Source organism: Mycobacterium sp. H4Y (assembly GCF_000364405.1).
GTDB classification, from domain to species: domain Bacteria; phylum Actinomycetota; class Actinomycetes; order Mycobacteriales; family Mycobacteriaceae; genus Mycobacterium; species Mycobacterium intracellulare.
Genome location: NZ_AKIG01000003.1, coordinates 341067 through 398737 on the forward strand (window position 1 = coordinate 341067; position 57671 = coordinate 398737).

Below are 57671 nucleotides of genomic sequence, written 5' to 3' on the forward strand. Positions count from 1 at the left end.
CTGGGCGTGCACTACCCCAGCGACGTGGCCTGCGGCATCGCCCTGGGTGCCGTCATCGCGGCGATCGCGCGCCGCGCCGGACAGGTGCAAGAGGTTGTAAGAGGTAACGCATGACCGAGGAAACCGAGGAAGTGGTGGCCGGGCCGCCCAGCAACCTGGTCGCCGGGGTGATCAAGGCGCTCCGCCCGCGCCAGTGGGTGAAGAACGTCTTGGTGCTGGCCGCGCCGGTGGCCGGGCTGGGCAGCGGGATTCGATACGACTACGGGCAGATGCTCACTCAGGTCGGGTTGGCGTTCGTGGTGTTCAGCCTGGCGGCGTCGTCGATCTATCTGGTCAACGACGTGCGCGACGTCGAGGCCGACCGCGAACACCCCACCAAGAGGTTCCGCCCGATCGCGGCGGGGGTGGTGCCCGAGTGGCTGGCCTACGCCCTGGCGGTGCTGCTGGGTGCGGCCTCGCTGGGCATCGCCTGGATGGTGACGCCGAACCTGGCCTTGGTGATGGCCGTCTACCTCGGCATGCAGCTGGCGTACTGCTTCGGACTCAAACACCAAGCGGTGCTTGACATCTGCATCGTGTCATCGGCGTACCTGCTGCGCGCCATCGCCGGCGGCGTGGCCACCGAAATCCCGCTGTCACAATGGTTTTTGCTCTCGGCGGCGTTCGCGTCGCTGTTCATGGTGGCCGGCAAGCGTTACGCCGAACTGCAATTGGCCGAACGCACCGGCGCCAAGATCCGCAAGTCGCTGGAGAGCTACACCAGCACGTACCTGAGGTTCGTCTGGACCATGTCCGCCACCGCGGTGGTGGTCTGTTACGGCTTGTGGGCGTTCGAGCGCGACCACCATTCGGGGTCCTGGTTCGCGGTCTCCATGGTCCCGTTCACCATCGCGATCCTGCGCTACGCGGTCGACGTGGACGGCGGTCTGGCCGGGGAGCCCGAAGACATCGCGTTGCGGGACCGGGTGTTGCAGCTGCTGGCGGTGGCGTGGATCGCGACCATTGGAGCCGCCGTTGCCTTCGGTTAGCCCCGAGCTGCAGGCGCTCAAGGCGCGCATGATGCGCAGCCGGCCGGTGATCAGGCGGCCCGGCTGGCCGGTGTTCCCATACACGACCATGGTGCGGACCAGCCTGTGGATCGGCGTCGCGGTCGTCGCCGTCCTGTTCGGTTGGGGCGCCTGGCAGCGGCGGTGGATCGCCGACGACGGGCTCATCGTGTTGCGCACCGTGCGCAACCTGCTCGCCGGCAACGGGCCGGTCTTCAACCAGGGCGAGCGGGTGGAGGCCAACACCTCCACCGCCTGGACGTACCTGATGTACGCCGGCAGCTGGGTCGGCGGCCCGCTGCGCATGGAGTACGTGGCTTTGGCTCTGGCGCTGGTGCTTTCGGTGCTCGGTGTGGCGCTGCTGATGCTGGGCGCCGCGCGGCTGTACGCGCCCAGCCTGCGCGGGCGCAAAGCGATCATGTTGCCCGCCGGCGCACTGGTGTACATCGCGCTGCCGCCGGCGCGCGACTTCGCCACCTCGGGCCTGGAAAGCGGTTTGGCGCTGGCCTACCTCGGGCTGCTGTGGTGGATGATGGTCTGCTGGGCGCAGCCCGTTCGCAACCGCCCGGACAAGAACGTGTTCGTCGGCGCGCTGGCGTTCGTCGCCGGGTTCAGCGTCCTGGTCCGGCCCGAGCTGGCGCTCATGGGTGGGCTGGCGCTGATCATGATGATGATCGCCGCCCGGACCTGGCGGCGCCGCGCGCTGATCGTGGCGGCCGGCGGTCTCCTGCCGGTCGGCTACGAGATCTTCCGGATGGGCTACTACGGCCTGCTGGTGCCGGGCACCGCCCTGGCCAAGGATGCGGCCGGGGACAAGTGGTCCCAGGGCATGATCTACCTCTCGAACTTCGACGCCCCGTACGCGGTGTGGATACCCGTGGTCCTGCTCGTGCCGCTGGGCGTGCTGCTGTTCGCAGCCCGGCGCCGGCCCTCGTTCCTGCGGCCCGCGCTGGCGCCCGACTACGGGCGGGTGGCCCGGGCCGTGCACAGCCCGCCGGCGGTGGTCGCGTGGGTCCTGATCAGCGGCCTGCTGCAGGCCCTGTACTGGATTCGGCAGGGCGGCGACTTCATGCACGCGCGGGTGCTGCTGGCGCCCGTGTTCTGCCTGCTGGCCCCCGTGGCCGTCGTCCCGGTCGCCATCCCCGACGGCCAGGACTATTCGCGCGAGACCGGTAACTGGGTGGCCGGCGCGGCCGCCGCGCTGTGGCTGGGGGTGGCCGGCTGGTCGCTGTGGGCCGCGAATTCACCCGGCATGGGCGACGACGCCACCCACGTCACGTACTCCGGCATCGTCGACGAACGGCGCTTCTACGCCCAGGCCACCGGTCACGCACATCCGCTGACCGCCGCGGACTACCTGGGCTACCCGCGGATGGCCGCCATCCTGACGGCCCTGAACGACACCCCCGACGGCGCGCTGCTGCTGCCGTCGGGCAACTACATCCAATGGGACCTGGTGCCGCAGGCCCAGCCCGCGCCGGGCGACAAACCGCAAAAGCCGCAGCACGCGGTGTTTTTCACCAACCTCGGCATGGTCGGCATGAACGTCGGGCTCGACGTCCGGGTCATCGACCAGATCGGGCTGGCGAATCCACTGGCGCAACACACCGAGCGGCTCAAGCACGGCCGCATCGGGCATGACAAGAACCTCTTCCCGGACTGGGTGATCGCCGACGGCCCCTGGGTGAAGGTGTACCCGGGAATCCCGGGCTACCTGGACGCGCAGTGGGTCGCCGACGCGGTCGCGGCGCTGAAATGCCCCGACACCCAGGCGGTGCTCGGCTCGGTGCGCGCGCCGATGAACCCGCATCGGTTCCTGTCCAACGTGCTGCACTCCTTCCAGTTCACCAAGTACCGCATCGACCGGGTCCCGCTCTACGAGCTGGCGCGGTGCGGGCTTCCGATACCCGAACAATCGCCCCCGCCGCCTCGCGAGTAAGCGCTGCGCAGAAGAAATTTCGGCAGATTTCACCACGATTACGGCCGGCCCGTCACGAAAAAATGGCAGCAACATCACATTTGGCCTCTCACCAGCTGGCAATGGCGGTCAAGCACATGCGCAATACTCGCCTTTTCTACACGTGTTTGACATGAAAACCGCTGGGTAGGTGGGCCGCTCGCCGGTTCGGGGGCCCGCCTCGATGCGAACGAATGGGGCAAGGTGTGGTTGACTACACGGGCACTCCTGCGCTTCGCGCGGTGACGATGCGGGCCGACCGGTTCGACGAGGAGCCGTGCAAGTGGGTACGCGCAGGCAGTTCGACCCAATCAGGAAAGCGCCCAAACGGACGAATGCGCCGGGAGGCCGCAAGAAGGATGAGGAAGCAAGGATGACGCTTGTCGACAGATTGCGCGGCGCCGTGGCGAGTATGCCGCGCCGGCTCGTGGTGGGGGCCGCCAGTGCGGCGCTGCTGACGGGCCTGATTGGCGCCGTCGGGGGCTCGGCGACCGCCGGTGCCTTCTCGCGCCCGGGTCTGCCGGTGGAGTACCTGCAGGTTCCGTCCGCCGGGATGGGCCGCGACATCAAGGTTCAGTTCCAAAGCGGCGGCGCGAACTCGCCGGCTCTGTACCTGCTCGACGGCATGCGTGCGCAGGACGACTTCAACGGCTGGGACATCAATACCCCGGCGTTCGAGTGGTACAACCAGTCGGGCATCTCGGTCGCCATGCCGGTGGGTGGCCAGTCCAGCTTCTACTCCGACTGGTACAAGCCCGCCTGCGGCAAGGCCGGCTGCACCACCTACAAGTGGGAGACCTTCCTGACCAGCGAGCTCCCCGCGTACCTGCAGAGCCAGAGGCAGGTCAAGCCGACCGGCAGCGCCGTCGTCGGCCTGTCGATGGCCGGATCGTCGGCGCTGATCCTGGCCGCCTACCACCCCGAGCAGTTCGTCTACGCCGGATCGCTGTCGGCGCTGCTGGACCCGTCTCAGGGCATGGGCCCGTCGCTGATCGGTCTGGCCATGGGTGACGCCGGTGGCTACAAGGCCGCCGACATGTGGGGCCCGAAGGAAGACCCGGCCTGGGCGCGCAACGACCCGTCGCTTCAGGTGGGCAAGCTCGTCGCCAACAACACCCGCATCTGGGTGTACTGCGGTAACGGCAAGCCGTCCGACCTCGGTGGCGACAACCTGCCCGCGAAGTTCCTCGAGGGCTTCGTGCGGACCAGCAACCTGAAGTTCCAAGACGCCTACAACGCCGCCGGTGGCCACAACGCGTTCTGGAACTTCGACGCCAACGGCACCCACGACTGGCCCTACTGGGGCGCGCAGCTGCAGGCGATGAAGCCTGACATGCAGTCGGTTCTGGGCGCCACCCCGGGCGCGGGCCCGGCCACGGCCTCGGCTGCCGGTAACGGAACCGGCCAGGGCACCTAAAACACGCCAAGCACCACGACTCGCGGCGGGAACCCTTCGGGGTTTCCGCCGTTAGTCGTTCGCGGCACGTGTGACGTGTTTCACTACCCGGCGAGCGCGGGGGCCGGCCCGCTGGCTAATGTGCATTCAGCGACTAGACGATGGAGGGTGGACATGACGGTCGTGCGGGGTGTGCCAGCGCTTCTTCGGGCGTTCTGCCTGGCCGCGCTAGCGGTCGGGCTGGCCTTTGTCTCACCGGCGGTCGGGGCCGTCGGCAAGGCCAGGGCCGCGGGCTACGAAAGCCTGATGGTTCCGTCGGCGGCCATGGGCCGGGACATCCCGGTGGCCTTCCTCGCCGGCGGCCCGCACGCGGTGTACCTGTTGGACGCCTTCAACGCGGCGCCCGACGTGAGCAACTGGGTCACCGCCGGCAACGCGATGAACACGCTGAGCGGCAAGGGCATCTCGGTGGTGGCCCCGGCCGGCGGCGCGTGGAGCATGTACACCAACTGGGAGCAGGACGGCAGCAAGCAGTGGGACACGTTCCTGTCCAGCGAGCTGCCCGATTGGCTGGCCGCCAACAAGGGCCTCGCGCCCGGTGGCCACGCCGCCGTCGGCGCCTCCCAGGGCGGCTACGGCGCGATGGCGCTGGCCGCCTTCCACCCCGACCGCTTCGGCTTCGCCGGCTCGCTGTCGGGCTTCCTGTACCCGTCGAGCACCAACTACAACGGCGCGATCCTGGCCGGGCTGCAGCAGTTCGGCGGCGTGGACGGCAACGGCATGTGGGGTGCGCCGCAGCTGGGCCGGTGGAAGTGGCACGACCCGTACGTGCACTCGGCGCTGCTGGCGCAGAACAACACGCGGGTCTGGGTCTACAGCCCGACCAATATGGGCGGCGACGACGCGGCCATGATCGGCCAGGCGTCCGCGGCGATGGGCAGTTCCCGGGAGTTCTACCAGCAGTACCGCAGCAACGGCGGGCACAACGGCCACTTCGACTTCCCGGGCGGCGGCGACAACGGCTGGGGCTCGTGGTCGGGGCAACTGGGGGCCATGTCGGGCGACATCGTCGGCGCCATCCGCTAGCAGCCGCGGCGGGTCGCGGCCCGGATTCGCCTAGCCGCAGAGCCGGTACCGTGTAGGAGTGCAGCAGGGGTCGCGAGGGCCGCTTGCCCGGATCCGAGCTGCGAATCCACCGACTCTGCTGGCAGGAGAACATGGCTAACAGCGCCCGGCGTAAGCGTCGCCGCACCCTCGCCTGGGTTGCCGCCCTTTCGGTCGCCGGTGTCGTCCTGTTGGTCATCGTGGCCGTCGTCACCGTGCTGCGCGGGCGCGAGTCGCAGCCCAGCGCGGTGCCGCCCGGGGTCTTGCCGCCGTCGTCGACGACATCGCACCCGCACAAGCCGCGACCCGCGTCCCAGGACGCCTCGTGTCCCGACGTGCTGCTGGTCAACGTTCCCGGCACGTGGGAGTCCGCCCCGCAGGATGACCCCGCCAACCCGCTGCAGTTCCCGAACGCGTTGCTGCACAAGGTGACCGCGAGCCTCACCCAGGACTTCCCCGCGTCGCGGGTGCAGGCGTACACCACCCCGTACACCGCTCAGTTCCACAATCCGCTGAGCGGCGACACGCAGATGTCCTACAACGCCAGCCGCGCCGAAGGCACCCGCGCCACCGTGGCGGCGATGACCGACATGAACACCAGGTGCCCGCTGACCAGCTATGTGCTGATGGGCTTTTCGCAGGGCGCGGTGATCATGGGCGACATCGCCAGCGATATCGGCAACGGCCGCGGGCCCGTCGACGAAGACCTGGTGCTGGGTGTGACGTTGATCGCCGACGGGCGTCGTCAGCTCGGGGTGGGTAACGACATCGGGCCCAACCCGCCGGGCCAGGGCGCCGAGGTCACGCTGCACGAGGTGCCGATCTTGTCCGGGCTGGGTCTCACCATGACCGGCGCCCGCCCGGGTGGCTTCGGTGACCTCAACGGCAGGACCAACGAGATCTGCGCCCCGGGCGACCTCATCTGCGCCGCACCGGAAGAGGCCTTCAGCATCGCCAACCTGCCGAGCACGCTGAACACGTTGGCCGGCGGCGCCGCCCAACCGGTCCACGCGTTGTACGCGACGACCCAGTGCTGGAGCGTCGACGGGGCCCCGGCGACCGACTGGACGTTGAACTGGGCTCACGGGCTGATTGCAAATGCGCCACAACCGAAACACGGATGACCGGGGCGGTGGGACACAGGCTTTAGGTAGCGGTTGCCGGTGGCTATCAGCGGTACCTTGTGATTTGGTCTGCCGTGGGCAGGCCCGTAACATTAAGAGGAATTTAAGAGCTACCAGACTTTGTCGCGGACCCGGGTCGGGGTCGATGCCGGCTGGGACTGGCACGTGACCGCCGTTCTGGCCCGCGCGTAGACATGTAACGGTCGGCGGTAGCCGGCCAGAGCTAGGACCGAAACGTCGGCGGAGCCGACCGAGATAACAACGTCGGCGGAGCCGACCTAGATACAGGTGTGACAGGAGAGCGGCATGGCGTACCACAACCCGTTCATCGTGAATGGAAAGATCAAGTTCCCCGACAACACGAACTTGGTCAAGCACGTTGAGAAGTGGGCGCGGGTGCGTGGCGACAAGCTCGCCTACCGATTTGTCGACTTCTCCACCGAACGCGACGGCGAGTACCGCGACATCGTGTGGCGTGACTTCAGCGCCCGCAACCGGGCCGTGGGCGCCCGCCTGCAGCAGGTCACCCAGCCGGGCGACCGCATCGCCGTGCTGTGCCCGCAGAACCTGGATTACCTCATCGCGTTCTTCGGCGCGCTGTACGCCGGCCGGATCGCGGTGCCGCTGTTCGACCCCGCCGAGCCGGGTCACGTCGGCCGGCTGCACGCCGTCCTCGACGACTGCTCCCCCTCGACGATCCTGACCACCACCGACGCCGCCGAAGGCGTCCGCAAGTTCATCCGCGCCCGTTCGGCCAAGGAGCGGCCCCGCGTCATCGCCGTCGACGCGGTCCCCAACGAGGTCGCGTCCACGTGGGAGCCGCCCGAGGCCGACGAGAACACCATCGCCTACCTGCAGTACACGTCCGGCTCCACCCGGACCCCGACGGGCGTGCAGATCACCCACCTCAACCTGCCCACCAACGTGCTGCAGGTGCTCAACGGCCTGGAGGGCAAGGAGGGCGACCGCGGGCTGAGTTGGTTGCCGTTCTTCCACGACATGGGGCTGATCACGGCGCTGCTGTCGCCGGTGCTCGGCCACAACTTCACCTTCATGACGCCGGCCGCCTTCGTGCGCCGGCCGGGCCGGTGGATCCGCGAGATGGCGCGCAAGCCCGAGGACGCTCCCGACAGCGAGGTCTTCACCGTCGCCCCGAACTTCGCCTTCGAGCACGCGGCGGTGCGCGGGGTGCCCAAGGAGGGTGAGCCGCCGCTGGACCTGAGCAACGTCAAGGCGATCCTCAACGGCAGCGAACCGGTGTCCCCGGCGTCGATGCGCAAGTTCTACGAGGCGTTCTCCCCCTACGGTCTGCGGGAGACCGCGATCAAGCCGTCCTACGGCCTGGCCGAGGCGACGCTGTTCGTCTCCACCACGCCGATGGACCAGGCGCCCACGGTCATCCACGTCGACCGTGACGAGCTGAACAAGCAGCGCTTCGTCGAGGTGCCCGCCGATTCGCCGAAGGCCGTTCCGCAGGTCTCGGCCGGCACCATCGGTGTTGACGAGTGGGCCGTCATCGTCGACCCCGAGACGGCGAGCGAGCTGCCGGACGGTCAGATCGGCGAGATCTGGCTGCACGGCAACAACCTGGGCACCGGCTACTGGGGCCGCGAGCAGGAGACCAACGACATCTTCCGCAACATCCTCAAGTCGCGGATCAGCCAGTCGCACGCCGAGGGCGCCCCCGACGACGGCATGTGGGTCAAGACCGGCGACTACGGCACCTATTACAAGGGCCACCTCTATATCGCGGGTCGCATCAAGGACCTGGTCATCATCGACGGCCGCAACCACTACCCGCAGGACCTCGAGTACTCGGCGCAGGAAGCCAGCAAGGCGCTGCGCACCGGCTACGTCGCCGCCTTCTCGGTGCCGGCGAACCAGCTGCCGAAGGAAGTGTTCGACAACCCGCACACCGGCCTCAAGTACGACCCGGATGACAGCTCCGAGCAGCTGGTGATCGTCGCCGAGCGGGCCGCGGGCTCGCACAAGCTGGACTACCAGCCCATCGCCGACGACATCCGGGCGGCGATCGCCGTGCGCCACGGCGTCACGGTCCGCGACCTGCTGCTGGTGCAGTCGGGCACGATCCCGCGGACCTCCAGCGGCAAGATCGGGCACCGCGCGTGCCGCGCCGCCTACCTCGACGGCAGTCTGCGAAGCGGCGTCGGATCCCCGACCGCGTTCGCCAATTCCACCGACTGAGCTACAGGACCATGGCTGACACCGAGCACCCCGAAAGCACCGATCACCCGCCCGCCGCCAAGGGGACCGACATGACCGTCCCCGAGATGCGCCAGTGGCTGCGCAACTGGGTGGGCAAGGCGGTCGGCCGGTCACCGGACGAGATCGACGAGTCGGTGCCGATGGTCGAGCTGGGCCTGTCGTCGCGCGACGCGGTGGCGATGGCCGCCGACATCGAGGACATGACCGGAGTCACGCTGTCGGTCGCGGTGGCCTTCCAGCATCCGACGATCGAGTCGCTGGCCACCCGCATCGTCGAGGGCGAGCCCGAAATAGACACCGCCGCCGACGACGCTATGGACTGGACCCGCACCGGCCCGGCCGAGCGCGTCGACATCGCGATCGTGGGGCTGTCCACCCGGCTACCCGGCGACATGAACAGCCCCGACGAAACCTGGCAAGCGCTCATGGAGGGCCGCGACGCCATCACCGACCTGCCCGAGGGCCGCTGGTCGGAGTTTCTCGAAGAACCGCGCATCGCGGCGCGCGTCGACGCCGCCCGCACCCGCGGCGGCTACCTGAAGGACATTAAGGGCTTCGACTCGGAGTTCTTCGCGGTCGCCAAGACCGAGGCCGACAACATCGACCCGCAGCAGCGGATGGCGCTGGAGCTGACCTGGGAGGCGCTCGAGCACGCCCGCATCCCGGCGTCGAGCTTGCGCGGCGAGGCCGTCGGCGTGTACGTCGGCTTCTCGAACAACGACTACCAATTCCTCGCGGTCTCCGACCCGACCGTTGCCCACCCGTACGCGATCACCGGCACCGCCAGCTCGATCATCGCCAACCGGGTGTCCTACTTCTACGACTTCCGCGGCCCGTCGGTCGCGCTGGACACCGCCTGCTCGAGCTCGCTGGTGGCGACGCACCAGGCGGTGCAGGCGCTGCGCAACGGCGAATGCGACGTCGCGGTCGCCGGCGGCGTCAACGCGCTGCTGACGCCGTTGGTCACACTCGGTTTCGACGAGATCGGTCAGGTGCTTTCCCCCGACGGCCGGATCAAGTCGTTCTCGTCGGACGCCGACGGCTACACCCGCTCCGAGGGTGGCGGCATGTTCGTGCTCAAGCGGGTCGACGACGCCCGCCGCGACGGCGACCAGATCCTGGCCGTGATCGCCGGCAGCGCGGTCAACCACGACGGCCGCTCCAACGGGCTGATCGCCCCCAACCAGGACGCCCAGGCCGAGGTGTTGCGCCGGGCCTACAAGGACGCCGGGATCGACCCGCGGACCGTGGACTACATCGAGGCGCACGGCACCGGCACCGTCCTGGGTGACCCGATCGAGGCGGAGGCGCTGGGCCGCATCGTCGGCCGCGGCCGCCCCGCCGACCGCCCGGCGCTGCTGGGTGCGGTGAAAACCAATGTGGGACACCTGGAGTCGGCCGCCGGCGCGGCGAGCCTGGCCAAGGTGGTGCTGGCGCTGCAGCACGACAAGCTGCCGCCGTCCATCAACTTCGCCAGCCCCAGCCCCTACATCGACTTCGACGGCATGCGCCTGAAAGTCGTTGACAGCGCGACTGATTGGCCGCGCTACGGCGGTTACGCGCTGGCCGGGGTGTCCAGCTTCGGCTTCGGTGGGGCCAACGCGCACCTGGTGGTGCGCGAGGTCTTGCCGCGCGACGTGGTGGAGCGCGAGCCCGAGCCCGCCCCCCAGGCAGAGGCCGCCGCAGCCGCCGAGGCGGCCGAGGCCCCCACCCTCGAGGCCCACTCGCTGCGATTCGACGACTTCGGCAACATCATCCCCGACGCCGAGGCGCCCGATGAAGAGGAAGACTACGAGCTGCCGGGCGTGACCGAAGAGGCGCTGCGCCTCAAGGCGATCGCGCTGGAAGAGCTTGCCGCGCAAGAGGAGGCGGAGCCGACCAGGCCGCTGATTCCGCTCGCGGTGTCGGGCTTTTTGACCTCGCGCAAGAAGGCCGCGGCCGCCGAGCTCGCGGACTGGATGGAAAGCCCGGAGGGGCAGGCGTCGTCGCTGGAATCGATCGGCCGGGCGCTGTCGCGGCGCAACCACGGCCGCTCGCGCGCGGTGGTGCTGGCCCACGATCACGAGGAGGCCGTCAAGGGCCTGCGGGCGGTCGCCGAGGGCAAGCAGCGACCGAACGTGTTCAGCGTCGACGGTCCGGTGACCAGCGGCCCGGTCTGGGCGATGGCCGGTTTCGGTGCGCAGCACCGCAAGATGGGCAAAAACCTGTACCTGCGCAACGAGGTCTTCGCCGAGTGGATCGAGAAGGTCGACGCGCTGATTCAGGACGAGCGCGGCTACTCGGTGCTCGAGCTGATCCTCGACGACTCGCACGAGTACGGCATCGAAACCTCCAACGTCGTCATCTTTGCCATCCAGATCGCGCTGGGCGAGCTGCTCAAGCATCACGGCGCGAAACCCGCTGCGGTGGTGGGTCAGTCGCTGGGTGAGCCCGCGTCGGCGTACTTCGCCGGCGGGCTGTCGCTGCGCGACGCCGCCCGCGTGATCGCCTCGCGCTCGCACCTGATGGGTGAGGGCGAGGCCATGCTGTTCGGCGAGTACATCCGGTTCATGGCGCTCGTCGAGTACTCCGCCGACGAGCTCAAGACGGTGTTCGCCGACTTCCCCGGCCTGGAGGTGTGCGTCTACGCCGCGCCCAGCCAGACCGTGATCGGCGGTCCGCCCGAGCAGATCGACGCCATCGTCGCCCGCGCCGAGTCCGAGGGCCGCTTCGCCCGAAAGCTGCAGACCAAGGGCGCCGGCCACACCTCGCAGATGGATCCGCTGCTCGGTGAGTTCTCCGCGGAACTGCAGGGCATCAAGCCGATGAGCCCCACCGTCGGGATCTTCTCGACGGTGCACGAGGGCAGCTACATCAAGCCCGGCGGCGAGCCGATCCACGACGTCGCGTACTGGGTCAAGGGAATGCGGCATTCGGTCTACTTCACCCACGGCGTGCGCAACGCCGTCGACAGCGGCCACACCACGTTCCTGGAGCTGGCGCCCAACCCGGTGGCGCTGATGCAGATCGGTTTGACCACCGCGGCCGCGGGTTTGCATGACGCCCAACTGATTCCGACGCTGGCCAAAAAGCAGGACGACGTCGAGTCGATGATCTCGGCCATGGCCCAGCTCTACGTGCACGGCCACGACCTGGACATCCGGACGCTGTTCACCCGTGCTCAAGGCCCCGAGGACTACGCGAACATCCCGCCGACGAGGTTCAAGCGCAAAGAGCACTGGCTGGACGTGCACTTCTCCGGCGACGGCTCGGTGATCATGCCCGGCACCCACGTCGCACTGCCGGACGGCCGGCACGTCTGGGAGTACGCGCCGCGCAACGGCGAGACCGACCTGGCCGCGTTGGTGAGATCGGCCGCGACACAGGTGCTTTCGGATGCCCAATTGGTGGTGTCCGAGCAGCGCGCGGTGCCCGGCGCCGGCGCCCGGCTGGTGACGACCATGACCCGGCACCCGGGCGGCGCCTCGGTCCAGGTGCACGCCCGCATCGACGAGTCCTTCACCCTGGTCTACGACGCGCTGGTGTCGCGGGCCGGCCAGAGCGTGGCCGCGCTGCCGACCGCGGTGGGCGCCGGTGCGGCGATTGCGGCCCCGGTGACCGACGGGCCGGTGGCGGAAGCCCCCGCCGAGGAGACCGACGCCGAGACGCTGTCGGACAGCCTGACCAACCGGTACCTGCCGTCGAGCGTCGGCAGGTGGTCGCCGGACTCCGGTGAGACCATCGGCGAGCGGCTGGGCCTGATCGTCTCGGCGGCCATGGGCTACGAGCCCGAGGACCTGCCGTGGGAGGTGCCGCTGATCGAGCTCGGCCTGGACTCGCTGATGGCGGTGCGGATCAAGAACCGCGTCGAATACGACTTCGACCTGCCGCCCATCCAGTTGACCGCGGTGCGCGACGCCAACCTGTACAACATCGAGACGCTGATCCAGTACGCGGTCGAGCACCGCGACGAGGTCGAGCAGCTGCACGAGCACCAGAAGACGCTGACCGCCGACGAGATCGCGCAGGAACAGGCGCGGTTGCTCAGCGGCGCGACCGTCGACTCGGTGACCGCGCCGGCGCCCGACCCGCAGGCCGAGCCGCAGACCCAGCCGGCACCGCCGTCGTCGGACGCGCCGATTCCGCCGCCGCCGACGGATCCGTCGGGACCATCGGGCAACGGCGCCACGGCGAACCTGGCGGGAGCGCTCAGCCAGGAAGCGGTGTCCAAGGCGCTCAATTCCGATGTGCCCCCGCGTGACGCCGCCGAGCGGGTCACCTTCGCCACCTGGGCGATCGTCACCGGCAAGTCGCCGGGCGGCATCTTCAACCCGCTGCCCAAGCTCGACGAGGACACCGCGGCCAAGATGGCGCAGCGCCTCTCGGAGCGTGCCGACGGCACGATCACCGCCGAGGACGTGCTGACGTCGGAGACCATTGAGGAGCTGGCCGAAAAGGTCCGCCAGTACCTGGAGGCCGGTCAGATCGACGGCTTCGTCCGCACCATCCGGGCCCCGGAGAACGACTCGCAGATACCGGTGTTCGTGTTCCACCCGGCCGGCGGGTCGACCGTGGTCTACGAGCCGCTGCTCAACCGGCTGCCGGCGGGCACCCCGATGTACGGGCTCGAGCGCGTGGAGGGCACCATCCAGGAGCGGGCCGCCCAGTACGTGCCCAAGCTGCTGGAGATGAACGACGGCAAGCCGTTCATCCTGGCCGGCTGGTCGCTCGGTGGCGCCCTGGCGTACGCGTGCGCCATCGGGCTGAAGCGGGCCGGCGCCGACGTGCGGTTCGTCGGGATGATCGACACGGTGCGCCCCGGCGAGGAGATCCCCCAGACCAAGGAGGAGACCCGCAAGCGCTGGGACCGCTACGCCAGATTCGCGGAGCGCACCTTCAACGTCGAGATCCCCGCGATCCCCTACGAGCAGCTCGAAGAGCTCGACGACGAGGGGCAGGTCAAATTCGTCCTCGACATCGTCCAGCAGAGCGGCGTGCAGATCCCGGGCGGCATCGTCGAGCACCAGCGGACGTCGTACCTGGACAACCGGGCGCTCGAGACCGTCGTGATCGAGCCCTACGACGGCCACGTGACCCTCTACATGGCCGACCGCTACCACGACGACGTCATCGAGTTCGAGCCGCGCTATGCGATCCGCCAGCCCGACGGCGGCTGGGGCGAGTACGTGGCGGACCTGGAGGTGGTCCCCATCGGTGGTGAGCACATCCAGGCCATCGACGAGCCGATCATCGGCAAGGTGGGCGCACACCTGACCGAGGTGCTGAATAAGGTGGACGCGGAAAGCACCCAGACAAGTGAGGTAGGCAAGTAGTGACGGAGATGGCGCCGGCCCCCATCCAGCACACCACCGCCGAGAAGCTGGCCGAGCTCCATCGCCGCCTGGAACTGGCCCAGGAGCCCGGCGGTGAGAAGGCCGTCGCCAAGCGCGACAAGAAGGGCATCCCCAGCGCCCGCGCCCGCGTGCACGCGTTGGTCGACCCGGGCACCTTCCTGGAGACCGGGGCGCTGGCCAAGACGCCGAACGACCCGAACGCGCTCTACGGTGACGGGTGCGTCACCGGGCACGCCATGATCGACGGCCGCCCGGTCGGGGTGTTCTCCCACGACCAGACGGTCTTCCAGGGCACCGTCGGCGAGATGTTCGGCCGCAAGGTCGCCCGGTTGATGGAGTGGTGCGCGATGATCGGGTGCCCCATCATCGGCATCCAGGACTCCGGTGGCGCCCGGATCCAGGACGCGGTCACCTCGCTGGCGTGGTACGCCGAGCTGGGCCGCCGGCACGAGGCTTTGAGCGGCCTGGTGCCCCAGATCTCCTTGATCTTCGGCAAATGCGCTGGGGGAGCGGTGTATTCACCGATCCAGGACGACCTGCTGGTCTCGGTGCGCGACCAGGGCTACTTCTTCGTCACCGGCCCCGACGTGATCCGCGAGGTCACCGGCGAGGAGGTCACCCTCGACGAGCTCGGTGGCTCCGACGCGCAGGCCCGCTACGGCAACATCCACCAGGTGGTGAACTCCGAGGCCGAGGCGTTCCAGTACGTGCGCGACTTCCTGTCGTTCCTGCCGTCGAGCACCTTCGGCAAGCCGCCGGTGGTCAACCCCGGCCTGGAGCCGGAGATCACCCCGACCGACCTCGAGCTCGACTCGATCGTGCCCGACTCGGACAACATGGCCTACGACATGCACGAGATCCTGCTGCGGATCTTCGACGACGGCGACTTCCTCGACGTCGCCGCGCAGCACGGGCCGGCCATCATCACCGGCTACGCCCGGGTCGACGGCCACCCCGTGGGCGTGATCGCCAATCAGCCCATGTACATGTCCGGGTCGATCGACAACGAGGCCTCCGACAAGGCGGCGCGGTTCATCCGGTTCTGCGACGCGTTCAACATCCCGCTGGTTTTCGTGGTGGATACCCCCGGGTTCCTGCCGGGCGCCGAGGAGGAGAAGCGGGGAATCATCAAGCGCGGCGGGCGATTCCTCTACTCCGTGGTCGAGGCCGACGTGCCCAAGGTAACGATCACCGTGCGCAAGTCCTACGGCGGCGCGTACGCGGTGATGGGCTCGCGGCAGCTGACCGCCGACTTCAACTTCGCCTGGCCCACGGCGCGGATCGCGGTGATCGGCGCCGAGGGGGCCGCGCAGCTGCTGATGAAGCGGTTCCCCGACCCGACCACCCCCGAGGCGCAGCAGATCAAGAAGGACTTCATCGAGGGCTACAACCTCAACATGGCGATCCCGTGGACCGCCGCCGAACGCGGCTTCATCGACGCGGTCATCGACCCGCACCAGACCAGGCTGTTGCTGCGCAAGTCGATGAAGCTGTTGCGGGACAAGCAGTTGTGGTTCCGCACGGCCCGCAAGCACGGGCTCATCCCGATCTAGTCCGCACCGCCGTCGGTGAAGGCGCCCTCGAGCAACTCGTCGAAGCGCTCCAGCGCCTCGTCGGAGTCGGCATCGATACCGCGCAGCGCCCCGCGATCGGCCAGATAGCGCTGCGCGTAGAGCCGCGCCACCAGCGCCTTGCGCCCGCCGCCGCGGGTGGCGCGCTCCCAGGCGGCCTGCTCGATGAGCAACGCGCCGCCGTAGACGTCGCCCATGAATTGCGCCAGTCCGAACAGCCGCGCCTCGGCCAGCTCCCGGTCAAGTTTGGACCACGCGGTGATCGCCGCGTCGAGATCCTCGATCCGGCCGGCGACCAGCCTGGTGGCTTCGTCGTCGTCGGCGACCGACACGGCGTCGCGCAGCCGGGCCAGCAGCGTCTCGTGCGCGCGGGTCTGCTCGATTCCGCGGCGCACGTCCAGGCACAGGATGTTGTCCGGGCCCTCCCAGATGGTGTTGACCTGCGCGTCACGCAAAAGCCTTGCCACCGGCCAGGTCTCGATGTAGCCGTTGCCGCCGTGGATCTCGATCGCGTCCGACGCCGCGGTGATCCCGAGCCGGCACACCTTCAGCTTGGTGACCGGCACCGCGATGCGCTGCCGCAGGCTGCGCGGCTGGCGATGGTTGGTGGCGCCGGTGCCGTCGAACACCAGCGCCTGGGCGGCCTCGACATCGACGATCATCTCGGCGAGCTTGCGCCGCATCAACGGCTTGTCGATCAGCGCCGCGCCGAAGGCGCGCCGCTGCCGCGCGTAGCACAGCGACTCCACCAGGGCGCGCCGCGCATTGCCGAGCCCGAACAACGCGATGCCCAGCCGCGCGGCGTTGGTCAGCTCCATCATGCGGCCCAGCCCCTTGCCGTCGGAGGGGCCGGACTCGGCGGTGGGTTCGCTGGACAGCAGGAACGCCTCGGCGTCGACGAACTCGACCTCGCCCGAGGCCACCGAACGGGTGCCGAGCTTGTCCTTCAGGCGCCGGACCCGCACCCCGTTGCGGGAGCCGTCGCGGCGGGTGCGCAGCACCAGGAAATTGGCGACGCCCCGCGAAGAGTCCGGTGCGCCTTCGGGTTTGGCCAGGACGACGAACGCCTCCCCGGCGCAGTTGGACGCAAACCACTTGAACCCGTTCAGCAGCCACGAGTCGCCGTGACGGGTGGCGGTCGTCTCGAGGGCTCCCAGGTCGGAGCCGCCGGTGCGCTCGGTGAGCAGCTGGGCCGTCTCGCCGGCCCACTCGCCGGAGGCGAATTTGGCCAGCACGTGTTCGGCCACGTCGGCCGGCGCGTAGGCCGCCACCAGCGACTGGACCATGCCGCCCCCGGTGCCCAGCGCGCAGCCCATGCCGATATCGGCTTGATTGAGCAGATAATTCGACGCGAACAGCGTCAGCGACGAGCTCATCTTCGCCTCGCGCGCCTCGGTCCGCAGCGCCCGCTGGGCGTCCAGGACGGCCCGCTTGGACTGGGTGAACGACGTCGGCATGACCACCTCGCTGACGTCGTGGCCCCACCGGTCGTAGCGCTGAAGCCGCGGCGGGTTGCGGTCGGTCTCCTCGGCCCACCGCGCCACCGGGCCGCCCATCAGCTCGCCGATGTGTGTCAGATGGCGCTCGGCCAGCTTCAGCTCGTCGGGCTGCAGGTAGTAGGCCATGGTGAACTGCAGCGTGGGATCGGTGCTGTACCAATTGAGACCGACGGCCCCGCCGTAGTTCTCCGTCGCGTAGCGCTGCGATTTTTCCTCGGTGGAGAACGGCAGCCTGTCCACCGCCTCCACGGCGTAGTCGCTCATGGGACAGACGCTACGCGCCGAGCCGATCGTCGTGGGGTAGGGCGTAGCGGGTGCCGTCGGCGCCCCCGACGTCTCCGGCGCGTCTTGCCAGCGCGTCGGGGTTGATGATCACAACGGTCTTGCCTCTCAACGAGATCCAGCCGCGTGTCGTGAAGCTGCCCAATGCCTTGTTCACCGACACCCGGTCGGCGCCCACCAGCTGGGCCAGCTCGTCCTGGCTGAGTTCGTGCGCGACCCGCATGGCGCCGCCCTCGCGGGTGCCGAACCGCCTGCCCAGCGCCAGCAGCTGGCGGGCGACGCGGGCGTTGACGTCGCTGGAAACCAGTTCGACGAGTTGTCGTTCGGCGGCCCGCACTCGCCGGGTCAGCGCCCGCAGCAGCTGTTCGGCGAGCGCCGGATCTCGCGCCATCGACGCGCGCAGGGTGGCGCGGTCCAGCCACAGGGCTCGCACCTCGGTGAGCGCCGTGGCGGTGCACGCGCGAGGGGCGGGGTCGAACACCGCCAGCTCGCCGAAGATGTCCGTGGGTCCCAGGATCGCCCGCACGCCGGTGCGGCCCGCGGGGTCGCGGAGGCTGATCGTCACCGTGCCTTCGGCGATCAGATAGATCCGCTCCCCCGGGTCGCCCTGGGCGAAGATCGTTTGGCCGGGCCGGAATTCGCAGGTGTACATCGTCGGATCACGGCGTCTGGGCGGCGAGGAACACCAGCCGGAAATTGCCGATCTGCAGGACGTCGCCGTTGGCCAGCGCCGCGGAGTCGACGGCTTCGCGGTTGCGATAGGTGCCGTTGAGGCTGCCGAGGTCGACGACGCGGAATTCGCCGTTCTCGCTGCGGAATTCGGCATGCCGTCGGCTGACCGTGATGTCGTCGAGGTAGATGTCGCTGGCCGGGTGGCGTCCGGCGGTCATGACGGGCTGGTTCAGGACGAAGTGCGATCCGACGTTGGGTCCCCGTTTGACCACGAGCATGGCCGAGCCGCGCTCCAGCGCCGCCGCCTCGGCCGCCGCCGACGACGTGTCGATCTCCTCGGGGACACCGTCAGCAGGCAACGCGGAGCCCCGGACCGCGGACAGGTCGCCGGTGGCGTCATCGGCCGCGATTCGCTGCTGTCGTGTGTCCCGTTGGGATGCGGACACTTTCGCCTCTCATCTGCCCTACGCCCTCACCGGCACGACGAACTCGGAGGTGTAGAACTCCGCCGGGCTCTGCGCGTGGGCGTTCGGTTGCTCGATGATCACCCACACGCCGGTCGTGCCGGGCCGGATGCTGTCCTGGACGGTCGTGTTCCCGCTGCCCGCCCCGTCGGTGTCCAGGCCGGCGAAGGCGGTCCCGGGGTCGCCGGGCCCGCATGGGGCGGAGGCGGGGCGGGGCACCTGGATCAGTCCCACGTCGAAATGGGTGCCGGGCTCCGGCGGGTTCACCAAATGGACGTCCGCGACCACCCTCGACCCTGCCGTGCGCACGACGGCGTACCCCGTCCCCAGCGAGGGGTGCGGCACCTGCACGGCAAAACTGACCAGGCTGAAATCGCAACGCCGAAGTTTGGCGTCGAAAACGACGGTGGTGCCGGCTCCCTCGGCCCCCGCCGTGCCGATGGCGAATGTCGTGGCCGGCAAAACCAGCACCGTGAGCGCGGCCGCGGGGGTTTTCAGGCGTGTCTGCGTGCGCATCGGGACTACCCCTTCCCGTCGTGTGAACTGGATCACATCGGAATGAGTATTGTCCCGCGATTGGCCGATTCAAACCCTCGCCCAGCAATTACTCAGGCGTTAATTCGGCGCGTTATTCCGCGGAGGAATTGCGGCCGCGGCACGCCATTTAGACACGCCGATAATTGACGCTTTTCGCCGCGGTTACGGCTTGATGCGGATCGGGCCCGGCGACCACCACCCGGTGCGGGTGGCGGTTCCGAGATCGAGCTGCGCGGGATGCGCGTCGGCGATGGTGTCGAATTTGCGCAGCGACCCCCAGTCGCGGCCCCAGTCGTGGGACAGGTACGTCGACATCACGTGGGCCCGCAGCAGCAGGTCGGTGATGCCCAGCAGCCCCCCGTTGGTTCCGTCTTCCCAGGTGTCGGTGTCCATCTTCTTGGCCGTGTAGTCCGGGGTGATGCGGAATTTGGGGATCTCGGTGACGCCGTTGACGTGCAGCATCGGCTGCTGGCAGGGGAAGGCCAACCCGACCGCCCAGTCCATCAGCACCGGCTGCGTCGAGCCGACGTACTCCTGTAGCGAACGCATCTCCGGCACCCGCGGCGGGGTCACCGCGATCCAGTCCTCCGGCGTCAGGGACAGGTCCTCGGCCACCACCCGCACGGCGACCGCGTCCGCCGGCATGTCGGAGCGGGCGAAACGCAGGTTGCGCCAGGCCTTTGGCTGCTCGCCGTTCAGGTCGTAGGGCACCAGCCGTCCGGCGGGCACGATGCCGGCCCCGGTGTCACCCGCGGGCCCGGGCCGCCCGTACTCGAGCACCACTTTCTGGCCGTCGGTGTGGTGGTGCAGCACGCTGTTGCCGTCGATCTTGCCGGCGGCGGACACCACCACGAGCGGATGCCCGGCATCGGGTTTGGGCAACCGGTACCACGCCGAGGTGAGCCTGCTCTGCTGCTGCGCCGCGGTGGTGTAGCTGCCGGCCAGCGGAACCCGATCGGGATCCAGGCCGTAGGGCAGCGGCACCGTCGAGCCGTTGATGCCCGGCGCGCTCAGCTTGGTCGGCGCGTCCCAGTCGTAGTCGGTTCCGGGTTGATTCGGGGTGATCCGAATGGCTTCGGCGACAATGTGTTCGGGCACACCGTTGGGACTGAATCCCACCGGGTGCTCCCCGCCCAGCGGCCCCAGCGGCCCGTAGTTGCCGGGTAGCGGCGCCATGTAGCCGACGTTGCTGTCCGGCTCGACGAGCACGTCGTCGGCCAGGCCGCAGCCCCCGCTGAACTCGCGCAGGTTGTCCCAGGCGTTGGAGTAGGTGGGGTACTGGCGCACGATGCCGGCCACCATCGACGCGATGAACACCAGCGCCATGAATCCCGCCGCGATGGGCACCGGTGCGGCCGTCAGCGCCCGCGCGACCCGGCCCTCCCCGCGGTCGCGGGACGCGAAGTGCAACCAGATCGCGTACAGCACGGCGAGCACGAACAGCGCGAAAAAGATTGTGCTGACCGAGATTCCGCCGATCTTCGGCATGGTGCTGTTGAACGGGACGCCGTAGCTGGAGACGTACCACCAGCCGTTGGTGGTGGCGAAGCACAGCGCCATCAGGAACAGTACCGCCGCCAGGAACGCCATCCTGTTGCGCGACCACCGCAGCACCGCCGGCGAGACCAGCACCGTGGTCAGCGCGGCCATCGCCGCCCCCACGGCGGCGAACAGGCCGAAGTGGTGCACCCACTTGGTGGGCGTGAACATCAGGAAGAACATGGTGCCGAAGATGACGCCCATCAGCCGCCACGCCGGGCCGCGGGCCACACCCGGAACCCGCTTGCGCCGCAACATGATGAACACGGCGGTGAACAGGCACAGCGCGGTGATCAGGAACCCGAACCGGCGCGACAGCGAACCGTCGACGGTGGGCAGGATCAGGTAGTAGTAGCGCAGGTTCTCGGTGTACCACGCCTGGCTCGGCCCGATCGCGGTCCGAATCCTGGTGGCTTCCAACACCGCTCGCAGCGTCTGGTCGGCGAACACCACGGTCAGGATGACCGTGCCGGCGGCCAGCATGGGCGCCACCAGCGGCCACGTGCCCACCAGGCGATGACGGCGGACCAGGATGCGCAGGATCGGGCGGCCACCGGCGACCAAGGCGGCCACGGCGATCAGGCCGGTGGGCTGCACACCGAGCGTGAAGGCGGCGGTGATGACCGCCAGCGCCGCGGGAGTCAGCCGGCTGTACCGCATGGAACGTTCGATCAGCACGTAGGTGACCAGCGAACCGAGCGCGATGATCGGCTCGGGGCGCAGACCGTTGTCGAACGGCATCCACGCCGTCAGCAACACCATGCCCGCCGCCCAGTTCGCCGGCTTGCTGGCGGCCACCGCGGGCCCCAGCCGGGGCAGCACCTCGCGAGACAGCAACAGCCAGCACACGATTCCGGCGAACAGGTCCGGCAGTCGCATCCACAGGCTGGCGTCGCTGACGTGGGTCATCAGCGCCAGCAGGTTGTAGTACCAGCCGAAGGGGTCCTCGGGGCTGCCGAACCAGCGGAAGTAGTTCGACATGTAGCCGGCGCGATCGGCCACCCGCGCCATGCCGAGGATGTAGCCGTCGTCGGACGAGTTCGCCCCGATCACGTGCCAGAGCACGAACCCGAAGATCACCGCGACATCGGCGAGGGTGAACGTGCGCCAATTCGCCGGAATGAGCCGGCGCATCCGCCGCCCGTCCAGCTGGTCGAGTCGCCACAACGCGACCAGCGCAACCATGGTCGCCACGATCGCCAACACCATCGCGACCAGTTTCAAAGTGGTTGGGGTGGTGGAGAACCGGGTGTCGATGGTCGCCGACAGCTTCAAGCCGGCCGGGGCCGGACCGGTCAGGTCGGTGAACACACCGACGATCTGTGGACGCAGGTTCGGGTCGGGGAATCCGCCGCCGATCGGTTTGCCCGCCGAATCATTGAGCCCGACAAAGGTGGCGAACGTGCCGGCCTTCGTCGAGGTGATCTCGATGCGCTGGCACTGTGGCGACATCGCCTGGTCCCGAGACACGCTGGCGATCACCACATTGCGGTCGGTGACGTCGACGCGCTTGCCGTTGACGACGACGAACAGCGCGTTGAGCGCGGCGTCCTTGCCCTTCTTGGGCCCGGTGCTCACCACCACCCCGCCCTCCGGCGGCAGATCGCGCACCAGCGAGCAGGGAACGGTGGCGGTCATGTCGACCGGGGTCAGCGAAATCAACGGTGCCGTAACGCTATTCAGCTGTCCGTTCTGGGGCCAGTTCAGCGTCGCGGTCGTCTGCACGACGGGCAGCAGCGGGGTGGCGACGGACAGCACGAACCCGATCAGGCCGGCGATGGTCGCCACCCAACGCGTCGTTCGCACGTCGTCGCGCATGCTCGTCGCGCTCATGGCAACGCCCGAATCGGTCCCTGCCGGCTCCAGCCGTGCACTGTCATCACACCCTGTTCGATCGCGGCGTCCGGCGCCAAATCAGCCGGCACCAACCGGAAGTACTGCTCCACGGATCCCCAGTCGCGATACCAATCGCCGCGCAGATACGTCGAGATCGTCGACGTGCGCAGCAGCGCCTGCAGGAACAGGAAGGGCCCGCCGGCCTCGCTGGACTGCCACAGGTTCGACGACGCCGCTGTCTGCTTGCGGTCCGGAAGGATGCGGTACCCCGGAAGTTCGGCAACGCCAAGGTGTTCGGAGAACGGCCGCTGGCACGGGAAGTTGGCGGCGGTCGCGATGTCCATCAGCACCGGCGTCTGCGACCCGACCAGTTGCTGCAGGGTTTCCAGCACCGGCACCCGCGGCGGCGTGAACGCGAACCACTGCTCGGAGCTCAGGTTCGGGTCGTAGGCGACGATGCGCGCCGCGTTCGCCTCCGGCGGCGCCCACGCCAGCGGGAAACGCAGGTTGCGCCACGCCGGCTGCGGGCCGATGTCGATCGGCTGCACCTCGGCCAGCGGCTGGGTGGTGCCGTCCGGGCGGGTGACGCCCCATTGCAGCTTCAGCGATTGCCCGTAGGTGAAGGTGCCGTCCTCCTTGTAGGACCAGATCGCGCCGGCGGCGGAGACGACCACCAGGGGCCGGGCGGGCGTGCGCGCGGGCAGCTGGTACCAGGCCGAGGTGGCGGTGGCGGCCAGCGTGTTCTCGCCGTAGCTGCCCATCACCGGGGTGCGGGCCGGGTCCAGCCCGAACGGCAGCGCCGCGTGGGAGCCGTTGACCCCGACCGGGCCCTTGCCGCCGGCGGTTCCCGCCGAGTCGCTGTAGGCGACGTTCGGCTTGTTCGGGGAGGCGTCGGAGTTGACCAGTCCCGGCTTGGTCACCACCGGGTCGGATTGCAGGTCCTCGCCCACGCCTTCGGGTTTGAAGCCCACCGGATTGACGCCCCCGAGCGGTCCGTCGGGCCCGAAGGTCTGGCCCGGTGCCGGGGCCAGCATGCCCGCGTTGGGGTCGGGCTCGGCCAGCACGTCGTCGGCCATGGCGCAGCTGGTGGCGGACAGGCCCGAAGTGATCGCGGCGAGGTTGGCCTTGCCGGTGGTGTAGAGCGGGTAGCGGAACACCGCGCCCTTGGTCAGCGAGGCGACCTCGCCGACGACCATGATGGTCGCGACCACCAGCAGCGGGGTCGACGCCAGGACGCGGTTGCGCCGGTTGTCCTTGACCTCGGTGTGGCCGGCGTAGTCCATCCGGAAGTGCTGCCAGGCGGCCAGCAGTCCGGTGATGATCGACAACGTCAGGAACATCGACGTCACCGGGTGGCTGGCGACGACCGGTTGGATGTCGTACCACGGCACCCCGTAGTTGCCGACGTAGAACCAGCCATTGATGCCGGACGTGGCCCACGCCAGCACGAACAGCAGCGCGGTGACGTACAGGGTCAGGTTGCGGCGGTTGTGCAGGCCGATCCGCGAGCAGGCGAACGCGGTGACCGCGCCCAGCGCCCCGGCCAGCCCCGCGAAGGCACCGAACTGGATCGCCCACTTCGTCGGGGTGAACGTGACGAGCAGCAGGCCGATCGCGGTGGTGCCGATCAGCCGCCAGGCCGGGCCGCTGGCCACGCCGGGAACGTGGCCGCGGCGCAGCAGGATGACGAGCATCCCGAACAGGCACAGCAGCAGGATCAGCACCGCGAACCGCCGCGCCATCGATCCGTCGGGATTGGACTCGACCGTGAGGAAGTAGTAGCGCAGCCAGTCCTGGTACCAGGCGATCGTCGGCCCGACCTTGTATTTGATGCGGGCGGACTCCAGCACCGTGGCCAGCGTCTGGCTGCGGAACACCACCACGAGGATCACCGAGAGCGACGCGCCCAGCACCGCCAGCGGCGCCAGCAGCCCGTCGGTTGCCCGGCGACGCCGGATCGTCTGCGCGACGGCCCGCGCCCCGGTCAGCAGCGCGGCCACGGCGATCAGACCCTGCGGCGCCAGCATCGCGCTCAGCAGCGCCACGATGATGGCCACCGCGGCCGGGGCGAGCCGTCGCAGGGCGATCGCGCGTTCGACCAGCATCCAGGTGACCAGGACGCCGAGGGCGATCAGCGGTTCGGGCCGCAGCCCGTTGTTGAACGGCAGCCAGGCCGCGACGAACACCGCGCCCGCGGTGAAGACCGCGACGCGGTTGGCCGCCAGTCCACCCCTGCCGGGGCCCAGCCGGCGCAGCATCCAATGGCCGATGATCAGCCAGCAGCCGATCCCGGCCAGCGTGGCGGGCAGCCGCATCCAGACGCCCGCCGTGCTCACCGAGGCGAGCTTGGACAGCACCCCGAGATACCAGTCGAAGGGGGCGTCGGTGGTGCCGAAGTAGCGGTAGTAGTTGGCGACGTAACCGGCGCGCGGAGCGACGCGGGCGATGGTCAGGTTGTAGCCGTCGTCCGATGTGGTGGCGCCAATGATGTGCCACAGCAACAGGGTTGCGATCACCCCGGCGTCGGCGATCCACGTCGCCAGCCCGACGCGCCGCCAGTTCGCCAGGTGCGTGCCGGGCCGGTACCGGGACAGCCAGGCGATGGGGGAGCGCCAGTTGAGCAGCGTGCCGCCGCCCCGGCTGCGGCGGTCCAGCACCGCGAGCGCCACGATGGCCGTCAGCACGGACAGGACGCCCAGCGCCATCACGATCTTCTTGACCGCGGTGGGCGCGGTGATGAATCGGGTGTCGATGTCGACCCGGGCCGAAAGCCCCGGCCCCGCGGGCACCTTCAGGTCGGTGAAGATCCCGCCGACCTGAGGCTTCTTCTCGGCCGGCAGGACCCCGGTGGCGCCGGGTATGCCGACGAACTCGGCGCCGGCCGCCCCGACGCCGGCCCAGGCGTGCAGCACGCTGCAGCCCCCGGCGGCGATGGCCGAGCGCTGCGCCACCGCCGCGACGGTGTCGCGGAACGCCACGACGACGACGTCCTTGTTCGCGCGCACGAACAGCCCGTTCTTCCCGGCGTCCATCCCGCCGGGCGGCAGCGTCGAGACCACCAAACCCCCGCTGGCGGGCAGGGTCGCGATGTCCGGGCAGGGAATGGAGATGTCCAGCGCGCGGGGCGCCCCCGACACCAGGGGCGCGGTGATCTGGCTGACGTGCCCGTCCACCGTGCCCTGCGGCCACAGCACCGTCGCGGTGGTCTGTTTCGCCGGAAGCACCGGGACGAGGAGGCACAACAACAGCCCCGCGATTCCCGCGACCGCGGCCACCGATCGTGGGATGCGCTGCGATCGCTCATTACGGTCGTGGGGCACGAGGTCGATCGTAAGCGACGCGGCTTTGTGCCATCGGGACGCGGGGCCGGGCAGCGGGCGCTGCTATCCGCCGAGCCGGGCCGCCAGGGTCGCGTGCCCGGGACCGTCGAGGTCGGCGAGCGCGGCCGGGCGCCCGGACATCGCCATGAGCAGCGCCTCGCCGGGGCCGGTCACCTCGGGCCCGTCGCCGTGCGTCCACTCGAGGTCGGTGGCGCGCAGGCGCAGGCGCCTGATTCGCCGTCCCGCGCCGATCCTGGGGTTGCCGGGCACCAGGGAGAGGACCCGTTCCAGGCGGTCGGGCGGGACCTCGCGCGGCCGGTCCAGCGCGCGGCGGATGTCCTGGTGATGGATCGTGCCGTCGACGAGGGCGATCATTCCGCCGAAACCCGCTGTCAATCCGCGTGGTTCGAGGTGGTTGCGCAGAAACTCCAGCAATTGTTGCGGGGTCAGGTGCGAGAATTCATCGACGCCCACCTGGTTGGCCCGCACCACCAGGCCCTTCGCGAATCGCTTCACCAGCCCCAGGGTGCCGAGCTCCTCGTAGCTGATCACATGCGCGACAACGTCTTTCACGCTCCACCGCGCGCACAGGCTGGGCGCCTCCCAGTCCCGCGGCGCCAGGGTGGCCAAAAAGTCCGCCAGGTCGGCCCGTTCGGCGCGGGCCATGGGCATCAGGTCGGCGGTCATCGCGGGTCACCGCCGCTCAGCAGGTCGGCGTAGCGGGCCAGGTAGAGCGGCCATCCCGCGTCGCCGTCGACCCCGTCGGCCACCGAGGGCCAGCCCGGCCCGTGGCGGTCGAGCTGGCGGTGTTCGAGGTCCACCCGGGTGCGTCGGTCGGGCTGGGCGGTGAAGCGGACGTCGACCTCGCTGGTTTTGGCCGGGTCGGCTTCCAGCTGCCAGGTCGGGCCGATGTCCCAGCTGAACACCACGCGATGCGGCGGCTCGTAGACCAGGATCCGCGCCCACCGGCACACGCTTCCGTCGACGCCGCGGTCGTAGATGTGGCCGCCGACGCGGGGCTCGAACACGGTCTCGGCGATGGGGACCGCCAAGAGATTGTGCTCGCGTGGCTTGAACGCGCCGAACTGCTGCGTGAAGACGGTGAACGCGCGCTCGATGGGGGCGTTGACGACGACGTGGTGGGTGACGTTGGGCGTCCGCTGGGATGTCATGTCGATCCTTCGTTGGTCTCGTCGATGGTCCGCGCATAGCCGGCGAGCGCCTGGGTCCAGAACCGGTCGAGGTCGGCGCGGAGCGCCTCGAGGCCGGTGGGGTCGAGCTGATAGACGCGACGGGTTCCCGCGGCCCGGTCGCGCACCAGCCCGGCGGACTTGAGCACCTTGAGGTGTTGCGACACGGCGGGTCTGCTGACCGGCAGGTCGCGCGCCAACTCACCGACCGCCGACGGGCCGTGCGCGAGCCGTTCCACGATGGCCCGCCGCGTCCCGTCCGCCAACGCCAGCCACGCGTCAGCGGTTTGGTAAGTGGTCACGAACCGTAAGCATAGGCTTACGGATATCCGCGTTCAAGGGTCGCGCCCGCGACGGCGCCTACGTCTTGCGCAGCGGCGCCGGGTTCCACAGACCGCTGCGCGTCGCCGTTCCCAGCAGTAGGTCGGCGGGTTGCGCGCCGGGGTAATACGGCGTCAGCCGCTGCAGCGAGCCCCAGTCGCGGGACCAGTCGTCCTTGAGATAGGTGGCCATCGTGGTGGCTTTCACCAGGAGTTCGGTGACGCCCAGCGGGCCGCCGCCGTTGTTGTCCATCACGGGCGAGTTGGCCTCGGCGCCGAACCGGTCGGGCAGGATGCGCCACTTCGGTGTCTCGTCGACGCCGTTCTGATGGCCGAACGGTCGCTGACACGGGAAGGCCAGCCCGACGAGCCAGTCCAGGAACACCGGGTCGGCGGAGCCCACCACGTCCTGCAGCGTGCGCAGCCGCGGAATGCGCGGCGGTGTCAGGGCGATCCAGTGCTGCGGCGCCAGGTCCTCGTCGTCGGCGACCAATCGAATCTGGGTGGCGGAGTCGGGGATCGCCGACAGCGCCAGGCGCAGGTTGCGCCAGGCCGGGGACGCGCCCACGTCGGCGAATTGGAACGAGCCGCCGGGGTGCCCGCCCGCCGCCTGCGCGTCGGTGGCCCACTGCACCTGGACCTCGCGGGGGTCGAAACGCCCGGCCGCGCTCACCACCAGCAGCGGGCCCGCCTCGTCGCGCGCGGGCAGGCGATACCACCCGGACCGCAGGTGCGCGGGAATCTGGATGCCCGAGCGCCAGCTGCCGAGCACCGGGGTGCGCGCGGGGTCGAGGTTGAAGGGCAGCTGGGCCGACGATCCGTTGATCCCCGGCGCGGGGGTGGTGCCGCCCTCGGTTCCCGCCTGGTTGCTGCCGGTCTTCTCCTCGTCGTTGACGAAGCTGCGGTCACCCGGCCGTTCCATCACCGGGTCGGCGCGGACGTCGGCGGGAATTCCGTTGGGCGTGAAGGCTTCCGACAGGCCGGCGCCGAGGGCGTCCGCCGCCGAGGCGCCCACCGGCGAGAGCATGCCCGCGTTCGGGTCCTGCTCCACCAGAACGTCCTCGGCCAGCCCGCACGTCTTGCCGGTCAGCGCCTGCAGGTTGGAGCGGCCGACGGACCAGGCCGGATACTGGTCGGTCATCGCCAGGGTCAGCGACGCCACCTCGAACACCACCAGCACCCACGTCGCAATTGCCAACGGGGACTGGATGATTCCCGCCACGCGTGCGCCCAGACGGGTCTTGGGTGGCCCGTTCTCGGGGGCGACGAAGTGGAACCACGCCGCCGCCAGCAGCACCACCACGGTCAGCCCGAGCAGGGCGGTGGCGAACGCGTAATGCCATGCCGGGAACGCATTCGACCAGGGCACACCGAAATTCGAGACGTACCACCAGCCGTTGACGCTGGCGAACGACAGCGCCACCAGGAACAGCACCACGGCGGCGTACACGGTGCGGTTGCGCCGTGACCGCATGGCCACCGCGGTCACCGCGACCGCGGCGAGCGCGCCCAGCGGCCCGGCGAGCCCGGCGAACACGCCGAAGTGGTGGGTCCACTTGGTGGGGGTGAACATCATCGCGACGAACGAGATGATGGTGATCCCGACGATGCGGCGGCTCGGCCCAGCGGCGGTGCCCGGAATTCGGCCCTTGCGCAACGACATTGCGACCGTGACCCCGAGCGCGAGCACCAGCGCCAGCACGGCGAAGCGGCGGGCGACCGACCCGTCGGGGCTGGCCATGAACAGCCGCTCGTAGCGGATGTGTTCGTCGAACCAACTGAGGCTGGGGCCGACGGCGCGCTTGAGCATGGTGGCCTGGACCTCGCCGGCCAGCGTCTGGTCGCGGAAGATCAGGATGGCGGTGACGGTGACCGCGGCCAGCAACGGCAGCGCCAGCGGCAGCGCGCCGAACCGGGTGATCCTGCGGTGCAGGATGGTGCGCAGCGGCCCGATGGCGACCAGCAGGGCGCCGATCGAGGCGATGCCCGTCGGCCCGGAAAAGAGGGTCAGCGCGCCGATGATGCACGCGATCGCCACCGGCAGCAGCCGGCTGGTGGCCACCGCGCGCTCCACCGAACACCACGTCAGCAGGATGCCCAGGGCGATGATCGGCTCGGGGCGCAGCCCGTTGTCGAGCGGGAGCCAGACCGCCAGGAACGTGCCCGCCGCGGTCCAGGCCGCCGCGCGGTTCTGCTTGACCGCATGGCCGAGGCGGGGCATGACCTCCCGGCTGATCACCCACCAGCACGTCAGCGCCATCACCAGGGTCGGCAACCGCATCCAGATGCTGGTGGTGCTCACGTGGGCCCACAGCGCCAGCAGGTCGTAGTACCAGCCGAACGGTGCCTCGGGCGTGCCGAACCAGCGGTAGTAGTTGGCCATGTAGCCGGCGTGCTCGGACACCCGGGCCATGGTCAGGATGTAGCCGTCGTCGGAGGTGTTGGCGCCGACGAAATGCCACCACACCAGCACCGCGATCACCAGGGCGTCCAGCGCGCCGATGGACCACCAGCGCGCGGGTAGGAAGCGGCGGTGCCGGGTTCCGTCGGCGGTGTCGAGCCGGTGCAGCGCGACCAGGGAGGCGGCGGTCAGCACCAGCCCCAGGATCATCGCCGCCATCTTCAGCGGGGTGGGGCTGCTGCTGTAGCGGGTGTCGACGGTCGCCGAGAAGCTCAGCCCGGGCGGGGTCGGCCCGCTGAGATCGGTGAAGACGCCGACGATCTGAGGCCGGAAGTCGTAGCCGCTCTTCTCCCCCCGCAGCGGCGAGCCGGGATGCTCGGAATTGGGTCCCTGGGTCAGGCCGACGAACTCGGCGGTCACCCGGTCGGCGTGCGCGGTGAACGTCAGCCGCTGGCAGGCCGGGCCGAGCACCTGGCTCAGCGGGGCGCTCACCACCGGGACGTTGCGCACCACCAGCACCAGCTCGTCGTTGGCCCGCACGATCAGCAGGCCCCGGTCGACCGCCTTGGGCGCCTGCTTGGGCACCGTCGACAGCAACACCGTCTTGCCGGCGTTACCCCCGCCGGTCAGCCCGGCGGCGGCCTGACACGGGACGGTGATGTTCAAATCGGTGGCCACGTAACCGATCAGGGGCGCCTCGACGCTGCCGAAGGTGCCGTTCTGTGGCCAGTTCAGCTGGGCGGTGGTCTGGTCGACCGGCAGCAGCGGGGTGGCGATCGCCAGCAGCACGCCGAGCAGCCCGGCGACGGAAGCAACCAGCCGGGCGATCCGGTGATTGGTTTCCGTGGCTGACACGGTGCTAGATGCTAGTTCTTCCGCGGTGTGCGGCCCCGTTTGAGGCGTGGTCTCGGTGCTCATCGGTGGTTACGCCCCCGGTTTGCGGATGGCCAGCACGAAGGGGCCGACGCTGCGGACGTCGAAGCGCGGGCTGTCGAACAGGGCGCCGCGCAGATCGACGGTGTAGCGGCGCACGTTGGGCTGGTTGGGGTAGACGTCCTCGGCCAGCCGCAGGGTGTAGTTGCCGTTAGCACCGCGGCGCATCAAAAAGACCGTCGGAGGTGGCCAGGGGCAGGCATCCAGGGCGTGGATCAGCTCGTCGGCGGTCTTGAGTTTGGACCACTTGTCGATCTGCGCGGCCCGCAGGTCGAATTGCGCGAGCGGGTTGGCGTAGTGCGAGGTGAGCCCCTGGAATCCCCAGTAGGGGTAGAACGACAGGAAGCTGTAATCGGCCGTCATCACCACGGTCTGGTCGCGCGGCTTGCCGGTCACCTGCGTGATGTCGTGATCGATTGTCGCATAGAACTTTTCGGCGCTGGGCGGCCGCCGGTCGCCGCGCTGCCCGTTGCCGTCGGTGTCGGTGTAGGCGATGGTGAGGTCGGGGCGTAGCACGTCGGGGATGTCCTGGCTGAACGCGATCGCGGCGGTTAGGCCGATGGCGCCGGCCACCGGGACGATCGCGCGGCCGCGCGGCTTGAGGGCCAGCGTCGCCTCGAGGAAACCGAAGGCCCCGGCGGCCACCAGCAGCACGCTCAGCGTCGGCTGCAGCCGGAACGACAACAGAGTGACGCGCGCCAGCGTGGTGAGCATCGACAACAGCGACCACAGGTAGATCGCCACCACGCCGATGGCCAGCGCACCGGCCCGCACCGAGGAGCGCGCCCGCACCACCAGCCACAGGGTGCCGATCATGGCGACCACACCGAGCAGCGTGAACTGCAGCATCGGGAAGGTGAGCTCGGCCCCGTCGGCCGGCAGGTAGTGGGCGGCGCCCCCGGTGTTGCTGATCGGACTGCGCGCCGCTCGCACCAGGAACGGCAACCAGGTCGTGCAGCCGATCACCACGGCGATGCCGGCGATGACCGCCAGGCGTCGCAGCGGATCGAGCGCGGCCTTCACGCCGTCCCGGTGCCACCGCACCCCGGCCAGCCACAGCGCCATCAGCCCGATCGCGAACGCGCTGAACCCGAACAGCAGCGTGTACCAGGTGGCCGTCCACCCCAGGAAAATCCCTGCGCCGATCACCGCGCCCCAGCCCGCGCGCCGGCCCGCGTCCGGACGGTCCGCGGCCCGCAGCCCCGACCAGGTCAGCACCAGCACCGGCGGCAACAGCACGGTGATCATTGCCGAGTAGGGCTCGGGCGAGCCGTACGCCAGCGTGACCGCGGCCGTCGCGGCGGTGACGATCAGCGCGTACTCGAACCGGACCATCCGCCACCACAGCACCAGCGCGACCGCGACCGCGACGGCGATCGAGGTGATGGCCCACGGTTTGAAGACCTCCCACGCCGGCGTCCCGGACAGCGCCGCCGCGCGCCCGCCGATCCAGAACCAGCCGGGCGGGTAGAACGGCGGCAGCCCAAGGTAGGTCATGTCGCGCAGGGCGGGGCTGTCGGCGAGCCGGGTGACGTATTCGGTGCGGAACTGCTGGTCGACGGAGATGCCGAACAGATACAGCTTGGTGGCCCCCAGCGGCATGCCCAGGGTGACGACAGTGAACGCGGACACGAACACCAGCCCGCCCAGCTGGGCGATCAGCCGGTGCCCGCGCCGCCACACCCATCCGGTGGCGACCAGGCCGGCCAGGCAGCCGACCTGCCCGACGGTGGTCAGCGCGTGCAGTTGGTTGGACGACGGAAAGGCCGGCCACTGCACGCCAGAGATGGCGATCAGCGACACCACCGCGACGGCCACCGCAACCAGCGCCGCCAAGGCCATCTGGCCGAGGGTGGCCAGCGCGTTGCGCATGATCAGATTGGCAGCTTGCGGAAGATGGGACGCGGGACGTGTCGCAACACCATCATCACGTAACGGAATGCTGCTGGTGCCCAAACCAATTCCTTACCCTTTGCGGCCGCGGTGACCGCGAGGTTGGCGACGTACTCCTTGTCGACGGTCAGCGGCGCTTCCTTGACGTGCGCGCTCATCCGGGTACGCACCTGGCCGGGGCGAATCACCAGGACACGAACCCCGAACTCGCGCAACGCTTCTCCTAGCCCCAGGTAGAAGCCGTCCAGGCCCGCCTTGGTGGAGCCGTAGACGAAGTTGGACCGTCGCACCCGCTCACCGGCCGCCGAACTCATCGCGATGATCTGGCCGAAGCCCTGCGCCCGCATCTTCTCGGCTAACAGCACGCCCACCGAAACCGCTGCGGTGTAGTTGATTTCGGCGGCCAGCACGGCCTTGTGCTGGTTTTGCCACAGCTCCTCGGCGTCACCGAGGATGCCGAAGGCGACGATGGCCACATCGACATCACCGTTGGCGAACGCCTGATCGATCATCTTCGGGTGGGTGTCGGGGTCGGTGGCCTCGAAATCGATCAGCTCCACCGACCGCGCGCCGGCGGCCTTCATCTGCGCCACGGCGGCGTCGCGGCCCGGGTCGTTGGGCATGGCGGCCAGCACGATTCGCGCGTGCGCGTTCTGCAGGTAGCGCTCGCAAATGGCCAGCCCGATCTCGGAGGTGCCGCCGAGCAGCAGGATCGTCTGCGGATTCCCCACGGCGTCTAAAACCATTGGCGCACCATCTAGAGCAGCTCCAAACGTCGGGCCATGTCCGAGGCGAACACCCGTAAGGGGTCGACCTTGCGGCGTACCGCGATCCATTCGTCGATGCGCGGATACATGGCGTGGAAGGTTTCTGCGCTGACACGGGAGTCCTTGGCGGTGTAGACCCGTCCGCCGAATTCCAGTGCGCGCCGGTCGAGTTCGTTGAGGAACTCGTTGATCCCGGGCTTGTTGGGGAAGTCCATCGCGACGTTCCAACCGGCCATCGGGAAACTCAGTGGTGCGCGGTTGCCCGGGCCGAAAAGCTTGAACACGTTCAGCGCCGAGTAGTGGCCCGTGGTTTGGATCCAGCGGATGATGTCCTTGAATTCGTCCATCGCGTTCGGCGGGACCAGGAACTGATGCTGGGCGAAACCCCTTGGGCCGTAGGCGTTATTCCAGCCGCTGACCAGATCCAGCATGTGGTAGAACTGCGACAGGTTCTGGATCTTGCCCGAGTAGGTTCCGCCCAGCCGGTAATACGTCTCGCCGATGGCCATGAACGACAGCTTGTTCATCGCGCTCACCGGAAACACGTTCGGCACCGTCAGCAGCTGCGGCGCATCGAATTTCAGCGGGTTCTTGGCGAGCTTCTTCGGCAATTGGTCCAGCTTCGCCAGGCTGCCGCGGCTGACCGCGGCCCGGCCGAGCTTCGGGGGCGGACTGATCAGGTCGAACCACGCGCTGGAGTAGGTGTAGTTGGCTTCGCTGCCGTCCAGGTGCACGGCCACCGTCTCGTCGAGATCCTTGGTGGCCACGCCGTCGGCGATGAAATAGGCCGTCTCCGTGGGCGTCATGGCGATGGTGGCGCGCAGCACGATCCCGGTCAGGCCGTTGCCCCCGACGGTGGCCCAGAACAGCTCGGCGTCGTCGCCGTCGGGGGTGATGGTGCGCACGGAGCCGTCGGCCATGAGCAGGTCCATCGACCGCACGTGGTTGCCGAAGCTGCCCGCGCTGTGATGGTTCTTGCCGTGGATGTCGCAGGCGATCGCCCCGCCGACGGTGACCTGGCGGGTGCCCGGCAGCACCGGGACCCAGAGCCCGAACGGCAGCGCCGCCTTCATCAATTGGTCCAGGCTGACCCCGGCGTCGACATCGACCAGCCGGGTGTCGGCGCTGATCCAGTGAATGCGGTTGAGCGCGGTCATGTCGATCACCAGGCCGCCGCCGTTTTGCGCGTTGTCGCCGTAGGAGCGGCCCAGCCCGCGGGCGATCACGCCCCGGCCGCCCGAGCCGGCCGCCCGGGCCACCGCCTTGGCGATCACCTCCGGATCACGGGTGGACAGCACCTGGGCCACCGACGGTGCGGTGCGCCCAAAGCCCATCAGCCGGGTGGGCTTGGTCACGGGATCGGTGCTCGACATCGTCAAAGAGGGTACCGCCTGCTCCGGCGGCGATGCGGGACGCAGGCGCCCCGCTGAGGAGGCGGGCGATCCGGGCTGGGCCGGAGGCGGCTCAGTGGATGCGGAAGATCACGGCCCGCTGCACGACGAAGTTGATCACCGTCGCGGTGCCCTGCGCGATCACGAACGCGACAGGGATCGCCCACGCTTGGTAGTGCAGAAACGCCAGGCACAGGTGGTTCAGCCCGACCTGCACGGCGAAGGTGATGGCGTAGAGGACCATGACCGCGACGAACCGGGCGGTGCTGGGGGGCGCCTGGAAGGTCCACCGGCGGTTGATCAGGTAGGCGGTGATGGTGCCGACGATGAAGCTGATGGACTTGGCCACGTCGACCTGTACGTGCGCCGCTTTGAACAGCAGCACGTAGAGCCCGAAGTCCACGATCCCCGCCAGGCCGCCGGTGACGACGAAGCGCGTGACCTGTGTCGTCAGACTCAGGCGCGCCGGCGCGGCCGGGGACTCGGGGGGAAGCATTGGGGGAGTCTAACGGGACCGCCGGGCACCGGCGGGCAGCGTCAGCGGGGCAGTTTGACCGCGATCAACTCGACCTGGTTCTCGCCCTGGGGCGTCGAGTACGTCACCGTGTCGCCCGGCTTGCGCCCGGCCAGGGCCTGGGCCAGCGGGCTGCGCGCGGTCAGCGTCTCGGCCTCCCGGCCGACGGGCGTCTCCTCGACGATCGAGATCACGTGCATGGTGACCACTTCGCCGTCGGCGAACCGCAGTGTCACCTCGGTGCCGCCGGGCAGCGTCGCCGAGGAGTCGGAGTCCGGCGGCCCGGCCCGCAGACGCCGGTCCAGTTCGTTGATCCGGTCGGAAAGCACCACGAGTTCGTCGGCGCGCTGGATCGCCTCGGCCGCGTCGCCGTGATCGCCCACCATCCCGCGGTCGTTCTTGACTTCGGCCTCGAGGCGGTCGCGCCGCTGCCGCAGCCGGTCCAGCTCGGCTTCGAGGTTGTTCCGCGCGGCGTCCGCTGCCGATGGGGCTTTCTTGCTCACGTCCGTGGACCTTTCGCCCGGTGTGCTCAGGTGGCGTACCAGTGTGACACCACGATGAGCGACCCGCCACCATCTGCGGGAGAACCGGACATCAGAAGGGCGGCGGGTCGTTGTTGTGGGGCGCCGACCGCTCGGCGTGACGCGCTGCCTCGGCGCTGAAGCGGGCCTCGTTGATGCCGCGCTCCCAGCGGACCCGGGCGGCGCGATCCTCGGCGCGGGTTCGCTGCCGGACGGGCATCATGACCCCCCGGTTCTGCGAGGGTGCGGGCGCGACGGCCGGCAGTGACAGCGTCCCGGTCGGGACCGCCAGCGCCGGAAAGTACAGGCTGCCACCAGGTTTGGTGATGTACGTATGTCCCGTCGGCGACGTCCACACCACGGTGCCGTCGGGCAGCTGGCGATCCCGCCAGCCGTCGGGGCCCGTATAGAACGTCTTGAGCAGGTGATGGTGGCGGCAGAGCAGCTTGAGGTTGGACGGATGGGTGGGGCCGAGCGGAAACGGCACCGTGTGGTCGATGTCGCAGACGTCGGCCGGGGCGTCGCAGCCGGGGAATCGGCATGTCAGGTCGCGGAAGCGGACGAATTCGGCCAGCGCGGTCGACGGCCGGTACCCGGGCTCCGCCCGGTCCGGCGGCGGCGAGAGCGGCTTGGTCTTCGCGACACCAGCCAACTCGCGCAGCGAGCCCGTCGGCAACGGACCGAACCCCGGCAGCAGCGCCGGCGCGCGCGCCTCGCCGCCGACCGCGGCCGGCTCGGCCAGCACATGGACCACGACATTGGTTCCCGGGGGCCGCTGCGCCGCAGGGCAATCCGGGCAGCCACAGTCGCAGCGCAAGACCGTCTGCCCGGCGGCCATCGCGCCCATCGCATCGGCGCGACGCTGGGCCTTGGTGCGGGAATCGTTCCGGCACACCGAATCGGCCAACGCGTCGAGCGCGCGGTCCACCGCGGCGGCATCGGTGGGACGCACCCTCGCCGAGATCTCGGCCAGCCCCGGGCTGATGGGCCCGATCTCGACACGGCGATCTTGACTGCGCATCCCCGGCACGCGCACCCCTGCGGGATCGATGCGCGCCACCCACATGTCAATGCGCTCGGCCATTTTCGGCCCCGACAGCCGCATCCATTTCGGCGCGTGCCGGGCGACCGCGGCGTCTAGCCGGGCGATCAACTCGGGGTCCTCGATCAGCTCGGTGCGGTACACCACCGCCGCCATCAACCGGAAATCGATGTGGCCCTGGGCGAAGACCTCAGCGACCCGGGGCAGCCGCTCGCGCAACGCGATCGCATAGTGCAAGCGCCCGGACGCGCGGCCCCGACTGATGCCCAGCGCGGCCGCCACCTCGGCGACCACGTTCTCGTGTCCGTCGACCGCCCAATTGAAACGGTCGGCGTCGTCGTCCGGCGCCCGACGCGCATACAGCTCGCCGATCGCCGCCAACTCGCGCGCGCAGTGCGCGTTCTGCGCCCGGGCCGCCGCGGTGACGCGGTCCAGCACACCGGCGTCGTCGACGCCCTGAAACGCCAGGTCACGCGGCACTGCTTCGAACATACGTTCGATGATAGCGCCGCCCTGTGACAAGTCAGGGAAACGCTAAACCCAGTAGGGCACCCGGGCGCGGTACTGGCGCATCGCGAAGGCCGCGAACACCCAACCGACGGCCGTCAACACCAGCACCACGGCCCAGTGCCGCAGCTCCTGGTGCGCCCCGAGTAGCGGCGCGCGAACGATGTCGAGGTAGTGCAGCAGCGGGTTGAGTTCGACGATGCGGGACCACCGCCCGGCGCCCTGCTGGCGCAAGGTGTCGTCGTTCCAGATGATCGGCGTCATGAAGAACAGCAACTGCACGACGGAGAACAGCAGCGGACCGATGTCGCGGTAGCGGGTCGCGAGGATGCCGAAACACAGTGACACCCAAATGCAATTGAGCACGATCAGCGCCAGCGCCGGGAGCACCGCGAGGTCGGCCCACGACCATGGCTTGGGATAGATCATCGCGATCACCGCGTAGATGACGATGTTGTGCGCGAACAGGATGACCTGCCGCCACACCAGTCGGTAGACATGCACGCTCAGCGGGGTGGGCAGCTGCTTGATCAACCCCTCGTTGGCGACGAACACGTCGGCGCCCTCCAGGATGGCGGCGTTGATCAGGTTCCAGATGATCAGGCCCAGCGTCACGTACGGCAGATGCACGGACAGCTCGAGGTGAAACAGCTTGGAGTACAGGCCACCCATGGCCACGGCGGTGGTGCCCGTCGCGATGGTGATCCAGAACGGCCCCAGCACCGAGCGCCGGTAACGCTGCTTGATGTCCTGCCAGCCCAGATGCAGCCAGAGCTCGTGACGACGGAAACCGTCGACCAGGTCGCGGCGGGCCCGGGTGAATGTCCGCGACTGCGCCGCCGCGTCAAGGAACGTCATCGGGCTCCTCCCGGTCTGGATGGTGGCGACCCGCTTCGCCCGGCTCCGCCGCGCTCGCGATCCCCACTAGGCCGCCCGAACTGTTCACGACGCCCCAAGCGCCGCAACCGGATCCACTCGGCCAGGCCACGGGGGTCGCGACGGGTCACCAGAAAGAACCAGCCGAACCGGACCCATTCCTGAACCACCAGCTTGCGCAGCCCCGGCTGTGACTGCAGGTAGCCGCGGTTGCGGTAGGTGAAGAACCGCTTGGTGGGGTTGTCGGGATATTGGGTGTGCATCCGGCCGCCGAGAATCGGGCGGAACTCGTCGGATCCGCACGGGTGCAGGTAGACCGCGTCCAGGCAGGTTCCGAACGGCAGGCCGGAACGCACCAGCCGCCGGTGTATTTCGACCTCGTCGCCCCGGATGAACAGCCGCAGATCCGGGACACCGACCGATTCCAGCGTGGCCGCCCGGAACAGCGCGCCGTTGAACAACGACGCGATGCCGCGCAACAGGTCCTGCCCAGTTTCGGTGCGCAATTCGCTTGCGCGCCTGCGCCATACCAGGCCGCGGCGCAACGGAAACGCCAACCGCTCGGCATCGTCCATGTTGCACACCATGGGTGACACCTCGGCCAGGCCGTGCTTGTCCGCGCACGCCAGCAGGGTGGCAAGGACATGCGAATCCTGCGGGCGCCCGTCGTCGTCGGCCAGCCACACCCAATCGGCGCCCAGGGCCAACGCGTGCAGCATGCCCAACGCGAAACCGCCGGCTCCGCCGAGGTTGCGTCGCGATCCCAGATAGGTCGTCGGAATGGGTTTTCCCGCAACCAGTTCGCGGACACGGCCGTCACCGGAGAAATCGTTGTCCACGACGATGAGGTGGTCGGGCAGCCGCGTTTGCGTGCTCAGCACATCGAGGGACTTGGCCAGCTCGTCGGGGCGCCGGTGGGTGACGACGACGGCGACGACGGTGTCGCTCATGGCTGTCCGGCCGTCTCGGCCAGCACCTCGCGCACGTGCCGGGCCGCATCCTCCCCCTCGTACGCCCGCACGACGTCCTCGATGCCGCCGGTCATGCGGATCACACCGTGGTCGATCCACATCGCCGTCTTGCACAGCCGGGCCAGGAATTCGTTGGAGTGGCTGGCGAACACCAGGATTCCGGACCGCTCCACCAGCCCCTGCAACCGCGACTGCGCCTTCTTCATGAAGTCGGCGTCCACCGCGCCCAATCCCTCGTCGAGCAACAGGATCTCGGGATCGATGCTGGTGACCACGCCCATCGCCAGCCGGACCCGCATGCCGGTGGAATACGTGCGCAGCGGCATCGACAGGTAGTCACCCAGCTCGGTGAACTCGGCGATCTCGTCGACCTTGGACTGCATCTGCTTTCGGGTCTGCCCGAGGAACAGGCCGCGGATGATGATGTTCTCGTAGCCGGAGATCTCGGGGTCCATCCCGACGCCGAGATCGAAGATCGGCGCTACCCGCCCGGTGACCTGCGCCCAGCCCCGGGTGGGCTCATAGATGCCCGAAAGTAGGCGCAGCAGAGTCGATTTCCCCGCTCCATTGTGGCCGACCAGGCCGACCCGGTCGCCCAGCTCGAGGGACATGGTGATGTCCCGCAACGCTTCGACGACGACCACGTTGGAGTTGTTGCGTCCGATCGTGCCGCCCGCCTTGCCCAAGAAGGCCTTCTTCAACGAACGCGACTTGGCGTCGAAGATGGGAAATTCGACCCACGCGTTGTGCGTCTTGATGTGAGGACCCGACACCGTGAACTACTCGAGGTCGCTTACAGGTACTGGCCGTGCCCGGGCGCGCCGCCCGCCTTGCCGACGCCCGGGGGGAGCGCGCCCTGGCGCATCTTTTCCAGCTGGGCGCGGGCGGCCATCTGCTGGGCGAACAGCGCGGTCTGGATGCCGTGGAACAGCCCCTCCAGCCAGCCCACCAACTGCGCTTGGGCGATGCGCAATTCGGCGTCCGACGGCGCGGCGTCCTCGTTGAAGGGCAGGGTGAGGCGGTCGAGTTCCTCACGCAGTTCCGGCGCCAGGCCCTCTTCCAGTTCCCGGATGCTGGTGGCGTGGATCTCACGCAGCCGGTTGCGGCTGGCGTCATCCAGCGGCGCTGCGCGCACTTCCTCGAGCAGTTGCTTGATCATGGTCCCGATCCGCATCACCTTTGCCGGCTGCTCGACCAGATCGGTCAGGGAGCGCTCGTCGGAGTCATCGTCGGTGATCGCCATCATCCGCGGGTCGACGCCGCCGATGATTTCGACGTCGTCGTCATCGTTGCGGGTACTCAAAACTTCACCATCCTTCGTGGACTATGGGTGTGGCGTCGTGCCGCTTGGTCGCCATTCATAAATTCGGGCGCCGCCATTGTCGTAGATCAACGCCCACGACTTCGACTTATCCAATGACACTAGTCCGTCGGGTACGGCGAACCCCCGGACAGTCGGCGCACTCGTGTAGATGTACCGGATATTTAGCGCCTTGATCGCTTCGAGGACCCTCGGATCGGAATCGCCCCGCCGCGCCGAGGTCCAGAAGATGTAGCGGTTGGGACCGGGCCCCATCTGTTGCGGGTAGTCGTAGTGCGTCCAGAGCGGGTGCAGATCGGCGACGGCGTACATCCACGCGGTACCGTCGGTGTTGGCGTTGCCGATCAGGGTCTCGCGGGCCCCGGGGAGCTTGGCCAGATACGCCATGGCCATCAGATCGCGTTGGTCGATCATCACCGAGTCGTATTTGTCGCCGAACAACCACAGGTGCCGATAGAGGTAGTGGCGCGCGCTGAGCACCGTGGTCGCCACCAGCAGCACCGCGGTGACCGACACCCAGACCGGGGCGGGCAGCGGTTTGAACCGGTCCGACAGCCGTCGGGCCCCGGCCACGACGCCGATCACGATCGCGAACAACGCGATGCCGGCCATCGGCTCCAGCAGCAGGGTGGTGGCGGCCGCGATCCGGCGCGGATCCTTGTAGAAGAACTCGCCGAACATCCCGGCCACCGCGCCGACGGGGCCACCGATCGGATTTCCTGCGTCGACGTTCACCACGATCAGCAGCAGCCACAGGGCCAGCGGCCACCAGATCCGCTTGACCAGCAGGATGACACCGCCGATGGCGGCCAGCGCGATCAGCCCGTATTGGACCGGGAAGTCGTTGAGGTGGCGGGAGTGCTGGAAGACGGCGTCGAACAGCCCCCGCTTCTTGCTGAGGTAGGTGAGGAACGAGTGCCCGGCGATGATGTCTTCCTGTTCCTGCACGCTGATGAACTGCGGCAACAGGATCAACCCCGACACCACCGCGACGCACGCCAGGGCCGCCACATCGGCCAGCCTGCCGCGCACGGGACGCCACAGCGCATCCAGGAGCCACCAGGCCAGCAGCAACAGCAGCACGATCACACCGCCGGTGATGTGCACCGACATGACACCCACCAGCGCCAGCACGGCCGCGGGGATGCGGTCGCGGTGCCGCAACGTGGAGGTGATCAGCACGAACGCCGGCACCGCGGCGCCGTAGGCGGCCAGGTTGGGCATCGCGGCGACGGCGAACTCGACATAGGGGACCGCCGTGAACGACGCGGCCAGCGTGGCTGCGGTCGCCGCGGCCCCCGCGCTGCGCCATTCGTCCCAGGTCGGGCGCAGCACCCGCCAGGTGAGCATCGCCGCGCCGGTCGGAAACAGCCACACCGATGCGGCGACCGAGCTCAACGTGTAGCCCGTGGTCGGCGCCGCCCCGGTCAGCTGGCAGAACACCGCGGTCAGCGCGTGGAACACCGACGGGTAATACAGCGTGTGGTGCGTCTCGACGTTGCGCAGCTCGCCCATGTGGGTGGAGGACGCCTGGCCGGTGTCGAGGATGAACCGCACCTCGTTGGCGTGCCACACCGCATCCCAGGTGCTCGGGATGGTCTGCCAATGACCGTCCAGGCCGCGGTAGGCGGCCCACATGATGAGCAGGGCCCCCAGCGCCACCCCGGCCGCCACCGTGATCGCCGGCCAGCGGCCGATCCTGCGGGTCTCGGCGTCGCGGTCGCGGTAGCGGCCGAGCAGCAGTTGGAAACCGGTCATCACCAGGCACATGACGACCAACGCGGCCAGCGCGGTCCAGCCGTTCCACGGTATTCCGATGGCACCAAACGGAATAATGGCGAGCGCAACCACGCCGTAGGTCAGCGCCGGGCCCACCGCAACAGCGACCGGCCAAGACAACTGACTGATACGTGCGATGATCGCCCCGGGCGCTATCAGCAAAAACAATGCAATGAGCGTTCCGAACCAGAGCCCCACTCGACTAGTATGGCTGGCCGGGTGCCCTGGCTCGGGAGGCCACCGACTGGCCGGAACGGCTTGGACCCTTTCAAGGCACCCGCTACCGTCGCAGTTTCGCAAAAACGCGAAAGCTTTAAGGTGGCCCACATGGCATACGACGTCGCCCGGGTGCGCGGACTGCATCCGTCGCTGGGTGACGGGTGGGTGCACTTCGACGCTCCCGCCGGGATGCTGATTCCCGACTCCGTCGCGACGACGGTGTCGACGGCTTTCCGCAGGTCTGCGCCCACCACCGTGGGGGCGCACCCCTCGGCGCAGCGCAGCGCCGCCATCTTGGAGGCGGCCCGGGCGGCCGTGGCCGATCTGTTCAACGTCGAACCCGCCGGCGTCGTGCTGGGCGCCGATCGCGCGATCCTGCTGTCCGCGCTGGCCGAGGCGTCGTCGTCGCGCGCCGGCCTGGGCTACGAGGTCATCGTCAGCCGCCTGGACGAGGAAGCCAACATCGCCCCGTGGCTGCGGGCGGCGCACCGGTACGGGGCGAAGGTCAAGTGGGCCGAGATCGACATCGAGACGGGCGAGCTGCCGACGTGGCAGTGGGAGGGCCTGATCGGGAAGTCGACTCGGCTGGTCGCCGTCGCCTCGGCGTCCGCGACGATGGGCACGGTCACCGACCTGCGGGCGATGACCAAGCTGGTGCACGACGTCGGCGGCCTGGTGGTGGTCGACCATTCCGCCGCGGCGCCCTACCGGCTGCTCGACATGAGGGAAACCGACGCCGACGTGGTGGCGGTGAACGCCGCCGCGTGGGGCGGCCCGCCGATCGGCGCGATCGTGTTCCGCGATCCGCTGCTACTCAACTCGTTCCATTCCATCTCGGCCGACCCCAAGGCCACGGGCGCGGCGCGGCTGGAGATCGGTGCGCACCAGTTCGGGCTGCTGGCCGGGCTGGTCGCCAGCATCGAGTACCTGGCGTCGCTCGACGAATCCGCCCGCGGCACCCGGCGCGAACGCCTGGCGGTGTCGATGCAGTCCGCCACCTCGTACCTGAATCGGATCTATGACTACCTGATGGTGTCGTTGCGCTCGTTGCCGTTGGTGATGGTCATCGGCCGCCCGGAGGTGCGGATCCCGGTGGTCAGCTTCGTTTTGAACGGCGTGCCCGCCGAACGAGTGGTGCAGCGGTTGGCGGACAACGGGATTCTGGCCGTCACCAACGAAAGCTCCCGCGCGCTCGACGTGCTGGGCGTCAACGACATCGGCGGCGCGGTCACCGTCGGGCTGGCGCACTATTCGACGACGGCCGAGGTCGACCAGTTGGTGCGCGCGCTGGCCTCCCTGGGCTAGACCGTCAGGACGATCTTCCCGGTCACCTTGCCGTCCACCAGTCGCTGGTGCGCGTCGCCGGCCTGCTGAATGGGCAAGCGGGCGCCGATGATCGGCCGCACCCGTCCGTCGGCCACCATGGGCCACACCGAGGCCGTCACCGCCTGCACGATGTCGCTTTTGCTGTTCGCCCCGGTGGCCGGACGGCCCCGCAGCGTGGTGCCGATGACCCGCGCCCGCTTGGCGAGCAGTTTGCCGATGTTGAGCTCGCCCTTGACGCCGCCCTGCATGCCGATGATGACGAGCTGCCCGTCGCTGGCCAGGGCGTCGATGTTGCGATCCAGGTAGGCCGCGCCCATGATGTCGAGGATCACGTCGGCACCGCCGGACTCCTGTAGCCGCGCGACGAAGTCTTCGTCGTGGTAGTTGATGGTGATGTCGGCGCCCAGCTCGCGGCAGAAGTCGAGCTTCTCCGCCGAGCCGGCGGTGACCGCCACCCGGGCCCCGAGCGCCCGCGCGATCTGGATCGCGTGGCTGCCGATGCCGCTGGCCCCGCCGTGCGCGAGCAGTAGCTGGCCCCGGCTCAGGCCCGCGATGAGCACCACGTTCGACCACACCGTGCAGGCCACTTCGGGCAGCCCGGCCGCGTCGACGAGGTCCACACCGGACGGAATCGGCAGCACCTGGCCGGCGGGAACGGCGACGTACTCGGCGTACCCCCCGCCCGCCAGCAACGCGCAAACCTCTTGCCCCGCAGACCATTCCGTGACACCGTCGCCGACTTCGGTGATGACACCGGACACCTCCATGCCGATGATTTCGCTCGCGCCGGGCGGCGGCGGGTACTTGCCGGCGGCCTGCAGCACGTCGGCGCGATTCACACCGGCGGCGGCCACCTTGACCACGACCTCGCCGGGCCGAGCGGACACGTCGGCCACTTCTTGCCAGGACAGTTGACCGGAGGATTCGGCGACGATGGCTCGCATGGCGGCCACGCTACCGGCCCCCGTTACCCTTGTCCGTGGTGGCGTGGCAGAGCGGCCTAATGCACTCGCCTTGAAAGCGAGAGACGGCTAAAACCGTCCGGGGGTTCAAATCCCTCCGCCACCGCCCTGAAGTTACTCGACGCTCTGGTGCAGCGTCGGCGCGTAGCGCAGCACCGCACCGATCCCGTCGGCCGGCGAGATCCGCTCGTCGGTGCGCACCAGGGCCGCGCCCACCGAAATCGCCGATACCGGCAACGCCTCGTCGGCCCGCAGCGTCTTGGCGGGAGCGGCGCCCTGCTCCGACAACACGTTCTCATCGGGGGCGACGGTCGTCAGGCCCTCGTCGGCCACCACGGTGGCGTCGCCGATGTCACCGATGATCAATGTCTCCACCGCGCCCTGGCGCAGCGCCGAGCACACCGGACCGAGTCCCTCGGCCGCCAGCCCGGACTGCCGCCCGATCTCGGCGGTAAACCGTTGTGCCGCATCGTCGATCGTGCGCAGCTGGCGTTTGACGAACTCGTCCTCGATGGCCTGCTCGATCTCGCCGAAGTCATGCCCGCTGTGCCGCGCCCCAACCTCGAGGGCCACCGCGCGGTCGTGCAGTCGCTCCGGCAGCGCGGCCAGCAGGTCGGAGCGCGACCGCACCTCACCGACCACGAAGATCACCTCGATCGCCTTGTCGTCGGCGAGTTCGGCGACGCGATCGGCGACCGCACGCACGTTCTTGCGGGCGGCCTCGTCGGTGCGCAGCTGGGGGTCGCCGTATCCGGCGGTCTCGGCCCCCGCGGCCTTGTGCACGGGGTAGCCACCGCCGTCGACCGTCTCGGTGCGCAGCGTCCCGCCGAGGTGGGTCATGATGTCGGCGCCGCTGTGGTCGACGACCACCAGGACATAGTCCGGGTGATCGAAGCTCTGCTCCAGAATCGGTACCAGGTAAGGCAATTCGGACACCCGGACCACGCTCGCGGCGGGGCCGCGAGCCAGGTGCTCGTTGATCACCACACCGTCGGCGCTGGCGATCACCGCCCGTCCACTTCGGCCGATCGGGGGACGCAGGTTCATGGCCGCGTCCTCGATCGCGGCGATCACCGCGGCGTCGGCGTGTGCGCGTTCGAGGTCTTCTTTGATCGCCCGCCACTTGAGCTCGAGTTGAGCCTCGGCGTCATGGGTGTCGTGCGAGTCGTCGAAATACACCGAAACGAACGGCCCCGGTGCGTCCAGCAGCTTGCGGAAGCGTTGCGAGTCCATGCCTTGTTGGTTGCCCCGCGAGCCGGAGCACAAACACCGTCAGCTTCGATCGCCCTCGCTGTCGTCGAAGAAATGCCAATCGCCGTCGTGCTCGACTTCCATGCGCCAGCCGAGCTCGCTGTTGTCGGCCTTGTTGTCGACGAACCATGCGTGTGCGTCGTCGGCGCTGTCGATGTCTTTCGTCGCGACGACGTCGCCTTTCGGATTGAGCACTCGATAGGTAGCCATGCCGGCAGGGTTCCCACTGCCGTGGCCGTTAACCGGTGGGGATTTCGGCGGCGATCGTGTCCATCAGGGCCGTGTACCGGCGGGCTTCGGGATCCCGCCCGGGTTTGCCGCTGCTCACCACCCCGGCCGCCAGCCCGCGCGCGGGGTCGGCCCAGATCGCGATGTTGACCAGGCCGAGGTTGCCGAAGGCGTGCGGCGCGTTGCGCCCGAAGGGTCCCCACCGGTTGGTGCCGAGGATGTAGCCGGTGCCCCAGCGGGCCGGTTGCAGCCCGACCGCGAAATCCGGTCGCAGCCTTCGGCATTCGGCTATCGCGCCGTACATGGTCTCCGGTCTGATCACCCGCACACCGTCGAGTTCGCCTCCGCGACGCCAGATCTCGGCGAACCGCGACATCTCCTGGGCGTTCGACACCGTGTTGGACGACGGGATGATGGTGGTCAAGAACAACTTGGAGTTCGTGTACGGAATGATCTCGTGCACGGTTCCGCCGATCGCCTTGCGGAAGATCTGGGCGACCACCGGCGGTAGCGTCCGCCCGGTGGCGTGGCTCGGCGCCACCAGCGCCACGTCCTTCTCGGCGACGCCGAAGTTGGTCCAGCGGAAGCCGAGCGGGTCGAGGATCTCGGTGCCCAGGATTTCGCGAATTTCCTTGCCGGTGGCCGCATACACGATCTCGCGCACCAGCGGACCCCAGGTCAGCGCGTGGTACATGTGGAACAGCCCGGGACGGTACAGGGGCCGCAATTCGCCGAGCTTGCGTTGCGCGTACTCGTGGTCGTCGGCGCGCGTGACGTCCGGCCGCGGGCCGGTCGGGAACGGCAGCCCGGCGCTGTGCGTCATCACGTGCCGGATGGTGATCCGGTGCTTGCCGTGGCTGGTGAAGGTGGGGATGTAGTCGCAGACCCGGTCGTCGAGTGAGAAGACGCCGCGCTCGGCGAGCATGTGTACCACGGTCGCCGCCATCCCCTTGGCCGCCGAGTACACGCAAAACGGGGTATCGGGCGTGACGGGGATCCGCTCGGCGTCCGGTGGGTCGCTCGGGGCGTTGCCCCAGCCGTGGCCGATCGCGCGGTTGAGCACCACGCGCCCGTGCTGCCGCAGGCACAACTGGATCGCCGGATGGAACCCGGCCCGGTACCAATGCCGCGCCGCCTGCCAGATCCGGTCGATGGCGGCGCTGTCGATTTCGGAGTGGTCTTCCGCACCGATCGTCGTCACCGCGTCCAGGTCGGCCGGGACGCGGATCTTGCCGTCAGGAGTCACTTCAGCGAGGGTACGTGCCGCCGGACTACTCCCCGGTGAACTGCGGTGGGCGCTTCTCGAAGGTCGCCGTGATGCCCTCGGTCAGGTCCTTGGACGGCAGGAACGCCGCGTTCCAGGCAGCCACGTACCGCAGGCTTTCGGAGACCGCCGCGATGCGCTGCTGGTCGAGGACGTCCTTGACGCCGTGGACGGTCAGCGGGGGATTGGCGGCGATCTCCGTGGCGGTGGCGTGGGCCGCGGCCAGCGTGGCCTCGGCGTCGGCGTACACGTCGTTGACCAGCCCGATCTTCTCGGCGCGGGCCGCGTCGATGTCCTTGCCGGTGAGCGCCAGCTCACGCAGGTGCCCGTCGTTGAGGATCAGCGGGAGGCGGGCCAGGCTGCCGACGTCGGCGACGATGGCGAGTTTGACCTCGCGCACCGAGAACTTGGCGTCGGCGCTGGCGTAGCGGATGTCCACCGCCGAGATCAGGTCGACGCCGCCGCCGATGCACCAGCCGTGCACCGCGGCGATGGTGGGGGTGCGGCAGTCGGCGACCGCGTTGATCGCGCCCTGCATGCGCAGCACCGTTCGGTGAAATTCGGCCCGCGGCCGCGCCGAGGCGCCCTCACCCAGCACCCCCGACAGCGTCCCGCCCATCGCGGCGAGGTCCAGGCCGTAGCTGAAGTTGCGGCCCGAACCGGTGAGCACGATGGCCCGCACCTCGGGGTCGGCGTCCAACTCCGGAAACAGCTCGGGCAGCTCGGACCAGAAGGCGGGCCCCATCGCATTGCCCTTGCCGGGCCCGATCAGCGTCACCTGCGCGACGTGGTCTTTCTTCTCCACGGTGACGGATTCGTATGCTTGCGCCATATCGAGACCGTAGCGTGGCGAATATGGCTCCTGACTTGCGACCCGGCCCGCATTCACCGCCGACCGACGAGCTGCACAGCGCCGAGGACACCCTGGGGGTGCTGCAGCGGGTCCTGCACACCATCGCCGCCGACGACCTGTCGCGGCCGACGCCCTGCGCGGATTTCGACGTCGCGCAGCTGACCGGGCACCTGCTGAATTCGATCAAAGCCCTCGGGGGCATGGTGGGCGCCGACGTTCCCGAACCCGCCGAAGGCGATTCGGTGGAGCGCCAGGTGGTGGCCGCGGCGCGGCCGGCGCTGGACGCCTGGCACCGGCACGGGCTGGGCGGGACGGTGCCGTTCGGCAAGGGCGAGATGCCCGCCAAGAGCGCGTGCGCCGTCCTGTCGATCGAATTCCTGGTGCACGCCTGGGATTACGCGGCCGCGACGAACCGCGAGGTCGACGCCCCCGAGCCGCTGTCCGAATACGTGCTGGGCCTGGCTCGCCACATCATCAGGCCGGAGCTACGCGGCGGCGCCGGATTCGACGACCCGGTCGCCGTGCCCGCGGACGCCGGCGCCCTCGAGCAGTTGGTCGCGTTCACCGGCCGCAACCCGGCGCGATAGTCCGCCCTTCGGCTCTCGCCCGTCGAGTGTGAAGCCTGGGCTTTGGGTGTGAAGCCGCGTCGGGTCCGCGCGGCGTGTCGTCGGCGTGGACGCACAATCAAAGCCGCCAGTTCACACTGGACGGCTCGCAGGTCGAGACGCTAGACGCGCTCGAGGTAGAAGTAGTAGTACTTGCCGTTGTCCCGAACGCCCTTGCCGTTCATGATCCCCATCACGGCGTTGTCGTCGATCTTCTTGAAGTGATCGTGCACGGGCTGGCCGTCGTAGACCATGGTGGCGGTGACCTCCCCGCGGAAGTCCTCCAGCCACAGGCTGGCCTCGCCCTTGCCCATTTCCACGTTCGAGAACTTGTTGCCGTCGGCGTCCAGGCAGACGAGCGGCTGCACGTCGCTGACGGATTTGAAGGTCTTGCCGTACCACCCGGCTTTTTCCAGTTGGCCGTTCATCTTGTGGCCGGTCTGGAACTCGCCGCCCTTCCACTCGCCGAGCATCCCGTCGAGGGTCGCGGGCGAAAGCTCGGCCCAGAATTCGTCGAGCTCGGAATCCGCGATGTCGCCGCTGCGCTCTTTGAATTCGGTGAACTTCTTTCGGGCGAGGTCCACGGCTCTCCTCAGGATTCGGTGCGGGCTATCCAATCGCGGGCGAAACGCAGCAGAGCGTCATTTTCGTCCGGAGCACCAATGGTGACACGAACGCCTTCGTCCGCGAACGGCCGCACCACCAGGTGCGCTTCGGCGGCCTGCTCGGTGAAGTCCATGGTGCGCGACCCCAGTGGTAGCCAGACGAAGTTCGACTGCGACGGCGGCAGCTCGAACCCGGCGTCGCGCAGGGCGTCACTCACGCGGGTGCGCTCGCCGACCAGTGCGTCGGTGCGGGCCATCAACTCGGCCGAGGCGTCCAGCGACGCGATGGCGGCCGCCTGCGCGACGTTCGTCACCGCAAACGGCATGACGACCTTGTCCAGGGCGGTGATCAGGTCGGGGTGGGCGACCGCATAGCCGACCCGCAGGCCCGCCAACCCGTACGCCTTCGAAAAGGTCCGCAGCACAACGACATTGCTGCGGGTGAGGGCCAGCTCGAGGCTGTTGGGCAGCATGCCGTCGCGGACGTACTCGACATAGGCCTCGTCGAGGGCGACGAGGATGTGCGACGGAATGGCGTCCACGAATCGGGCCAGCGCGTCCGGGTCGACGACCGTGGACGTCGGGTTGTTGGGGTTGCAGACGAAGATCAGCCGGGTGCGGTCGGTGATCGCCGCGAGCATCGCGTCGAGGTCATGCGTGTGATCGGTCAGCGGCACCCGCACGGTCGTCGCGCCGGACACCTGAATGATGGGCAGGTAGCACTCGAAGCTGCGCCAGCCGATCATCACCTCGTCGCCGGCCGCGGCGGTGATCTGAACGAGCTGCTGGCACAAGGTGACCGAACCGCTGCCGACCGCGATGTGCTCGGGGGCGACGTCGGAACCCAGGTGCATGGCCAGCGCCGCCTTGAGGTCCACGCTGGCGTTGTCCGGGTAGCGGTTGACGACGGCGATGGCCCGCTCGATCGCCGCGTGCACGCTGGGTAGCGGGCCGTAAACGGTCTCGTTGCTGGCCAGCTTGATCGAGCCCGGCACGTTCTTGCCGGGCACATACACTGGCAGTCCGGCCAGTTCGGAGCGTAGACGGGCGGTCACTTCGACAGTTTATGTCTCAACTGTGTACAGTATGGCCGGTTCCGCGAGACCGGAAAGGGGTCGGTACCCTCAGAAAGTCCAAAAGGGAGGCGTGCCAGAGCGGCCGAATGGGGCTCACTGCTAATGAGTTGTCCCCCTCAAAGGGGACCGGAGGTTCAAATCCTCTCGCCTCCGCTGGGTCCTGAACGGAACACGGAACGACAACTGAAGAACAGGCGCCCGTAGCTCAACGGATAGAGCATCTGACTACGGATCAGAAGGTTAGGGGTTCGAATCCCTTCGGGCGCGCTCAGCCATTGTATGACGTCGGGTGATGCGTGACATTTTGCCTTCGGTTGATGCGTGTCAGTGTTTCGGCTGATGCGTGACAGTTGTTTCGGTTGATCGGTGACACTCCCTAGATGAGGGAGTTAAGTGTGGCTGAGCAGCGGTATCAGGCCGTGATGGCGGTGATCGGCGACGGGTTGTCGGTGTCACAGGCCGCAGAGAAGACCGGGGTGGCGCGTCAGACGCTGCACCGATGGCTGGCCCGTTATGAAGCCGCGGGCTTGGAAGGACTGGTGGATCGGTCGCATCGGCCGGTGTCGTGTCCGCATCAGATGCCCGGGCAGGTGGAGGCCGAGATGCTCGAGCTGCGCCGCTCGCGACCGTATTGGGGGCCGCGGCGGTTGGTGTTCGAGCTGGCCAAACGAGGTGTCCATCCGGTGCCGTCGGAGTCGGCGGTGTATCGAGCGCTGGTGCGGGCCGGTCTGATCGACCCCGCGATGCGAGATCGACGGTCGCGCAAATGGAAGCGCTGGGAGCGTGGGGCGCCGATGGAGCTGTGGCAGATGGACATCGTCGGCGGGTTCGCGTTGGCTGACGGCACCAGCGCCAAAGCCTTGACCGGTATTGATGATCATTCCCGGATGTGTGTGTGCGCCAAGTTGATGGCTCGTGAGCGCACCCGTGCGGTCTGCGACGGATTACGGGCGGCGCTGGCGGCTTACGGCGTGCCTGAGCAGATCTTGACCGATAACGGCAAGGTGTTCACCGGGCGGTTCTTTCATCCACCGGTCGAGGTGCTCTTTGATGCGATCTGCCGCGAGCACGGCATCGAGCACGTGTTGACCCAGCCGCGAAGTCCGACCACGACGGGCAAAATCGAGCGGTTTCACCGCAGTCTGCGTGCTGAGTTCCTCAGCGGCCGTGAGCCTTTCACCAACCTCAAGGTCGCTCAGCAGGCGCTCGATGAGTGGGTCGAGGACTACAACACCACCCGGCCGCACCAAGCCCTGAAGATGACCACACCGGCTCAACGGTTTCACGCCGGTGCGCCGGCATCACCGCCCTCGAACTCGTGTGCCCGACACGTCGACCGCAGTGGCGATGATTGGGTAAGTCGACGGGTGTGCTCCAACGGCATCGTGTGCGTGTCCTGGCAGCAGGTCTGTATCGGGCGCCACTATGCCGGCGCGCGCTGCGATGTCCACGTCGATGGGGACCTGCTGCGGTTTTGGGTCGGCGATGATCTGGTCAAAACCGCCGCGCGCACCAGCCGCGGCGAGGTACGAAACAAACGGGCCCTGCGCACCAGCGCACCGGCCTAAACCACAACACAGAGTGTCACCGATCAACCGACATAGAAATGTCACCGATCAACCGACTCTGAACAGGCGCGCTCAGCCATTTTTCGTGCGTCAAACGTGTCACAGGCAGCGCGGTCTGCGCGTAATATCATCGGCCTCGGGCCTCAGTTCAGTTCCGTGCGAACATCGGAGTTGAGTCATGTCCCGTGTCACCAAAATCCTCGCCGCCCTGGTAATCGCCTCCAGCGCCCTGCTGACGTCTGCATGCGGTTGCAGTACAAGCGCAGCAGGTGTCACCACTTGCACCTTGTTGTAAGCGGCCGAATTATGTTGTGCCCTCGGGTTTGACGGAACCCGGGCACACCCGCGCCGACCGCTAGCGTCCGCCGAACGGTCCGCCGAATGGCCCCCGACGGGGCGGCTCGGTCACCGTTTGGGTGACGGTGCTGGTCTCGGTGCTCGGCGTCACGGTGACCGTGCTGGGCGAGACGGTCGTCGTGGGAGTGTCGGTGCTCGGTGGCGGGACGGTCTCGGTGACCGTCTCGGTCGGGCCGCCACCGCCGCCGCCGTGGTGCCGGGGTGGCTCCGTCGTCGTGGTGGTCACCGGCGCGGTGGTGGACGGCGCCGGCGTCGTCGTGGTTGCCGGGCTGGGCGCCGGCGAATTGCTCGCGAGCTTGACCGCCGCGAAGACGACCGCGCCGAGCAGGAGCGCCCCTATGGCGCCTGCTGCGACCAGCGCCGCCGGGCGGCGGTACCAGGGCGTCGGGGGCTCGGGCGGCTCCGGCGCGGCGTCGTAATAGCCGCCGCCGTACCGCGCGGCCGCGGTGGGCTCGGAGTAGTAATCCGGTTCCTCGGGATAGGGCGGCACGAGACGAATGCTAGTAGGTCAGCCCTCGTTGTCGATGAGGCGCAGCGCCCGCTCGAACAGATGCACGGTGGCGGCGTGCAATTGGTCGCCTACCTCCCTCTCCGCCTTTCCCGCGCAGGCCCGGGCCAGCGTCCCCTCGATCACGATCCCCAGCTTGAAGCAGGCCAGCACGGTGTACCAGGTGATGTGTGACAGGTCGCGGGTGGTGTTGGCGGCGTAGCGCTGGAAAAGCTCGTCGGTACTGGCCAATCCGTCCTGGCCGCCCAGGGCGTGGCTGAACACGCTGGAGCCGTCGGGCTGGCGCCAGGTGGCCAGCAGCCAGCCCAGGTCCAGCAGCGGATCGCCGATCGTGCACATCTCCCAGTCGACGATCGCGACCACCTCCGGCCCGGTGCGGGAGAACATCACGTTGGCCGCGTGGTAGTCGCCGTGCATGATGCCCGGCGTCCAGTGCGCCGGCCGGTGCCGGTCCAACCAGGTCGACACCTCCTCGATGCCGGGGATCTGCGGCCCGGGATAACCCTCGTAGTCGTTGTAGGACTCGAGCTCGGAAAGCCAGCGCGGCACCTGGCGCTCCAAAAAGCCCTCCGGCTTACCGAATTCGGCGAGGCCGACGGCGACATGGTCGACGGCACCGAGCTTGGCCAACGCGTCGGCCATCGACAGCCCCATGCCGTGTCGCACCTTCGCGTCGCCCGCGTGCAAAGGCGGCAGACCCTCGCCGGCGTTGAATCCGTCGACGGGATCCATCAGGTAGAAGACCGCGTCGCCCAGCACGGCGGGGTCCTCGCAGACGGCGATCAGGTGCGGATGCGGCACATCGGAACCTGCCAGCGCCGCAAGGACTTTCGTTTCCCGCAGGATCACGCTGTTGCTGTGCGGACGCAGGTGCCGGGGCCCGCGCCGCAGCACGTAGGGCCGCCCGGCCCTGCTGAACCGCAGCATGACGTTCTGCGTTCCGCCGGTGACGTTGGAGACGCCTTCCAGCGGGCCCTCGCCGAGCCCCTGCCCGGACATCCATTCCGCTACGGCTTGAAGATTCACGGAGTCCACTGCTCAGCCCTTCGGGTGTGGCGAGTATCGGACGGTCTGCGCCGCGATCACGCCGTCGCGGAACACGAAGGTGTCAACGCCGTCGTCGACCCGGCTGGCCGCCGAATCGGCGGCCCATTCCAGGAACAGCACATCGCCGTCGAAGAGCTGGGTCTTCAAGTCCCAGTTGGCATCCGGGATATCGGCGAGCAGTTGCGCGAAGACCCGGCGGATGGCCTGCCTGCCGCGCGCGACGCCGGCGGGCGTGATCAGCACGGAGTCCTCGGCGTAATCGGTGAGCATTTCGTCAAGATCGCCCGCGGCCAGCGCGGCGCCGTGGTGGGCGAACACTTCCTGCGGCGTACGCGACGGGGTGGGCGTCATGGCACTCCCTTGCAACCTGTGGACCGTCTGGGAAAAAGACTAGGGCAGGGGCGACGGGAGGCGGCCGGTGGCGGCGGCTGGAAGAATAGTGTGCATAACTTACTTTCTGGGGAAGGGAACTGGCGATGCCGCGGACCGACAACGATTCCTGGGAAATCACCCAAAGCGTCGGCGCCACCGCGCTCGGCGTCGCCGCAGCTCGCGCCGCGGAGACCGAGAGTGAGAACCCCCTGATCAACGACCCGTTCGCGCGGGTGTTCGTCGACGCCGCGGGCGAGGGGATGTGGAGCATCTATGCCAACCCCGCGTTGCTGGCCAAGGCGGCCGACACCGAGCCCGATCTGCGGGCGCGGCTGCAGCTGATGGTCGACTTCATGGCCACCCGGACGGCATTCTTCGACGAGTTCTTCCTGGGCGCGGCCGACGCCGGCGTGCGCCAGGTGGTGATCCTGGCGGCCGGACTGGACGCGCGCAGCTGGCGGCTGCCGTGGCCCGACGGCACGGTCGTGTACGAGCTCGACCAGCCCAAGGTGCTGGAATTCAAATCCAACACGCTGCGCGAACACGGCGCGGAGCCGACCGCGCAGCTGGTCAACGTGCCGATCGACCTGCGCCAGGATTGGCCGAAAGCGTTGCGGGAAGCGGGGTTTGATGCTTCGCGACCTGCGGTGTGGTCGGCCGAAGGGCTCGTTCGGTATCTACCGGCGCAGGCCCAGGACTTGCTGTTCGAGCGGATCGATTCGCTGAGCGCCGAGGGCAGCTGGCTGGCGTCCAACGTGCCCGAATCGGGTTTCACCGACCCCGACCGTGTGCAACGCCAGCGCGAGGACATGCGGCGCATGCGGGCGGCGGCAGCCCAGCTGGTCAATGCCGAGATCACGGACTTCGACGACCTGTGGTACCCGGAGGAGCGCACGCCCGTCGACGGCTGGCTGCGCGGCCGCGGCTGGGACGTCACGACCGCGACGTTCGCCGAGTTGATGGCCCGGTATGACCGCCGGATCCCGCAGGGCGCGGAGGATTCGATGCCGCCCACCCTCTATGTGTCCGCGCAGCGGCGGCGGGGCTGACCGGACGCCGAGATCGAAAGTGCCGCTGCTAATTTAGCGGGTCAGGCACGCCATTTCGATAGGAACGCCTCGAATCGGGGTGGGTCCTCGAGTTAGCTGAGCTAATCCAGCGGGCACGCCCCTCCCGGCCGTGGGCGGCGCGGGCCGCCGGCCGCCGCGTCGACCGCCTCTGACGTGCCGGGATGTGCCGACAAGCGCTGCCGCATAACCCATTGCATGTTTAGGCATAAGTCGAATGGGTAACTTCAGCACCACGAGAAAACTTCTTCTCGCTCACAATGGAGGTCACGATGCGTGGCAGCGGGATCATCGGAACGGTTGCTTTGGTGTGGTTGCTGATCGGAGCCTTCGCGGCGTGGCAACGGGATTACTTCAAAAACGACCAGACGACATGCGCCTCCGCGGGCACGGTTGCGGTGACCGTGATCGCCGGACCCCTGAATTACTTCGGGGTCAACCCGAAAGTCACGGATTGCCATCTGCCGCAACCAAGTTCAATGCAATCGGTCAACCTCTAACCCTCACCCGAAGGAAGTCGAAATGGTTATCTTAGGAATTGTCCTGCTTGTTCTCGGGTATTTCTTCCACGTACCCGTGCTGACCACGCTGGGAATCGTGCTGCTGGTGATCGGCGCGATCCTCTGGATTCTGGGCTCGATCGGGCGTCCGGTCGCCGGCCGGCGCTACTGGTATTAACCGCTACGGCCGAACACCACGATCGCGCGGCTGCTCCGGCAGTCGCGCGTTTCGTTTCACAGGGCGCGCATAGGTTCGTCATAGTCTCGGCTCAGCCGGTGACGGATACTGGAGCTTGTGACGCAGCCCCGGGCCTCTGTAGAGCGGGTTGTCATGTGCCGTGCGGACGGCAACCCCATCAACGTGCTGGTCGTGGACGACGAACCCGTCCTGGCCGAAATGGTGTCGATGGCGCTGCGGTACGAGGGCTGGAACATCTCCACCGCCGGGGACGGGGAATCGGCGATCGCGGCCGCCCGCAACCAGCGTCCGGACGTCGTCGTCCTCGACGTGATGCTGCCCGACATGAGCGGCCTCGACGTCCTGCACAAACTGCGCGGGGAGATCCCGCAGCTGCCGGTGCTGCTGTTGACGGCCAAGGATGCGGTGGAGGATCGCATCGCCGGCCTGACCGCCGGCGGCGACGACTACGTCACCAAGCCGTTCAGCATCGAAGAGGTCGTGCTGCGGTTGCGGGCGCTGTTGCGCCGCACCGGGGTGACGACCGTGGACAGCGGCGCACAGCTGGTGGTCGGGGATTTGGTGCTCGACGAGGACAGCCACGAGGTCACCCGCGCCGGGGAGCCAATCTCGTTGACCTCGACCGAATTTGAGCTGTTGCGGTTCATGATGCGCAACTCCAAGCGGGTGCTGAGCAAGGCCCAGATCCTGGACAGGGTATGGAGTTACGACTTCGGCGGCCGCTCCAACATCGTCGAGCTCTACATTTCCTACCTGCGCAAGAAGATCGACAACGGTCGCGATCCGATGATCCACACACTGCGCGGCGCGGGTTATGTCCTCAAGCCGGCCCGCTGACCCGCGAAGGGTCTGGTCCCTTCGGCTGCGGCTGTTGGTCGGCCAGATCGTCGTCCTGGCGATCGTCTGCGTCGGCATCACCGCGGTGACCGAACTGGCGCTCAACCATCACCTGGTCAAGCAGCTCGACGGCCAACTCGCCGGGACCTCGTTCCGCTCGGCGCTGATGTACCCCGAGCCGAACCACCCGGGATGGCACCACCACCAGCACTCCTACTATCCGAGGCCGGGCCCCGGCCCGCGGTTCCTGGACGCCCCGGGTCAGCCGGCGGGCATGGTGGCGGCGGTGGTCAGCCACGGCAAGACGGTTGACGCCGGCTACCTGACCAGCAGCGGCACCAGGGATGACCTGACCCCGACCGCCCAGACCCAACTGGAACAGATCGCCGGCAACCGCGCCCCGGTCACGCTGAACCTGGACGGCCTCGGCCGCTACCGCGTCGTCGCGGCGCCGAGCCGAAACGGCAGCGACATCATCGTCACCGGCCTGTCGAT

The 57671-nt window shown here is 68.7% G+C and carries 48 protein-coding genes and 3 tRNA genes (2 of these 51 cut by a window edge); 20 read left to right on the forward strand and 31 right to left on the reverse strand.

Annotated features, from left to right (window positions below; genetic code table 11):
• The 9 genes from W7U_RS22525 to W7U_RS22565 all read left to right on the forward strand — a co-directional run.
• Positions 1-114 carry the 3' portion of a phosphatase PAP2 family protein gene (locus W7U_RS22525; RefSeq protein WP_179300124.1) on the forward strand. 435 nt of this gene lie to the left of the window's left edge, so only the last 114 of its 549 coding nucleotides appear in the window; its start codon lies off the left edge, out of view; it ends in the stop codon at positions 112-114.
• The gene (locus tag W7U_RS22530) at positions 111-1028 is read left to right on the forward strand and encodes a decaprenyl-phosphate phosphoribosyltransferase (protein ID WP_008263021.1); all 918 of its coding nucleotides are present in this window, start codon (positions 111-113) and stop codon (positions 1026-1028) included. Before W7U_RS22525 ends, W7U_RS22530 begins: the two co-directional genes overlap by 4 nt.
• Positions 1015-2985 carry a terminal beta-(1->2)-arabinofuranosyltransferase gene (gene aftB, locus W7U_RS22535; protein WP_269147568.1) on the forward strand — a complete coding sequence of 657 codons (1971 nt, stop codon included), beginning with the start codon at positions 1015-1017 and terminating at the stop codon, positions 2983-2985. The genes W7U_RS22530 and aftB overlap by 14 nt, the downstream gene beginning before the upstream one ends.
• Positions 2986-3376: 391 nt before the next feature.
• Positions 3377-4420 (forward strand): diacylglycerol acyltransferase/mycolyltransferase Ag85A, encoded by a 1044-nt coding sequence (ag85A, locus tag W7U_RS22540; RefSeq protein ID WP_008263023.1) that lies wholly within the window; start codon positions 3377-3379, stop codon positions 4418-4420.
• A 162-nt stretch (positions 4421-4582) separates the two neighbouring features.
• Positions 4583-5485 carry an alpha/beta hydrolase family protein gene (locus W7U_RS22545; protein ID WP_008263024.1) on the forward strand — a complete coding sequence of 301 codons (903 nt, stop codon included), beginning with the start codon at positions 4583-4585 and terminating at the stop codon, positions 5483-5485.
• 131 nt (positions 5486-5616) lie between these two features.
• A complete protein-coding gene (locus W7U_RS22550; RefSeq protein ID WP_008263025.1) occupies positions 5617-6627 on the forward strand; it encodes a cutinase family protein in 1011 nt (336 codons plus the stop codon).
• Positions 6628-6933: 306 nt separating this feature from the next.
• Positions 6934-8832, forward strand: coding sequence for a long-chain-fatty-acid--AMP ligase FadD32 (fadD32, locus tag W7U_RS22555; RefSeq protein WP_008263031.1), 1899 nt, complete (start codon positions 6934-6936; stop codon positions 8830-8832).
• A gap of 11 nt (positions 8833-8843) precedes the next feature.
• Positions 8844-14165, forward strand: coding sequence for a polyketide synthase Pks13 (gene pks13, locus W7U_RS22560; RefSeq protein ID WP_008263033.1), 5322 nt, complete (start codon positions 8844-8846; stop codon positions 14163-14165).
• A gap of 8 nt (positions 14166-14173) precedes the next feature.
• A complete protein-coding gene (locus tag W7U_RS22565) occupies positions 14174-15739 on the forward strand; it encodes an acyl-CoA carboxylase subunit beta (protein ID WP_014378854.1) in 1566 nt (521 codons plus the stop codon).
• Here W7U_RS22565 and W7U_RS22570 read toward each other — a convergent pair.
• From W7U_RS22570 to W7U_RS22670, 21 genes are all read right to left on the reverse strand, one after another.
• Positions 15736-17520: an acyl-CoA dehydrogenase family protein gene (locus W7U_RS22570; RefSeq protein WP_008263037.1), complete on the reverse strand. Its 1785-nt coding sequence runs from the start codon at positions 17518-17520 to the stop codon at positions 15736-15738. The genes W7U_RS22565 and W7U_RS22570 overlap by 4 nt on opposite strands.
• Before the next feature lie 10 nt (positions 17521-17530).
• Positions 17531-18190 (reverse strand): Crp/Fnr family transcriptional regulator, encoded by a 660-nt coding sequence (locus tag W7U_RS22575; RefSeq protein ID WP_008263039.1) that lies wholly within the window; start codon positions 18188-18190, stop codon positions 17531-17533.
• A 7-nt stretch (positions 18191-18197) separates the two neighbouring features.
• Positions 18198-18656, reverse strand: a complete 459-nt coding sequence (locus tag W7U_RS22580) for an FHA domain-containing protein (RefSeq protein WP_008263040.1) — start codon at positions 18654-18656, stop codon at positions 18198-18200.
• 18 nt (positions 18657-18674) lie between these two features.
• On the reverse strand, positions 18675-19190 hold the full coding sequence (locus tag W7U_RS22585) for a hypothetical protein (protein WP_008263050.1): 516 nt from the start codon (positions 19188-19190) through the stop codon (positions 18675-18677).
• A 183-nt stretch (positions 19191-19373) separates the two neighbouring features.
• Entirely contained in the window at positions 19374-22583 is a 3210-nt protein-coding gene (gene embB / locus W7U_RS22590) for an arabinosyltransferase EmbB (protein ID WP_036429752.1), read from the reverse strand.
• Positions 22580-25906, reverse strand: a complete 3327-nt coding sequence (locus tag W7U_RS22595; RefSeq protein WP_036429754.1) for an arabinosyltransferase domain-containing protein — start codon at positions 25904-25906, stop codon at positions 22580-22582. Before W7U_RS22595 ends, embB begins: the two co-directional genes overlap by 4 nt.
• A gap of 63 nt (positions 25907-25969) precedes the next feature.
• Positions 25970-26593 (reverse strand): maleylpyruvate isomerase family mycothiol-dependent enzyme, encoded by a 624-nt coding sequence (locus W7U_RS22600; RefSeq protein ID WP_008263058.1) that lies wholly within the window; start codon positions 26591-26593, stop codon positions 25970-25972.
• The gene (locus tag W7U_RS22605) at positions 26590-27078 is read right to left on the reverse strand and encodes an SRPBCC family protein (protein ID WP_008263060.1); all 489 of its coding nucleotides are present in this window, start codon (positions 27076-27078) and stop codon (positions 26590-26592) included. The genes W7U_RS22600 and W7U_RS22605 overlap by 4 nt, the downstream gene beginning before the upstream one ends.
• Entirely contained in the window at positions 27075-27398 is a 324-nt protein-coding gene (locus W7U_RS22610; protein ID WP_008263061.1) for a metalloregulator ArsR/SmtB family transcription factor, read from the reverse strand. The genes W7U_RS22605 and W7U_RS22610 overlap by 4 nt, the downstream gene beginning before the upstream one ends.
• A gap of 58 nt (positions 27399-27456) precedes the next feature.
• Positions 27457-30735 carry an arabinosyltransferase domain-containing protein gene (locus tag W7U_RS22615; protein ID WP_085976417.1) on the reverse strand — a complete coding sequence of 1093 codons (3279 nt, stop codon included), beginning with the start codon at positions 30733-30735 and terminating at the stop codon, positions 27457-27459.
• Positions 30736-30741: 6 nt separating this feature from the next.
• The gene (locus W7U_RS22620) at positions 30742-32622 is read right to left on the reverse strand and encodes a galactan 5-O-arabinofuranosyltransferase (protein ID WP_008263063.1); all 1881 of its coding nucleotides are present in this window, start codon (positions 32620-32622) and stop codon (positions 30742-30744) included.
• A 2-nt stretch (positions 32623-32624) separates the two neighbouring features.
• The gene (locus W7U_RS22625; RefSeq protein WP_008263064.1) at positions 32625-33389 is read right to left on the reverse strand and encodes a decaprenylphospho-beta-D-erythro-pentofuranosid-2-ulose 2-reductase; all 765 of its coding nucleotides are present in this window, start codon (positions 33387-33389) and stop codon (positions 32625-32627) included.
• Positions 33390-33400: 11 nt separating this feature from the next.
• Positions 33401-34783 (reverse strand): FAD-binding oxidoreductase, encoded by a 1383-nt coding sequence (locus W7U_RS22630; protein ID WP_008263065.1) that lies wholly within the window; start codon positions 34781-34783, stop codon positions 33401-33403.
• A 91-nt stretch (positions 34784-34874) separates the two neighbouring features.
• A complete protein-coding gene (locus W7U_RS22635; RefSeq protein ID WP_008263066.1) occupies positions 34875-35297 on the reverse strand; it encodes a GtrA family protein in 423 nt (140 codons plus the stop codon).
• Positions 35298-35338: 41 nt separating this feature from the next.
• Positions 35339-35818 carry a GreA/GreB family elongation factor gene (locus W7U_RS22640; RefSeq protein WP_008263067.1) on the reverse strand — a complete coding sequence of 160 codons (480 nt, stop codon included), beginning with the start codon at positions 35816-35818 and terminating at the stop codon, positions 35339-35341.
• Between the two features lie 91 nt (positions 35819-35909).
• Positions 35910-37370, reverse strand: a complete 1461-nt coding sequence (locus tag W7U_RS22645) for an HNH endonuclease signature motif containing protein (protein ID WP_008263069.1) — start codon at positions 37368-37370, stop codon at positions 35910-35912.
• Positions 37371-37412: 42 nt separating this feature from the next.
• The gene (locus tag W7U_RS22650) at positions 37413-38243 is read right to left on the reverse strand and encodes an ABC transporter permease (RefSeq protein ID WP_008263070.1); all 831 of its coding nucleotides are present in this window, start codon (positions 38241-38243) and stop codon (positions 37413-37415) included.
• On the reverse strand, positions 38240-39211 hold the full coding sequence (locus W7U_RS22655) for a glycosyltransferase family 2 protein (protein ID WP_008263072.1): 972 nt from the start codon (positions 39209-39211) through the stop codon (positions 38240-38242). The genes W7U_RS22650 and W7U_RS22655 overlap by 4 nt, the downstream gene beginning before the upstream one ends.
• Positions 39208-40005: an ABC transporter ATP-binding protein gene (locus tag W7U_RS22660; protein ID WP_008263074.1), complete on the reverse strand. Its 798-nt coding sequence runs from the start codon at positions 40003-40005 to the stop codon at positions 39208-39210. Before W7U_RS22660 ends, W7U_RS22655 begins: the two co-directional genes overlap by 4 nt.
• Before the next feature lie 20 nt (positions 40006-40025).
• Positions 40026-40478, reverse strand: coding sequence for a bacterial proteasome activator family protein (locus W7U_RS22665; protein ID WP_225323837.1), 453 nt, complete (start codon positions 40476-40478; stop codon positions 40026-40028).
• 78 nt (positions 40479-40556) lie between these two features.
• Positions 40557-42530 carry a DUF6541 family protein gene (locus W7U_RS22670; RefSeq protein WP_008263079.1) on the reverse strand — a complete coding sequence of 658 codons (1974 nt, stop codon included), beginning with the start codon at positions 42528-42530 and terminating at the stop codon, positions 40557-40559.
• Positions 42531-42659: 129 nt separating this feature from the next.
• On the opposite strand from W7U_RS22670, the gene W7U_RS22675 reads away from it, so the two are divergent.
• Positions 42660-43856, forward strand: a complete 1197-nt coding sequence (locus W7U_RS22675; RefSeq protein WP_008263081.1) for a cysteine desulfurase-like protein — start codon at positions 42660-42662, stop codon at positions 43854-43856.
• On the opposite strand, the gene W7U_RS22680 is transcribed toward W7U_RS22675, so the two are convergent.
• Entirely contained in the window at positions 43853-44821 is a 969-nt protein-coding gene (locus W7U_RS22680) for an NAD(P)H-quinone oxidoreductase (protein WP_008263084.1), read from the reverse strand. The two genes, W7U_RS22675 and W7U_RS22680, sit on opposite strands and share 4 nt — an antisense overlap.
• A 37-nt stretch (positions 44822-44858) precedes the next feature.
• Here W7U_RS22680 and W7U_RS22685 point away from each other — a divergent pair.
• Positions 44859-44945 (forward strand) — tRNA-Ser (locus tag W7U_RS22685).
• 8 nt (positions 44946-44953) lie between these two features.
• Here the strand turns inward: W7U_RS22685 and W7U_RS22690 are convergent.
• From W7U_RS22690 to W7U_RS22705, 4 genes are read right to left on the reverse strand one after another with little or no spacing between them, the layout of a single operon-like run.
• Positions 44954-46072 carry a hypothetical protein gene (locus tag W7U_RS22690; RefSeq protein ID WP_008263086.1) on the reverse strand — a complete coding sequence of 373 codons (1119 nt, stop codon included), beginning with the start codon at positions 46070-46072 and terminating at the stop codon, positions 44954-44956.
• 39 nt (positions 46073-46111) lie between these two features.
• Positions 46112-46300, reverse strand: coding sequence for a hypothetical protein (locus W7U_RS22695; protein WP_008263089.1), 189 nt, complete (start codon positions 46298-46300; stop codon positions 46112-46114).
• Between the two features lie 28 nt (positions 46301-46328).
• Positions 46329-47564, reverse strand: a complete 1236-nt coding sequence (gene lipE / locus W7U_RS22700) for a lipase LipE (protein ID WP_008263090.1) — start codon at positions 47562-47564, stop codon at positions 46329-46331.
• 25 nt (positions 47565-47589) lie between these two features.
• On the reverse strand, positions 47590-48414 hold the full coding sequence (locus W7U_RS22705) for a crotonase/enoyl-CoA hydratase family protein (protein WP_008263091.1): 825 nt from the start codon (positions 48412-48414) through the stop codon (positions 47590-47592).
• A 23-nt stretch (positions 48415-48437) separates the two neighbouring features.
• Here W7U_RS22705 and W7U_RS22710 point away from each other — a divergent pair, with 23 nt between their 5' ends.
• Entirely contained in the window at positions 48438-49022 is a 585-nt protein-coding gene (locus W7U_RS22710; RefSeq protein WP_008263092.1) for a TIGR03086 family metal-binding protein, read from the forward strand.
• Between the two features lie 140 nt (positions 49023-49162).
• On the opposite strand, the gene W7U_RS22715 is transcribed toward W7U_RS22710, so the two are convergent.
• Positions 49163-49624, reverse strand: a complete 462-nt coding sequence (locus tag W7U_RS22715; protein WP_008263093.1) for a DUF4334 domain-containing protein — start codon at positions 49622-49624, stop codon at positions 49163-49165.
• An 8-nt stretch (positions 49625-49632) separates the two neighbouring features.
• Entirely contained in the window at positions 49633-50700 is a 1068-nt protein-coding gene (locus W7U_RS22720; RefSeq protein ID WP_008263094.1) for a pyridoxal phosphate-dependent aminotransferase, read from the reverse strand.
• 85 nt (positions 50701-50785) lie between these two features.
• Between W7U_RS22720 and W7U_RS22725 the strand changes: the two genes are divergently transcribed.
• From W7U_RS22725 to W7U_RS22735, 3 genes are all read left to right on the forward strand, one after another.
• Positions 50786-50874: transfer RNA gene (locus W7U_RS22725), tRNA-Ser, on the forward strand.
• Positions 50875-50915: 41 nt separating this feature from the next.
• Positions 50916-50988 (forward strand) — tRNA-Arg (locus W7U_RS22730).
• 113 nt (positions 50989-51101) lie between these two features.
• Entirely contained in the window at positions 51102-52289 is a 1188-nt protein-coding gene (locus tag W7U_RS22735) for an IS481 family transposase (RefSeq protein ID WP_036429757.1), read from the forward strand.
• Positions 52290-52644: 355 nt separating this feature from the next.
• On the opposite strand, the gene W7U_RS22740 is transcribed toward W7U_RS22735, so the two are convergent.
• Genes W7U_RS22740 through W7U_RS22750 form a run of 3 tightly spaced genes read right to left on the reverse strand, consistent with a single transcriptional unit; the run spans position 52645 to position 54552 of the window.
• The gene (locus W7U_RS22740; protein WP_008263097.1) at positions 52645-53136 is read right to left on the reverse strand and encodes a hypothetical protein; all 492 of its coding nucleotides are present in this window, start codon (positions 53134-53136) and stop codon (positions 52645-52647) included.
• Positions 53137-53154: 18 nt separating this feature from the next.
• Positions 53155-54153 carry a phosphotransferase family protein gene (locus tag W7U_RS22745; RefSeq protein WP_008263099.1) on the reverse strand — a complete coding sequence of 333 codons (999 nt, stop codon included), beginning with the start codon at positions 54151-54153 and terminating at the stop codon, positions 53155-53157.
• Between the two features lie 39 nt (positions 54154-54192).
• On the reverse strand, positions 54193-54552 hold the full coding sequence (locus W7U_RS22750) for a nuclear transport factor 2 family protein (RefSeq protein ID WP_008263101.1): 360 nt from the start codon (positions 54550-54552) through the stop codon (positions 54193-54195).
• Between the two features lie 125 nt (positions 54553-54677).
• Here W7U_RS22750 and W7U_RS22755 point away from each other — a divergent pair, with 125 nt between their 5' ends.
• The 5 genes from W7U_RS22755 to W7U_RS22770 form a co-directional block, all read left to right on the forward strand.
• Positions 54678-55622 carry a class I SAM-dependent methyltransferase gene (locus W7U_RS22755; protein WP_008263102.1) on the forward strand — a complete coding sequence of 315 codons (945 nt, stop codon included), beginning with the start codon at positions 54678-54680 and terminating at the stop codon, positions 55620-55622.
• Between the two features lie 278 nt (positions 55623-55900).
• Positions 55901-56140 (forward strand): hypothetical protein, encoded by a 240-nt coding sequence (locus W7U_RS22760; protein WP_008263104.1) that lies wholly within the window; start codon positions 55901-55903, stop codon positions 56138-56140.
• A 22-nt stretch (positions 56141-56162) separates the two neighbouring features.
• On the forward strand, positions 56163-56318 hold the full coding sequence (locus tag W7U_RS26000; RefSeq protein WP_008263106.1) for a DUF6131 family protein: 156 nt from the start codon (positions 56163-56165) through the stop codon (positions 56316-56318).
• Between the two features lie 153 nt (positions 56319-56471).
• Entirely contained in the window at positions 56472-57176 is a 705-nt protein-coding gene (gene tcrX / locus W7U_RS22765) for a two-component system response regulator TcrX (RefSeq protein ID WP_008263107.1), read from the forward strand.
• Positions 57154-57671 carry the beginning of a HAMP domain-containing sensor histidine kinase gene (locus W7U_RS22770; protein ID WP_014383651.1) on the forward strand. It continues 997 nt past the right edge of the window, so the window shows 518 of its 1515 coding nt (coding positions 1-518); its start codon is at positions 57154-57156; the stop codon falls past the right edge of the window. The genes tcrX and W7U_RS22770 overlap by 23 nt, the downstream gene beginning before the upstream one ends.

What these genes read in the sequence shown, in the direction of transcription:
- W7U_RS22530 (WP_008263021.1), top strand. Translation starts at nt 111, where the DNA reads ATGACCGAGGAAACCGAGGAAGTGGTGGCCGGGCCGCCCAGCAACCTG.
- ag85A (WP_008263023.1), top strand. Translation starts at nt 3,377, where the DNA reads ATGACGCTTGTCGACAGATTGCGCGGCGCCGTGGCGAGTATGCCGCGC.
- W7U_RS22550 (WP_008263025.1), top strand. Translation starts at nt 5,617, where the DNA reads ATGGCTAACAGCGCCCGGCGTAAGCGTCGCCGCACCCTCGCCTGGGTT.
- fadD32 (WP_008263031.1), top strand. Translation starts at nt 6,934, where the DNA reads ATGGCGTACCACAACCCGTTCATCGTGAATGGAAAGATCAAGTTCCCC.
- pks13 (WP_008263033.1), top strand. Translation starts at nt 8,844, where the DNA reads ATGGCTGACACCGAGCACCCCGAAAGCACCGATCACCCGCCCGCCGCC.
- W7U_RS22565 (WP_014378854.1), top strand. Translation starts at nt 14,174, where the DNA reads ATGGCGCCGGCCCCCATCCAGCACACCACCGCCGAGAAGCTGGCCGAG.
- W7U_RS22570 (WP_008263037.1), bottom strand. Translation starts at nt 17,520, where the DNA reads ATGAGCGACTACGCCGTGGAGGCGGTGGACAGGCTGCCGTTCTCCACC.
- W7U_RS22575 (WP_008263039.1), bottom strand. Translation starts at nt 18,190, where the DNA reads ATGTACACCTGCGAATTCCGGCCCGGCCAAACGATCTTCGCCCAGGGC.
- W7U_RS22585 (WP_008263050.1), bottom strand. Translation starts at nt 19,190, where the DNA reads ATGCGCACGCAGACACGCCTGAAAACCCCCGCGGCCGCGCTCACGGTG.
- embB (WP_036429752.1), bottom strand. Translation starts at nt 22,583, where the DNA reads ATGAGCGCGACGAGCATGCGCGACGACGTGCGAACGACGCGTTGGGTG.
- W7U_RS22600 (WP_008263058.1), bottom strand. Translation starts at nt 26,593, where the DNA reads ATGACCGCCGACCTGATGCCCATGGCCCGCGCCGAACGGGCCGACCTG.
- W7U_RS22605 (WP_008263060.1), bottom strand. Translation starts at nt 27,078, where the DNA reads ATGACATCCCAGCGGACGCCCAACGTCACCCACCACGTCGTCGTCAAC.
- W7U_RS22615 (WP_085976417.1), bottom strand. Translation starts at nt 30,735, where the DNA reads ATGAGCACCGAGACCACGCCTCAAACGGGGCCGCACACCGCGGAAGAA.
- W7U_RS22620 (WP_008263063.1), bottom strand. Translation starts at nt 32,622, where the DNA reads ATGCGCAACGCGCTGGCCACCCTCGGCCAGATGGCCTTGGCGGCGCTG.
- W7U_RS22625 (WP_008263064.1), bottom strand. Translation starts at nt 33,389, where the DNA reads ATGGTTTTAGACGCCGTGGGGAATCCGCAGACGATCCTGCTGCTCGGC.
- W7U_RS22630 (WP_008263065.1), bottom strand. Translation starts at nt 34,783, where the DNA reads ATGTCGAGCACCGATCCCGTGACCAAGCCCACCCGGCTGATGGGCTTT.
- W7U_RS22635 (WP_008263066.1), bottom strand. Translation starts at nt 35,297, where the DNA reads ATGCTTCCCCCCGAGTCCCCGGCCGCGCCGGCGCGCCTGAGTCTGACG.
- W7U_RS22645 (WP_008263069.1), bottom strand. Translation starts at nt 37,370, where the DNA reads ATGTTCGAAGCAGTGCCGCGTGACCTGGCGTTTCAGGGCGTCGACGAC.
- W7U_RS22650 (WP_008263070.1), bottom strand. Translation starts at nt 38,243, where the DNA reads ATGACGTTCCTTGACGCGGCGGCGCAGTCGCGGACATTCACCCGGGCC.
- W7U_RS22655 (WP_008263072.1), bottom strand. Translation starts at nt 39,211, where the DNA reads ATGAGCGACACCGTCGTCGCCGTCGTCGTCACCCACCGGCGCCCCGAC.
- W7U_RS22665 (WP_225323837.1), bottom strand. Translation starts at nt 40,478, where the DNA reads ATGATGGCGATCACCGACGATGACTCCGACGAGCGCTCCCTGACCGAT.
- W7U_RS22675 (WP_008263081.1), top strand. Translation starts at nt 42,660, where the DNA reads ATGGCATACGACGTCGCCCGGGTGCGCGGACTGCATCCGTCGCTGGGT.
- W7U_RS22680 (WP_008263084.1), bottom strand. Translation starts at nt 44,821, where the DNA reads ATGCGAGCCATCGTCGCCGAATCCTCCGGTCAACTGTCCTGGCAAGAA.
- W7U_RS22690 (WP_008263086.1), bottom strand. Translation starts at nt 46,072, where the DNA reads ATGGACTCGCAACGCTTCCGCAAGCTGCTGGACGCACCGGGGCCGTTC.
- W7U_RS22695 (WP_008263089.1), bottom strand. Translation starts at nt 46,300, where the DNA reads ATGGCTACCTATCGAGTGCTCAATCCGAAAGGCGACGTCGTCGCGACG.
- W7U_RS22705 (WP_008263091.1), bottom strand. Translation starts at nt 48,414, where the DNA reads ATGGCGCAAGCATACGAATCCGTCACCGTGGAGAAGAAAGACCACGTC.
- W7U_RS22710 (WP_008263092.1), top strand. Translation starts at nt 48,438, where the DNA reads ATGGCTCCTGACTTGCGACCCGGCCCGCATTCACCGCCGACCGACGAG.
- W7U_RS22735 (WP_036429757.1), top strand. Translation starts at nt 51,102, where the DNA reads ATGAGGGAGTTAAGTGTGGCTGAGCAGCGGTATCAGGCCGTGATGGCG.
- W7U_RS22745 (WP_008263099.1), bottom strand. Translation starts at nt 54,153, where the DNA reads ATGTCCGGGCAGGGGCTCGGCGAGGGCCCGCTGGAAGGCGTCTCCAAC.
- W7U_RS22750 (WP_008263101.1), bottom strand. Translation starts at nt 54,552, where the DNA reads ATGACGCCCACCCCGTCGCGTACGCCGCAGGAAGTGTTCGCCCACCAC.
- W7U_RS22755 (WP_008263102.1), top strand. Translation starts at nt 54,678, where the DNA reads ATGCCGCGGACCGACAACGATTCCTGGGAAATCACCCAAAGCGTCGGC.
- W7U_RS22760 (WP_008263104.1), top strand. Translation starts at nt 55,901, where the DNA reads ATGGAGGTCACGATGCGTGGCAGCGGGATCATCGGAACGGTTGCTTTG.
- W7U_RS26000 (WP_008263106.1), top strand. Translation starts at nt 56,163, where the DNA reads ATGGTTATCTTAGGAATTGTCCTGCTTGTTCTCGGGTATTTCTTCCAC.
- tcrX (WP_008263107.1), top strand. Translation starts at nt 56,472, where the DNA reads ATGTGCCGTGCGGACGGCAACCCCATCAACGTGCTGGTCGTGGACGAC.